53 protein-coding genes and 1 riboswitch (2 of these 54 cut by a window edge) are annotated in these 57,671 nt (G+C 57.6%); of the genes, 24 read left to right on the plus strand and 29 right to left on the minus strand.

The window, feature by feature from the left end; genetic code table 11:
- The 9 genes from gltB to BMZ67_RS15260 form a co-directional block, all read right to left on the minus strand.
- Positions 1-1,301, minus strand: partial view of a glutamate synthase large subunit gene (gene gltB, locus BMZ67_RS15220; protein WP_092024280.1) — the 5' end (the start) only. Its footprint begins 3,148 nt before the window's first position; the window shows 1,301 of its 4,449 coding nt (coding positions 1-1,301); the start codon lies at positions 1,299-1,301; its stop codon lies off the left edge, out of view.
- Between the two features lie 222 nt (positions 1,302-1,523).
- Positions 1,524-3,017: an AAA family ATPase gene (locus BMZ67_RS15225; protein WP_245750012.1), complete on the minus strand. Its 1,494-nt coding sequence runs from the start codon at positions 3,015-3,017 to the stop codon at positions 1,524-1,526.
- Positions 3,018-3,061: 44 nt separating this feature from the next.
- The gene (gene aroB / locus BMZ67_RS15230; protein ID WP_092024282.1) at positions 3,062-4,156 is read right to left on the minus strand and encodes a 3-dehydroquinate synthase; all 1,095 of its coding nucleotides are present in this window, start codon (positions 4,154-4,156) and stop codon (positions 3,062-3,064) included.
- Positions 4,149-4,715 carry a shikimate kinase AroK gene (gene aroK / locus BMZ67_RS15235; protein ID WP_092024284.1) on the minus strand — a complete coding sequence of 189 codons (567 nt, stop codon included), beginning with the start codon at positions 4,713-4,715 and terminating at the stop codon, positions 4,149-4,151. The genes aroB and aroK overlap by 8 nt, the downstream gene beginning before the upstream one ends.
- Before the next feature lie 125 nt (positions 4,716-4,840).
- Entirely contained in the window at positions 4,841-6,883 is a 2,043-nt protein-coding gene (locus BMZ67_RS15240; RefSeq protein WP_092025550.1) for a type IV pilus secretin PilQ, read from the minus strand.
- Positions 6,884-6,949: 66 nt separating this feature from the next.
- The gene (locus BMZ67_RS15245) at positions 6,950-7,498 is read right to left on the minus strand and encodes a pilus assembly protein PilP (RefSeq protein ID WP_092024286.1); all 549 of its coding nucleotides are present in this window, start codon (positions 7,496-7,498) and stop codon (positions 6,950-6,952) included.
- A gap of 2 nt (positions 7,499-7,500) precedes the next feature.
- The gene (locus tag BMZ67_RS15250) at positions 7,501-8,112 is read right to left on the minus strand and encodes a type IV pilus inner membrane component PilO (protein WP_092024287.1); all 612 of its coding nucleotides are present in this window, start codon (positions 8,110-8,112) and stop codon (positions 7,501-7,503) included.
- Positions 8,109-8,675, minus strand: a complete 567-nt coding sequence (locus BMZ67_RS15255) for a PilN domain-containing protein (protein ID WP_092024289.1) — start codon at positions 8,673-8,675, stop codon at positions 8,109-8,111. Before BMZ67_RS15255 ends, BMZ67_RS15250 begins: the two co-directional genes overlap by 4 nt.
- Entirely contained in the window at positions 8,675-9,739 is a 1,065-nt protein-coding gene (locus tag BMZ67_RS15260) for a pilus assembly protein PilM (RefSeq protein WP_092024292.1), read from the minus strand. The genes BMZ67_RS15255 and BMZ67_RS15260 overlap by 1 nt, the downstream gene beginning before the upstream one ends.
- A 186-nt stretch (positions 9,740-9,925) precedes the next feature.
- Here BMZ67_RS15260 and BMZ67_RS15265 point away from each other — a divergent pair, with 186 nt between their 5' ends.
- Positions 9,926-12,409 (plus strand): penicillin-binding protein 1A, encoded by a 2,484-nt coding sequence (locus BMZ67_RS15265; RefSeq protein WP_092024294.1) that lies wholly within the window; start codon positions 9,926-9,928, stop codon positions 12,407-12,409.
- A gap of 79 nt (positions 12,410-12,488) precedes the next feature.
- Here BMZ67_RS15265 and BMZ67_RS15270 read toward each other — a convergent pair whose 3' ends face one another.
- A complete protein-coding gene (locus BMZ67_RS15270; protein ID WP_092024296.1) occupies positions 12,489-13,754 on the minus strand; it encodes a malic enzyme-like NAD(P)-binding protein in 1,266 nt (421 codons plus the stop codon).
- Positions 13,755-14,059: 305 nt separating this feature from the next.
- Positions 14,060-14,281, minus strand: coding sequence for a 50S ribosomal protein L31 (rpmE, locus tag BMZ67_RS15275; RefSeq protein WP_092024297.1), 222 nt, complete (start codon positions 14,279-14,281; stop codon positions 14,060-14,062).
- A 262-nt stretch (positions 14,282-14,543) separates the two neighbouring features.
- Here rpmE and BMZ67_RS15280 point away from each other — a divergent pair, with 262 nt between their 5' ends.
- The 6 genes from BMZ67_RS15280 (at position 14,544) to BMZ67_RS15305 (ending at position 21,610) form a co-directional block, all read left to right on the plus strand.
- Positions 14,544-16,712: a primosomal protein N' gene (locus tag BMZ67_RS15280; protein ID WP_425434250.1), complete on the plus strand. Its 2,169-nt coding sequence runs from the start codon at positions 14,544-14,546 to the stop codon at positions 16,710-16,712.
- Between the two features lie 114 nt (positions 16,713-16,826).
- On the plus strand, positions 16,827-18,512 hold the full coding sequence (argS, locus tag BMZ67_RS15285; RefSeq protein WP_092024301.1) for an arginine--tRNA ligase: 1,686 nt from the start codon (positions 16,827-16,829) through the stop codon (positions 18,510-18,512).
- A 33-nt stretch (positions 18,513-18,545) separates the two neighbouring features.
- Entirely contained in the window at positions 18,546-19,181 is a 636-nt protein-coding gene (locus BMZ67_RS15290; RefSeq protein WP_092024303.1) for an SPOR domain-containing protein, read from the plus strand.
- 143 nt (positions 19,182-19,324) lie between these two features.
- A complete protein-coding gene (gene hslV / locus BMZ67_RS15295; protein WP_092024437.1) occupies positions 19,325-19,855 on the plus strand; it encodes an ATP-dependent protease subunit HslV in 531 nt (176 codons plus the stop codon).
- A 12-nt stretch (positions 19,856-19,867) separates the two neighbouring features.
- A complete protein-coding gene (gene hslU / locus BMZ67_RS15300) occupies positions 19,868-21,196 on the plus strand; it encodes an ATP-dependent protease ATPase subunit HslU (protein WP_092024513.1) in 1,329 nt (442 codons plus the stop codon).
- Between the two features lie 54 nt (positions 21,197-21,250).
- Positions 21,251-21,610 (plus strand): gamma-butyrobetaine hydroxylase family protein, encoded by a 360-nt coding sequence (locus tag BMZ67_RS15305; RefSeq protein ID WP_092024527.1) that lies wholly within the window; start codon positions 21,251-21,253, stop codon positions 21,608-21,610.
- A gap of 27 nt (positions 21,611-21,637) precedes the next feature.
- On the opposite strand, the gene BMZ67_RS15310 is transcribed toward BMZ67_RS15305, so the two are convergent.
- From BMZ67_RS15310 to BMZ67_RS15320, 3 genes are all read right to left on the minus strand, one after another.
- A complete protein-coding gene (locus BMZ67_RS15310) occupies positions 21,638-22,879 on the minus strand; it encodes a patatin-like phospholipase family protein (protein ID WP_092024532.1) in 1,242 nt (413 codons plus the stop codon).
- Between the two features lie 109 nt (positions 22,880-22,988).
- A complete protein-coding gene (gene ptsP / locus BMZ67_RS15315) occupies positions 22,989-25,295 on the minus strand; it encodes a phosphoenolpyruvate--protein phosphotransferase (protein ID WP_092024721.1) in 2,307 nt (768 codons plus the stop codon).
- Positions 25,296-25,318: 23 nt separating this feature from the next.
- Positions 25,319-25,843: an RNA pyrophosphohydrolase gene (locus BMZ67_RS15320; RefSeq protein ID WP_092025552.1), complete on the minus strand. Its 525-nt coding sequence runs from the start codon at positions 25,841-25,843 to the stop codon at positions 25,319-25,321.
- A gap of 172 nt (positions 25,844-26,015) precedes the next feature.
- Here BMZ67_RS15320 and BMZ67_RS15325 point away from each other — a divergent pair, with 172 nt between their 5' ends.
- Positions 26,016-26,672 (plus strand): histidinol-phosphatase, encoded by a 657-nt coding sequence (locus BMZ67_RS15325; RefSeq protein WP_092024934.1) that lies wholly within the window; start codon positions 26,016-26,018, stop codon positions 26,670-26,672.
- 13 nt (positions 26,673-26,685) lie between these two features.
- Positions 26,686-27,504 carry an imelysin family protein gene (locus BMZ67_RS15330; RefSeq protein ID WP_092025064.1) on the plus strand — a complete coding sequence of 273 codons (819 nt, stop codon included), beginning with the start codon at positions 26,686-26,688 and terminating at the stop codon, positions 27,502-27,504.
- Here BMZ67_RS15330 and BMZ67_RS15335 read toward each other — a convergent pair.
- The 7 genes from BMZ67_RS15335 to thiC form a co-directional block, all read right to left on the minus strand.
- Positions 27,484-28,680 (minus strand): class I SAM-dependent rRNA methyltransferase, encoded by a 1,197-nt coding sequence (locus tag BMZ67_RS15335; protein ID WP_092025093.1) that lies wholly within the window; start codon positions 28,678-28,680, stop codon positions 27,484-27,486. The genes BMZ67_RS15330 and BMZ67_RS15335 overlap by 21 nt on opposite strands.
- Before the next feature lie 228 nt (positions 28,681-28,908).
- Positions 28,909-29,301: a glycine cleavage system protein GcvH gene (gcvH, locus tag BMZ67_RS15340; protein ID WP_092025109.1), complete on the minus strand. Its 393-nt coding sequence runs from the start codon at positions 29,299-29,301 to the stop codon at positions 28,909-28,911.
- Between the two features lie 59 nt (positions 29,302-29,360).
- Positions 29,361-29,957 carry a YqiA/YcfP family alpha/beta fold hydrolase gene (locus tag BMZ67_RS15345; protein WP_175481939.1) on the minus strand — a complete coding sequence of 199 codons (597 nt, stop codon included), beginning with the start codon at positions 29,955-29,957 and terminating at the stop codon, positions 29,361-29,363.
- A complete protein-coding gene (cpdA, locus tag BMZ67_RS15350; RefSeq protein ID WP_092025118.1) occupies positions 29,957-30,760 on the minus strand; it encodes a 3',5'-cyclic-AMP phosphodiesterase in 804 nt (267 codons plus the stop codon). The genes BMZ67_RS15345 and cpdA overlap by 1 nt, the downstream gene beginning before the upstream one ends.
- Before the next feature lie 125 nt (positions 30,761-30,885).
- The gene (locus tag BMZ67_RS15355) at positions 30,886-31,359 is read right to left on the minus strand and encodes a DUF1249 domain-containing protein (protein ID WP_092025124.1); all 474 of its coding nucleotides are present in this window, start codon (positions 31,357-31,359) and stop codon (positions 30,886-30,888) included.
- Entirely contained in the window at positions 31,356-31,994 is a 639-nt protein-coding gene (locus BMZ67_RS15360; RefSeq protein ID WP_092025136.1) for an NUDIX domain-containing protein, read from the minus strand. The genes BMZ67_RS15355 and BMZ67_RS15360 overlap by 4 nt, the downstream gene beginning before the upstream one ends.
- Positions 31,995-32,111: 117 nt before the next feature.
- Entirely contained in the window at positions 32,112-33,989 is a 1,878-nt protein-coding gene (gene thiC / locus BMZ67_RS15365; RefSeq protein WP_092025139.1) for a phosphomethylpyrimidine synthase ThiC, read from the minus strand.
- A gap of 85 nt (positions 33,990-34,074) precedes the next feature.
- Positions 34,075-34,223, minus strand: a riboswitch (TPP riboswitch).
- A gap of 164 nt (positions 34,224-34,387) precedes the next feature.
- Between thiC and BMZ67_RS15370 the strand changes: the two genes are divergently transcribed.
- Entirely contained in the window at positions 34,388-35,749 is a 1,362-nt protein-coding gene (locus tag BMZ67_RS15370; protein WP_092025141.1) for a TolC family outer membrane protein, read from the plus strand.
- Positions 35,750-35,798: 49 nt separating this feature from the next.
- On the opposite strand, the gene waaA is transcribed toward BMZ67_RS15370, so the two are convergent.
- A complete protein-coding gene (waaA, locus tag BMZ67_RS15375) occupies positions 35,799-37,055 on the minus strand; it encodes a lipid IV(A) 3-deoxy-D-manno-octulosonic acid transferase (RefSeq protein WP_092025144.1) in 1,257 nt (418 codons plus the stop codon).
- A gap of 177 nt (positions 37,056-37,232) precedes the next feature.
- Between waaA and lpxL the strand changes: the two genes are divergently transcribed.
- The 3 genes from lpxL to BMZ67_RS15390 are packed head-to-tail and all read left to right on the plus strand — an operon-like array spanning position 37,233 to position 40,257.
- Positions 37,233-38,180, plus strand: coding sequence for an LpxL/LpxP family Kdo(2)-lipid IV(A) lauroyl/palmitoleoyl acyltransferase (lpxL, locus tag BMZ67_RS15380; RefSeq protein ID WP_245750013.1), 948 nt, complete (start codon positions 37,233-37,235; stop codon positions 38,178-38,180).
- The gene (locus BMZ67_RS15385; protein WP_092025150.1) at positions 38,180-39,142 is read left to right on the plus strand and encodes a mitochondrial fission ELM1 family protein; all 963 of its coding nucleotides are present in this window, start codon (positions 38,180-38,182) and stop codon (positions 39,140-39,142) included. Before lpxL ends, BMZ67_RS15385 begins: the two co-directional genes overlap by 1 nt.
- Positions 39,139-40,257: a glycosyltransferase family 4 protein gene (locus tag BMZ67_RS15390; RefSeq protein ID WP_092025153.1), complete on the plus strand. Its 1,119-nt coding sequence runs from the start codon at positions 39,139-39,141 to the stop codon at positions 40,255-40,257. The genes BMZ67_RS15385 and BMZ67_RS15390 overlap by 4 nt, the downstream gene beginning before the upstream one ends.
- 19 nt (positions 40,258-40,276) lie before the next feature.
- Here BMZ67_RS15390 and BMZ67_RS15395 read toward each other — a convergent pair whose 3' ends face one another.
- The gene (locus tag BMZ67_RS15395; RefSeq protein WP_092025156.1) at positions 40,277-41,098 is read right to left on the minus strand and encodes a glycosyltransferase family 2 protein; all 822 of its coding nucleotides are present in this window, start codon (positions 41,096-41,098) and stop codon (positions 40,277-40,279) included.
- 141 nt (positions 41,099-41,239) lie between these two features.
- Here BMZ67_RS15395 and BMZ67_RS15400 point away from each other — a divergent pair, with 141 nt between their 5' ends.
- Positions 41,240-42,145: a lysophospholipid acyltransferase family protein gene (locus tag BMZ67_RS15400; RefSeq protein ID WP_092025159.1), complete on the plus strand. Its 906-nt coding sequence runs from the start codon at positions 41,240-41,242 to the stop codon at positions 42,143-42,145.
- 12 nt (positions 42,146-42,157) lie between these two features.
- Here the strand turns inward: BMZ67_RS15400 and BMZ67_RS15405 are convergent, their stop codons facing one another.
- On the minus strand, positions 42,158-43,183 hold the full coding sequence (locus BMZ67_RS15405; RefSeq protein ID WP_092025162.1) for a glycosyltransferase family 4 protein: 1,026 nt from the start codon (positions 43,181-43,183) through the stop codon (positions 42,158-42,160).
- 68 nt (positions 43,184-43,251) lie between these two features.
- Between BMZ67_RS15405 and BMZ67_RS15410 the strand changes: the two genes are divergently transcribed.
- The gene (locus BMZ67_RS15410; RefSeq protein WP_092025558.1) at positions 43,252-44,346 is read left to right on the plus strand and encodes a glycosyltransferase family 4 protein; all 1,095 of its coding nucleotides are present in this window, start codon (positions 43,252-43,254) and stop codon (positions 44,344-44,346) included.
- On the opposite strand, the gene BMZ67_RS15415 is transcribed toward BMZ67_RS15410, so the two are convergent.
- Genes BMZ67_RS15415 through rfaD form a run of 3 tightly spaced genes read right to left on the minus strand, consistent with a single transcriptional unit; the run spans position 44,330 to position 47,021 of the window.
- Entirely contained in the window at positions 44,330-45,079 is a 750-nt protein-coding gene (locus tag BMZ67_RS15415) for a glycosyltransferase family 2 protein (RefSeq protein ID WP_175481940.1), read from the minus strand. The two genes, BMZ67_RS15410 and BMZ67_RS15415, sit on opposite strands and share 17 nt — an antisense overlap.
- A complete protein-coding gene (gene waaF / locus BMZ67_RS15420; protein ID WP_092025168.1) occupies positions 45,076-46,083 on the minus strand; it encodes a lipopolysaccharide heptosyltransferase II in 1,008 nt (335 codons plus the stop codon). The genes BMZ67_RS15415 and waaF overlap by 4 nt, the downstream gene beginning before the upstream one ends.
- Entirely contained in the window at positions 46,080-47,021 is a 942-nt protein-coding gene (gene rfaD / locus BMZ67_RS15425) for an ADP-glyceromanno-heptose 6-epimerase (protein ID WP_092025171.1), read from the minus strand. The genes waaF and rfaD overlap by 4 nt, the downstream gene beginning before the upstream one ends.
- A gap of 257 nt (positions 47,022-47,278) precedes the next feature.
- Here rfaD and BMZ67_RS15430 point away from each other — a divergent pair, with 257 nt between their 5' ends.
- Genes BMZ67_RS15430 through BMZ67_RS15470 form a run of 9 tightly spaced genes read left to right on the plus strand, consistent with a single transcriptional unit; the run spans position 47,279 to position 55,752 of the window.
- Positions 47,279-47,866 carry a D-sedoheptulose-7-phosphate isomerase gene (locus tag BMZ67_RS15430; RefSeq protein WP_092025174.1) on the plus strand — a complete coding sequence of 196 codons (588 nt, stop codon included), beginning with the start codon at positions 47,279-47,281 and terminating at the stop codon, positions 47,864-47,866.
- Entirely contained in the window at positions 47,863-49,308 is a 1,446-nt protein-coding gene (gene hldE, locus BMZ67_RS15435) for a bifunctional D-glycero-beta-D-manno-heptose-7-phosphate kinase/D-glycero-beta-D-manno-heptose 1-phosphate adenylyltransferase HldE (RefSeq protein WP_175481941.1), read from the plus strand. The genes BMZ67_RS15430 and hldE overlap by 4 nt, the downstream gene beginning before the upstream one ends.
- A 1-nt stretch (position 49,309) precedes the next feature.
- Positions 49,310-50,353: a glycosyltransferase family 9 protein gene (locus BMZ67_RS15440; protein WP_092025177.1), complete on the plus strand. Its 1,044-nt coding sequence runs from the start codon at positions 49,310-49,312 to the stop codon at positions 50,351-50,353.
- Positions 50,350-50,898 carry a D-glycero-beta-D-manno-heptose 1,7-bisphosphate 7-phosphatase gene (gene gmhB / locus BMZ67_RS15445; protein ID WP_092025180.1) on the plus strand — a complete coding sequence of 183 codons (549 nt, stop codon included), beginning with the start codon at positions 50,350-50,352 and terminating at the stop codon, positions 50,896-50,898. The genes BMZ67_RS15440 and gmhB overlap by 4 nt, the downstream gene beginning before the upstream one ends.
- A 24-nt stretch (positions 50,899-50,922) precedes the next feature.
- The gene (locus BMZ67_RS15450; RefSeq protein ID WP_092025183.1) at positions 50,923-51,306 is read left to right on the plus strand and encodes an HAD family hydrolase; all 384 of its coding nucleotides are present in this window, start codon (positions 50,923-50,925) and stop codon (positions 51,304-51,306) included.
- Positions 51,297-52,904 carry a phosphotransferase gene (locus tag BMZ67_RS15455; protein ID WP_092025186.1) on the plus strand — a complete coding sequence of 536 codons (1,608 nt, stop codon included), beginning with the start codon at positions 51,297-51,299 and terminating at the stop codon, positions 52,902-52,904. Before BMZ67_RS15450 ends, BMZ67_RS15455 begins: the two co-directional genes overlap by 10 nt.
- A complete protein-coding gene (locus BMZ67_RS15460) occupies positions 52,901-53,635 on the plus strand; it encodes a glycosyltransferase family 2 protein (RefSeq protein WP_092025188.1) in 735 nt (244 codons plus the stop codon). The genes BMZ67_RS15455 and BMZ67_RS15460 overlap by 4 nt, the downstream gene beginning before the upstream one ends.
- Positions 53,636-53,645: 10 nt before the next feature.
- The gene (locus BMZ67_RS15465; protein WP_092025192.1) at positions 53,646-54,767 is read left to right on the plus strand and encodes a glycosyltransferase; all 1,122 of its coding nucleotides are present in this window, start codon (positions 53,646-53,648) and stop codon (positions 54,765-54,767) included.
- A gap of 4 nt (positions 54,768-54,771) precedes the next feature.
- Complete coding sequence (locus BMZ67_RS15470) at positions 54,772-55,752, plus strand: WavE lipopolysaccharide synthesis family protein (protein WP_092025195.1); 981 nt, start codon at positions 54,772-54,774, stop codon at positions 55,750-55,752.
- Here the strand turns inward: BMZ67_RS15470 and BMZ67_RS15475 are convergent.
- Both BMZ67_RS15475 and BMZ67_RS15480 read right to left on the minus strand, forming a co-directional pair.
- A complete protein-coding gene (locus BMZ67_RS15475) occupies positions 55,733-56,971 on the minus strand; it encodes an O-antigen ligase family protein (RefSeq protein ID WP_092025197.1) in 1,239 nt (412 codons plus the stop codon). The genes BMZ67_RS15470 and BMZ67_RS15475 overlap by 20 nt on opposite strands.
- 45 nt (positions 56,972-57,016) lie before the next feature.
- Positions 57,017-57,671, minus strand: partial view of a 3-deoxy-D-manno-octulosonic acid kinase gene (locus BMZ67_RS15480; protein WP_175481942.1) — the 3' portion only. 71 nt of this gene lie beyond the right edge of the window; only the last 655 of its 726 coding nucleotides appear in the window; its start codon lies beyond the right edge, outside the window; its stop codon occupies positions 57,017-57,019.

Here is a 57,671-nt window from a genome sequence, read left to right on the forward strand (position 1 = left end):
AAGCCATTTTCACGCAACCACTGCTTGTACGGCTGGGCGGTTTTCAGACGATCGTCGACATCTTTGGTGTGAAGAACTTCACCGGTCTCGGTATCGATGGCCAACATCTGGCCCGGCCCAACACGGCCCTTGGCAACGACGTCGTCAGGCTGGTAGCCGTAGGTGCCGATTTCGGAAGCCAGGGTAATGAAATCGTCTTTGGTAATGACCCAGCGCGCAGGGCGCAGACCGTTACGGTCGAGCATACAGACGGCATAACGACCATCGGACAGCACCAGGCCGGCCGGACCATCCCACGGTTCCATATGCATGGAGTTGTATTCGTAAAAGGCCCGCAGGTCGGAATCCATGGTATCCACGTTCTGCCAGGCTGGTGGGATCATCATCCGTGCCGCACGGAACAGGTCAACACCGCCGGCCAGCAGAATCTCCAGCATGTTATCCATGCTTGAGGAGTCTGATCCGGTCAGGTTAACGAGCGGCTGCAGGGTCTGCAGGTCCGGCAGCTCCGGTGAGCTGAACTTTGCCGCACGGGCTAACGCCCAGCTGCGGTTACCCTGGACAGTATTGATCTCACCATTGTGCGCCAGGTAGCGGAATGGCTGAGCCAGTGGCCAACGGGGCATGGTATTGGTGGAAAAGCGCTGGTGGAAAACACAGATCGCGGTTTCCAGCTCGGGATCACCCAGATCCTTGTAGAACGACGCCAGATCCGCTGGCATCATCAGCCCTTTGTAGGACAGAGTCCGGTGGGAAAGGCTGCAAATGTAGAAATCCTGGTCGTCCGCCATATCACGTTCGGCATAACGACGGCCGACAAACAGTGCAATCGCAAATTCGCGCTCGGTTTTACCCGCAGGTCCAACAAACACCTGCTCAATCCGAGGCAGGCAGTCCAGAGCCATCGGGCCCAGACACTCGCTATCGATGGGCACTTCCCGCCAGCCCATAACTTCCAGGCCCTGCTCTACCAGCCGTGCTTCAAGTGCAGCACGACCCGCCGCAGCTTTGTCCGCTTGCTGGCTCAGAAAAATCTGACCCACCGCAAACATGTCGCCAGGCTCCGTGCCAAAGGCGGCTTTTGCCGCCTTGCGCAAGAATGCGTCCGGGCTCTGAATCAGAAGGCCACAGCCATCGCCAGTCTTACCGTCTGCAGCAATACCACCTCGGTGGGTCATGCAGGTCAGCGACTCGATGGCAGTTTGCAACAACTTGTGACTCGCCTCGCCCTTCATGTGGGCGATAAGACCGAATCCACAGTTGTCCCTGAATTCATCGGGATGATACAAACCTGTCATCATAAGCGTTCTCTCGCGTATAAATGCTTTTCAATCAAAGAGTTAAGAATGGAAAACCCTAAAATAACCCTCTGACGCTGAAAATGGGGGCTGGCTATTTTACACACGTAGAAATACGTACTCAAATTTTGATGCAATTTGAGGGGCAATAAAACCTGCCTGAACGGCTGGCTTTGCCCTGATCAGGGCGCCCTGGAGGTTTTTTTGTTGGGCTTCAGGCGGGAATCAGATATCGGCCAGCTTCCGAATCCAGGGCTGAAGCCCCTCCAACCCTGCAGGCGGACGGGAAAGCGCGGAGCGCGCGGCTTCGTACCCGGAAAACTCACCAAAGAATACCACAAACCAGCCACGGCCATCCCGCAGGGTTCGAGTGTATCGTAGAGAAGGCACATCGCTGTGATCCTGCATAAACTGCAGTGCCGTACTTTCCTCATAACCAGCAATATACTGGGCGGTATAGCCGACTTTGCCACTGAGAATTGCGACAGGTACAAAGCGGTCTGGACGTCCGGGCTCGAATCCCTCGGAAGGCTCACTGACAGCCTCAGGCGACGCACTTTGGACGGACGGCGCTGGCGGCGAGTCGACGGTGGCAACTTTTGACACTGGCTCTGGCTCTGGCTCTGGCTCTGGCTCTGGCTCTGGCTCTGGCTCTGGCTCTGGCTCTGGCTCTGGCTCTGCAGAAGGGTCATCGATACTCGTTGAGAGCACAACCCCCGGCACACCATTGTCTACGTCAAGCTCCAGCGGGCTGCCCGGTCCCAACGTGATAGTAGCCCGTTCCGGCAGCTCTTCAACAGACGCTGCCCGCTGGGGAAGCACCTTGCCTTCGTCGTACTGCTCCGACACCAACCACCATGACAAAGCCAGCAGCAAAAACACCAGGCCAATCCCGCGTAGGACAGGAAAGGTCCCCGCCTTCTTGGCAGGAGAACCCTCAGCCAGACCTAGCCAAACCGCCGGAGCAACACGCTTCAAGCGCCCGAAGCTCCCCTGACTCAAACGATGGATGCGTTGCACCGTAGCGGGCCGGAGCAGGTCGCCCGTCTTCCCGCCAGCCTTGATGATGCGGGGTTCGAAATAGCCGACAATGTCTTGCGGGCTAAGCGGGTGCAACTGAATCTGGTGAACCCCGGCCTGCGTCAACGCATCGGTGAGTCCGAGCAGGTCCGCCAGCGACTCATTACCCGAAAATAATGGCACCGCCGCTGAGGGGGAATTGGCCGCCTGAAATGCAGCAACCATCAAACGAATCAACTCCGGGGGCGCCTGGTCCGCATTATCAATCAACAGAACAAGACGACGCCCTTTAGCGGTAGCCGCCTCACTCCAGCGGAAAAAACCATAGATCGCATCGCGAGCAGAACTGCCCGGCACCAGCTGCTGACGGGCGATGCTCAACAGTTTCTTCGCCAACGCCTGGGCGCTGGTCAGCGCAGCAGCGTCAAGGAAGTGAAAATTCAGGCGCGCCGACTCACTACGAACCAATTCAGCAAGCAGCCGCGTTTTACCGGCGCCCCGAGCCCCGGTAAGGAGCAGCGCAACATCACCGAACCCACACAGGTGGCGCAGAGATTCAAGGGCATGCTGACGCTGGGCTTCGGGAAAAAAGGGGCTTTCCATTGCCATCGGGTCTTCCCGAAGACCAAAGCGCTCCTGCAGACGAGGGAATAGCCCCCCGCTTTCCAGCCCTTCTCCCGGTGGATATGCCGCGTCCATTCAAACCCCGCCTGGTGACTGTTCCAACACCGCCCGAATCACTACTAAGAGGACTGACAGAAATACTGCAAGGTTTCAGCCAATGCCGGTGAGCCCTCGTCTGACACAATAACTGCATCACCAAGTGCATCGAGGAGCACCAATCTCAAGGTGCCGTCGACATTTTTCTTGTCAACGGCCATCAACTGCCTGAAGTCATCGGGTTCCATCCCGGCTGGCACAGACTCTGGCAATCGCGCTTTCAAGATCAGCGCCCGAGCCCGGTCGCGGGACTCTTCATCAAGCCGGCCGAGCCTGACCGACAAGTCGGCCGCCATCAGCATGCCCGCCCCGACAGCCTCTCCATGCAACCAGGTACCATAACCGGCATAGGTCTCAATCGCATGACCAAAGGTATGCCCAAGATTCAGGATCGCCCGCAGACCACCTTCGCGCTCATCTTTTGCGACCACACCCGCTTTGCAGGCGCAGGAACGATAGATGGCTTCAGCCAGCGCATCGCCGTCCAGCGCAATCAGGCAGTCGATATTCTCTTCGAGCCAAGCCAGAAACCCGACATCCTGAATAAGCCCGTATTTGATCACTTCCGCCAGCCCCGCCGACACTTCCCGGTCAGGGAGTGTGCTCAGGGTATCCGTGTCGATCAGCACCACCTCTGGCTGGTGAAACGCCCCGATCATATTTTTTCCGAGCGGGTGATTGATCCCGGTTTTCCCTCCCACTGATGAGTCCACCTGGGACAACAGCGTGGTGGGGATCTGGATAAATCGCACGCCACGCTGATAGGATGCTGCAGCAAAGCCCGTCATATCGCCAACAACGCCACCACCCAAGGCTACCAAGGTGGTTTTGCGGGAATGCCGACGCTCCAGCAGCGCATCAAAGATCAGGTTCAGGGTCTGCCAATCCTTGTACTTTTCTCCATCGGGCAACACCACCGCATCGACCGTCTTACCAGGAAAACAAGCTTTTGCCGCCTCCAGATACAAGGGGGCCACCGTCTCATTGGAAACGATCATCACCTGCTCCCCAGCCACGTACGGAGTAAGATCTTCTCGCCCCAGCAACGATGGGCCAATCACTATGGGGTAGCTTCGCTCACCCAAATCAACACGAAGCTCCTGTCGAGGACTATGCATGGTCTCGGCCTTCCTTCCTTACCTTTCGCTTGTGGCGGGGGGTTTTGGGGTTCAGCCGGTTCATTACCTGGCGAACCACAAGCCTGGGGCTTTTCCTGTCGGTATGCATGACGATGTCGGCGAGCTGGCGATAGATGGGGTCCCGGACAGCAAAGAGGTTCCGCAAAACTGCCTCTGGGTCATCGTTTTGCAACAGTGGGCGATTACGGTCTTTACGGGTGCGTTCGACCTGCTGCTCAATGGAGGTGCGCAGGTAAACGATTTTGGCATCTTTGCGCAAATAGGCGTGGTTTTCAGACTTCATAACAGCCCCGCCTCCGGTGGCAACCACAGTTCCCTGGGTTTCCGCCAACTCAGCAAGCATGGCTGTTTCACGCTGACGAAAGCCGTCCTCCCCTTCCACATCAAAAATCCAGGGGATATTGGCGCCACAGCGCTCTTCGATCAAACGGTCTGAGTCCAGGAACTGGTATCCCAATTCGCGAGCCAGCAACCGGCCGATGGTGCTCTTTCCTGCCCCCATCGGGCCGACCAGAACCACTCTTTTGGGCAACGACATGTTATTAACTCTCACCTCACGTGGCGGCTGAGAATATCACAGGCCACAGGCAATCCGGTAACCGTCATTTTCGAGGCAAAAAAAAGCCGCCAGTTTCCCAGCGGCTTTCCAATCCCGCTCCTTGATCAGTCGATCAGGTCGCCTTCAAAGATCTTGGGCGTGATGAAGATAAGCAGCTCGCTACGCTCATCAATTCGGGTATTTTTGGTAAACAGCGCGCCGAGGTATGGTATGTCACCCAGGAACGGCGTTTTGACGGTGGTGGTTGCGGTCTCTGACTGGAAGATTCCGCCCAGAACAACCGTCTCACCATTACGCACCAGCACCTGCGTGGTTACTTCGTTGGTGTTGATGCTCGGTACACCCGCGGTTTCCTGACCACGAGAGTCCTGATTTACCGTCAGATCCATGATGATCTTGTCATCCGGAGTAATCTGCGGAGTCACTTCCAGCGACAGCGCGGCCTCTTTGAAGGACACAGAGGTTGCACCGCTGGAGGACGCTTCCTGGTAAGGAATCTCTTCACCGGACTTAATCTTGGCTGTCTGGCGATCCGCCGTCACCACTTTCGGTTGAGCCACAATTTCCGCCTGACCGTCGCTTTCAAAGGCAGAGAGTTCCATATCTATCAGGAAGTCCGTACCAATGTAGCCAAAGGCAATGGAGGAGGTATTACTGCGAGTCACACCGAGATCTACGTTCAGATCGGTCGGCAGCCCAACCAAGGCACTACCAAGCCCACCACGGGAACCGCCCACAACAATATTGTTGTCACCGCCATTGGCATTGCCGCGGCCTTCGATGCCCCACTCAATCCCGATCTCTTCAGCCAGGTCAGTCTGCGCACGAACAATTCGGGCCTCGATCAGTACCTGACGAACCGGAACGTCCCAAGTGCTCACCAAGCGGCGAATCTCATCCAGCTTCTCGGCGCTTTCGCGAACACTGATGGTGTTGGTACGTACATCGGAGGAAATGAACCCCCGCTCGGAAATCAGCTCTGCATCCGCCTGAATCAGCGACACGATGTCTGCAGCTTTCGCATAGTTCACCTGGATGATATCCAGACGAACCGGCGCCAGCTCAGCAATCTGCTTATTGGTTTCAAGCTCGAGCTTTTCCCGCGCGGCGATTTCATCGGCCGGGGCAACCAGCAATACATTGCCAATCTGGCGCTTATCCAGCCCTTTGGTCTTCAGAATCAGGTCCAGCGCTTGGTCCCAAGGCACATTTTGCAGTCGCAGCGTGATGCTGCCGCCTACGGTGTCACTGGCCACCAGGTTCAGGCCGGTAAAGTCAGCGATCAACTGCAGAACTGAGCGAACTTCAATATCCTGGAAGTTCAGGGACAGCTTCTCACCGGTGTACGGGAACTTGTCTTCAAGGCGAGACTCAGCCTCTTCCTCAGTCAGACGCTCAACGCTGACAGTGAATTGGCTACCAGACTGGAACGCGATGTAATCGTAGTTTCCTTCCGGACGAATCTCGACCACCGCATTCCCACCTTCCATGAAGGTATCAATCCGGGTAACCGGGGTCGCAAAATCCGTAACGTCCAAGCGCCGACGCAGCTCCTGGGGAACCGTCGCGCCATCCAGAACCAGGCGAATCTTGCCCGCGGACTCGGAAAGGTCGATAGACTGGCTCGCATCACCCAGTTCAACAATCACACGCCCTTCACCTTCACCACCGCGACGGAAATCGATACCGGCCAGGCCAGAGGAGCGCGCAGGCGGAGACGTTCGCATCGGAGCTTGGCTTTGGTTCGACGCCGCCGCACCGGCCCCGCTCTCAGCGCCGATCACCATGACAATGGAGTCGCCGGTACGGGTTGTCGTATAGGGCTGCAGCTCGGCCAGGTTAAAAATCAGGCGGGTACGATCATCCGCCTCAACCACAGTCATGCTTTGGGTATTCCCATTACCCAGGGGCACGCTGCGGCTGTCCAGGCCACTTTGGGTATCCCGCAGATCAACAGCGATTCGTGCAGGTCGTTCGATGGTATAACCGGTGGGCTCAGGGGGCTGCCCATCAAACTTGAGTGTTACCTCAGTCCGGTCTCCTGGCAGCGATGAAAATGACACGTCCTCCAGCGTGACCGCGTGGGCCAGGCCTGACAACAATCCCATAGCTACCGCGCCGACGTATACATTGAGTTTTCTGAACATCGCTAGCCTCGACCCTAACCTGTTATTTTCATGCATTTTTTCTTCATTGTTCATCTTTGCCGCTCCTTAGCCTTCTTCCTCGTCCAAAGACAAGGAGCGAGGCCTCTCAACCCAGCCTCCCCGGCCATTGGGAACAATTTCGATCAGTTCAATACGGCTATCATTAACGCCAATGATCCGACCATAGTTGGTCCCCATATAGTTGCCAGCCCGAACTCGGTGGATGCCACCGTCACTGTCGGCGACCAAACCAAAGAGATCTCCGCCAGTGCCTCGCAGGGTTCCAACCATCTTCAGCTCGGTCAACCCATAGTTCTCAAGCACTTCCTTGGGGCGATCGAGGTTCGGCTCCACATTGCTTTCAGGAACCTGATCCACCATGGTCAGCTGAACCTCAATGGGAACCTCGAACGGCGAACGTCGGTCCGCCGCAGAGTAGCTGAACGCCTCATAGGCTTTAAACTCAGGAAGCGGTTCTACATGGCCCCGGGGCTTAGACCGGGTCTCTGCCATATACTGATCCAAGTCGGAAAAGCCTTCTCCCTGGGAGCAAGCCGTCAGCAGTGACGCCATACACACACCCAGCCAGGCCAAACCCGCACGCTGTCTTGCCATGCTTACTCTCCTGCCCGGTAGCGGTAGGTACGAGCAACGACAGACATGCCTAGCTCCTCACTGCTTCCGCTGATTGGTTTAATGGTTAGGTCGTGCAGTGTCACGATTCGCGGCAGCGCTGCAATACTGCTCACAAACGACGCCAATTCGTGATAAGTCCCGACAACCTGAATATTGATCGGCAGTTCCGCGTAAAAATCCCGCTTCTGCTCCGGTTGTAAGGCCACCTTCTGCAGCGATAAACCGCTACCCAAAGCGGTGTTGGTAATGTCCTCCAACAATCCGGGAACCTCAGTATCACTGGGCAACTGCTGAACTAGCGCGGCAAAGGTTTCTTCCATTTCCGCCATTTGGCTCTTGAACACAGCCAAGTTTGCTACCTGATAGGCCTTGCTCTCGTACTGCTGCTTCAGAGTCTGCTCTTCCGCCTGGACCCGCTCCAGGCGGCCAAACTGGTCTTTCACGAAGAACCAGTAACCACCGCCCAGAATTAACCCAAAAATGAGCAGGATAACGATGAACTTGACTGGCGCAGGCCAGATGCCGGCGTTATTGATATCAAGATCATTGATATCAAATTCATTCAGACTTTTCAGGGAGTCCGCGAGGCTCATTGGTTACCCTCCTCTTCGGGCTCTGGGGTCTTCTGGGTAACAGACAGGTTGAACTGACTGTATCCCGCCCTGGCCTGATCTGCTGCGGCCACATTGGTCAGATTGGGGTTGGTGAACCAATCGGAGTTATCAAACTGGCGCATCAACCCGGAAATCCGGCTGTTTGACTCGGCCATACCGACGATCTGGAGCTGGTCTCCGGTTCGCTTCAAGTCCATGTAATACAAGCCATCCGGCAATGTTCGGACGAGCTCGTCAAATACCCGGACAATGATCGGTCGCTTGCCCTGTAGGTCCTGAATAACCCGCATCCGCGCCAGCAGCTCATCACGCTTACGCTTGAGGCTTTCGATTTCACGAATTTGCTCGTCCAGCTGTTTCATGGCCGTCTGTAGGTAGGCATTTCTGGATTCCTGATAGGCAATCCGGTTATCCATATCTGTCTTCCACAGAAACGCCAAGCCTGCTGCAAGGACAGCCGCCCCGAGAATCATGACAACAAACTGCTGTTGCTTCTCTGCCCGCAACTCCTCGCGCCAGGGTCTGAGGTTAATCTTTGCCATCAGTCAAAGCTCCTCATCGCCAGTCCACACGCAATCATCAGCGCAGGAGCGTCGTTGCCCAACGCCGATGCATTTACCCTGGAGCCCACCGCCATATCGGCAAACGGGTTCGCAATCAGGGTTGGAGTGTTCGTCTTTTCCTCAACCATTTCAGGAAGCCCTTGAATCGACGCCGTACCACCGGCCAGCACGACGTAGTCGACCGCGTTGTACTGACTGGCTCCGAAGAAGAACTGCAATGCCCTGGCCACCTGCTGAACCACCGCTTCACGGAATGGTGTCAGCACCTCTGACTCGTAGTCGTCCGGCAGACCACCCTGCTTCTTGGCCAGCCCAGCCTCTTCAAGAGACAAGCCGTACCGACGCTGGATTTCTTCCGTCAGCTGCTTGCCGCCGAAAATCTGTTCCCGGGTGTAAACGGTCTGACCGTCGGCCAAAACGCTCAACGTGGTCATGGTCGCGCCGACATCGACAATGGCAACCACCAGTTCTTCGCCCTGGGACTCAAGTTGTGATTCGATCAGACTGTATGCACGTTCCAGCGCATAAGCTTCGACATCAACAACCTTTGCGGCCAGACCGGCAATTTCGAGAGCGTCCTCGCGGATATCGACGTTTTCCTTACGGCACGCCGCCAGCAAAACCTCGACCTGATCTGGATTGCTTTCAGATGGCCCCTGGACCTCAAAGTCAATCGCAACTTCGTCGAGGGGATAGGGAATGTATTGATCGGCTTCCAAGGTGATCTGGTCTTCCATCTCAAACTCGTTGAGACCGCCATTCATCTGGATAGCCTTGGTAATGACTGCGGAACCGGATACAGCAACGGCAGCCTGCTTCAGGCTGGTGCGGGATTTGGCAGCCACCTTTTTAAGCGCCTCGCCAACAGCTTCCACGTCCGTGATGTTCTTCTCTACGACAGCGTTTGCCGGCAAAGGCTCAACAGCATAACTGTCAACCTTATATCGGTTCCCCTGTTTCGAGAGTTCTAGCAATTTAACTGAGCTGGAGCTGATATCCACCCCCAGCACCGCACTGGATTTTTTTCCAAACAATCCGAACACGCGCCCACCCTATACCTGGTTACATGCACCCGGTTATGTGTTTTTTATTTAAGAGAATTTCTGCAGCTTTCCGTCTACAATGCCATCTCCTCATCATTGAGGGGCATTGTAGCGGCGAAGAGGACAACCTCTTCCTAAAGCAATTTCTCAAATGATAGACCTATATCCAACAGTTGTCAGAAAAAAATGTCCCGAATACTCAGAACCTCACACATCCTCGCGTGGCTTTTTCTAACCGGCACCAGTCTCGCCGCTATCCTTATTGCGAGCTTCTATCTGTACCTTCGCCCTGGCCTGCCTTCGGTTGAGCAACTGACGGACATCAAACTGCAGACCCCGTTGAGGGTCTACAGCGCGGACAACAGATTAATAGCAGAATTCGGTGAAAAGAGAAGGGCACCTATCACAATCGAACAGATCCCAACAATTCAGTTACATGCCTACCTGGCGGCCGAAGACGCCAACTTTTACGAGCATGTAGGGGTTGATTTTAAAGGCCTGCTGCGGGCTGCCATCGAATTGGTCACCACCGGTCACATCCAATCCGGGGGCAGTACCATCACCATGCAGGTTGCAAAAAATTACTTTCTGTCACGCGACAGAACGTTTATTCGTAAGTTCAACGAGATACTGCTGGCTATTCAGATTGAACGTGAACTTGAGAAAAACCAGATTCTTGAGCTCTACCTGAACAAGATCTATTTGGGCAACCGGGCCTACGGTATCCAGGCTGCCGCCCAAGTTTATTACAACCGGGACGTCAGCGAACTCAGCCTCGCACAAATGGCGATGCTGGCAGGCCTGCCAAAGGCCCCCTCGGCCTTCAATCCGCTAGCCAACCCAGAGCGAGCACTGATCCGCCGCAACTGGATTCTTGGCCGAATGAAAGAGCTTGGCTACATCAACGACGACGCCTATCGCCTCGCATCAGCCGCCCCCCTAACAGCGCAGTACAACGCCCCCGACACGCAAGTTGATGCCGACTATGTGGCCGAAATGGCCAGGGCTGATATGGTCCAACGCTTCGGCGAGGCTGCCTACACCGACGGCTACTCTGTCACCCTGACGGTTAACAGCCGCAACCAACAGGCTGCAACCACCGCTCTTCGCCATGGCATAGAGGCCTACGACTACCGCCATGGTTTCCGCGGCGCCATTGGCCGCATCACCGAGCTCCAGCGCCCCGAAGATGAACTGGTCCGGGAACTGAACATCTACCCTCGGATCGAGGAACTCTACCCCGCGGTTGTCCAGACGGTGTCGGATGAAAATAACAACGTCGAGCTTTTGGCTCGCAGCCTGGGCAACGTTCAGCTGAACATGGCTGACATGACATGGGCTCGCGAACACCGCACCGAGAATTATATGGGCCCCGAACCCCAAAAGCCGTCGGATGTGCTCTCCGCAGGCGATGTGGTTTACGTCACCCCCAAACAAATTGAGACCAACAGCGAGCCCGATACCGCCGACGAACAAGAGAACGCGGGCCAACCGCCACGCGCCTCCCAGGTTATACTCGCACAACTACCTAACGTTCAGGGCGCACTCATTTCCCTAAACGCTAAAAGCGGCGCCATCGAAGCACTCGCCGGCGGCTACAGTTTCAGTCAGTCGAAGTACAACCGAGCCATCCAAGCCAGCCGCCAGCCTGGCTCAACATTCAAACCGTTCCTGTACTTGGCCGCCCTTGAGCGGGGACTGACCCCCGCCACCGTCTTTAACGATGCCCCCATCGTGTTTGACGACTCGGAGCTTGAAACCGCTTGGCGCCCAGAGAATTCATCTGGCCAATTCTACGGCCCGACCCGCCTGAGGGAGGCACTCTATCGATCACGAAACCTGGTCTCCATCCGGTTACTCAGGGATATTGGACTGCAGCACACCTTCAATTACATCGAAGCCCTAGGCATCCCAACGGACAATATGCAACGCGACCTGTCCCTGGCGCTGGGCAGCGGCCTGCTGACCCCCATGGACGTAGCCCGCGGTTTTGCCGTTATCGCCAACGGTGGTTATGATGTCCAGCCCTACTTGATCCAGGAAATCAGGGACAGCAACAACCAGGTCGTTTACGAGGCACCTTCGGTCATCCTCTGCGAGCGCCGTTGCCAACTGGATGAATTCCCCCCCTCAGCCGGAGACGCCGCCAACATCCGGACCGCACGCCGACTGGCCGATGAACGCTCCGTCTACCTTCTGCACTCCATGCTGCGGGATGTCGTCCGCCGGGGCACCGGTCGCCGGGCCTTGGCGCTTGGGCGCAACGATATCGGCGGAAAAACCGGCACAACCAACGAACAAAGGGATACCTGGTTCAGCGGGTTCAACCATGACATGGCCACCACCGCCTGGATAGGTTTTGATCAGCCCAACCCCTTGGGCCGCAGTGAATACGGCGCCACTACTGCACTACCAGTATGGCTGGAGTACATGACCATAGCCCTTGAAGGCAAGCCTGCCGCCTTCATGCCCCAGCCCAACGGACTGGTGAGCGTACGCATCGACCCAACAACCGGGCAAAGGGCAAGACCCGGCCAGGAAGGCGCTATCTTTGAGATGTTCAAGGAAGAGAACGCACCAGCCCCCCTCGCCCCCACCGCCAACACCAATGGCAACGGGCTAGGCACTGACGGCGACGATGCAACCAGCCTTCCTCAAGAACTGTTCTGAGCCGGCAACAAACCTGAATCTCAGACATAAAAAAACCGGCGGTAATCACCGCCGGTTTTTTTATTCCCCAAACACTGGATTACTTGATGTCTTCCAGGCTTTTCAGCGGGTAATGCGCAGGGTACGGGTTGCGAGCAACGCCGGAATCCACCGCAGCACGGGCAACCGCCGCAGGAACGACTTCAAGCAGACGAACATCAAGAGGCTTCGGAATGATGTATTCCTTTCCGTACTCCAGGCTGTCAACGTCATAGGCGTCACAAACATCCTTGGGCACCGGCTCTTTAGCCAGTTCCGCAATCGCGTGAACGGCTGCGACCTTCATTTCCTCGTTGATCGTAGTGGCACGAACGTCCAGGGCGCCACGGAAGATGAACGGGAAGCCAAGTACGTTGTTCACCTGGTTAGGGTAGTCGGAACGACCGGTCGCCATAATAAGATCATCACGGGCAGCCAGAGCCACTTCCGGGCTAATCTCAGGATCCGGGTTGGAGCAGGCGAACACGATCGGATTAGGCGCCATCGTCTTCAGCTGCTCTGCAGTCAGCAGATCAGGACCAGACAGGCCAACAAAAACATCGGCACCGTCAATGGCATCATCCAGCGTGCGCTTGTCAGTATCGTTAGCGAACATAGCCTTGTACTGATTCAGGTCGTCACGACCAGAGTGGATCACACCCTTACGGTCCAGCATGTAGATGTTCTCGGACAGCACACCACAGCTAACCAGCAGTTTCATGCAGGCAATCGCAGCTGCGCCAGCGCCCAGGCAGACGACTTTGGCCTCTTCAACTTTCTTGCCCTGCAGTTCGAGGGCATTGATCATGCCCGCGGCAGTAACAATTGCAGTACCGTGCTGGTCGTCGTGGAAGACCGGGATGCTGCACTTCTCAATCAACGCACGCTCAATCTCAAAGCACTCAGGCGCCTTGATGTCTTCCAGGTTAATGCCACCAAAGGTATCAGCGATGCGCTCCACAGTCTCAATGAAGGCCTGCGGGCTTTCGGAGTTCACTTCGATATCGAAAACGTCGATACCAGCAAAACGCTTGAACAGTACGCCCTTGCCTTCCATTACCGGCTTGCTCGCCAGGGGGCCAAGATTCCCCAGACCAAGGATCGCAGTACCGTCAGAGATAACCGCTACCAGGTTGCCCTTGGCGGTATATTTGTATGCATTCTCCGGGTCTTTTGCGATCTCGCGGACCGGTTCGGCAACCCCGGGGCTGTACGCCAGAGAAAGATCGCGAGACGTCTGGGTAGCCTTAGAGATTTCAACACTAATTTTACCTGGCCGCGGGGAGGCGTGATATTCAAGGGCTGCTGTTTTCAGATCTTGAGACATTGCCACTGTTCCGTTTGTCACGTTAAAAGGAAGGAGTACGTTGTACTGACCACCCCAGAAAAACACAAGCTACTGTTAATTCTGAAGAAAACGGCATCCTAACACCGGGTCACGAATACTCTCTCTAAATCGCCGCTGAGTCCTCACCCAGCGGAGCGCGCCATTATGGCGCGAAGGTTCAGCTCAAACAAGGCCTGCTGAGCAACAAATGATCAACCGCAATACGTAGATCCCACCTTCCACCGGAACATCAGGCATAAAAAAAGCGCCTCGAAAGGCGCTTTTCATTACAGCCAGATTTCAGATCAGGCTTTCTTGCCACCGATGCGGCCACCGAAACGCTTCTGGAAGCGGTCGATACGGCCACCGGTATCCATAACTTTCTGCTTACCGGTGTAGAACGGGTGACACTGGGAACATACGTCCAGCTGCAGATCCTGAGCGATGGTGGAACGAGTTTTGATCACGTTGCCACAGCTGCAGGTCGCGGTGATGTCTTCGTACTTCGGATGGATACCTTCTTTCATGGCGAACCCCTTAAGGTAATGCCGCTACCTGATCGCGGGATAGTTTATCTATCCAGGCGCCAGGCACCGCATTTGAATCATATAAAAAGACCATGCACAATCGTGCCCGGCCATCAACAGATCGCGAATATTACTTGCATCTACACTGTATAGCAAGTAGTCAAGCCCACGTCGAGGACGATCAGATGACCTCCGTCGTAGGCACTTTCCGCACCCTGCTCTCGCGATGGGCAGACCGACCTTAACCCAGCCTGGAGTCGCAGTGACAAGCAATGTTCGCATCGCCCTGAACCGCCCACTGCGCCGGCTGTTCGATTACCAGGTTCCAGACGACCTTCAACTGGCGCCAGGACAACGGGTCCGCATCCCCTTTGGTCGACAGTCTGCCGTTGGCCTTGTGGTGGAAACCGGAACACCAACACCGGACAACTTCACCCTCAAAAACGTCAACGAGGCCCTGGAGGCCTGGCCGGTTCTGCCGGAAGAAACCCTGCAATTACTGAGATGGGCAGCCCGCTACTACCAGCACCCGCTAGGCGAGTGCCTGTTCATGGCACTGCCCCCTGCGCTTCGCCGCGGCCGCGCAGCTGAGCTAAAAACGGAACCCAGCTGGCAGGTAGCCGGTGAGCTGGACGCCATTCCCGCTCGCGCCCGCCGCCAAAGAGAGCTCTGGCAATGGCTCAGCGCGCAGGCATCCGCTCAGCCGACAAAATCAATCCTGGACCGGGGCTTCAGCCGTGCCCAGCTAAATGCACTCAGGGACGCCGGGTTAGTCACACAAGGTGACCAATCTCCGGTCAGCGAAAGCCCTCAGCCAGAGCTTGCTCCCCTGCCCCCACTGACAGCGCACCAGCAGGAGGCGTTCCAGGCACTCCCGCCCCCAGAATCCGGCTTTACCACGACACTGCTATTCGGCATCACCGGCAGTGGCAAAACCGAAGTTTATTTACACTACCTGGAAAAACACTTGGCGGACGAGGGCCAGGCCTTGGTTCTGGTCCCCGAAATCAACCTGACCCCCCAAACCGTCGCCCGCTTCCGACGCTACTTCGGCAACAGGATCGCAGTCTGGCATTCCGCCCTAAACGATTCCGAGCGACTTGAAACCTGGCTCCGCATCCGTAACGGCGAACCGGTTATTCTCATTGGCACCCGCTCTGCTGCCCTGCTTCCCTTTACCCGACTGTCCACCCTGGTGGTGGACGAAGAGCATGACAGCTCGTACAAACAGGGCGAAGGGTTCCGTTATTCCGGCCGGGACCTGGCGATCTACCGTGCCCAGTTAAACCAATGCCCGATCATTCTCGGTTCCGCCACGCCCTCCCTGGAGTCTGTTCATAATGCACAGACCGGCAGATACGGGCTGGTCAAGCTCGAACAACGAGCGGGACAAGCCAAGCCGCCGGCCATTCAGCTGATGGATGTCCGCAGCCGCCCGCTGGAAGGCGGTCTGTCACGCCCAGCCCTGATGGCAATCCGGCAATGCCTGGACGCTGGCCAACAGGCCCTGGTCTTCGTCAATCGACGCGGCTATGCCCCGGTGATGATGTGCTTTGACTGCGGGCACACCATGGAGTGCCCACGCTGCGACACTCGCCTGACCTATCACCGTCGCGACCGCGCGATGCGCTGTCACCACTGTGACTACCAAACTGCAGCTACCGACCACTGCCCCAGCTGCCAAAGTGAGGCATTCAAACCCATCGGCCAGGGCACCGAACGCACCGAAGACGTTCTCAGCGAACAGTTTCCCAACACGCCGGTGATCCGGGTAGATCGCGACAGTACGCAACGCAAAGGCAGCATCCAGGGACTTCTGGAACGGGTCAACAGTGGCGCGCCCTGCATCCTAGTCGGCACCCAGATGCTCGCCAAGGGGCACGATTTTGCCAACGTGACCCTGGTAATCGTCGTCAATGCCGATGGCGGTCTGTTCAGTGTGGATTTCCGCGCGCCCGAACAACTCATCCAAACGCTGATACAAGTGAGCGGCCGGGCCGGGCGAGGCAAGTTGGCGGGACGGGTTATCGTACAGACCTGTCACAGTGATCACCCGTTGCTCAACGCACTCTGCAAAGGACAGTATCTCCCGATTGCCGGACAGATGCTCGCAGAGCGGGAAGCCTCCCATTTGCCACCATTCCAGGCCATGGCAATTCTACGGGCGGAAGCAGGCACGATGGAGGCCAGCCTCCGTTTTCTGGAACACGCCCGAAACATGGCTCCAGCCGCCCAGCTGGATATCTGGGGGCCACTGCCAGCTGTTATCGCCAGGCGCGCCGACCGACACCGCGCCCAGCTTGTGCTGTTGAGCCCGACTCGCGCACAGCTTGCCCGAACCCTCAGCCAGCTCACGCTGACACTGGACCAACAGCGGCAACCCCCGGGCCTGCGCTGGCAGGTTGATGTCGACCCCCTGGAAACCGGCTAGCGCCAACCGGTCTCGCGCATTGAGAATCCACCGCCTTTCCGCGATAATAGCCCCCTTAACCTCGGGTGCCTTCAGCACCACCTCCAAACCCCACTGACCGAATCATCCGACAGCATGAAAGAGATTGTTACCGAACTGCTCCAGTCCGCCCTGGCGACCCTGCAATCCGAGGGCACATTGCCTGCCGACATGGCCTTCGCGCCCCAGGTTGGCAATACCAAGGACAAAGCCCACGGCGATTACGCCTGTAACATCGCACTGGTCGCCGCCAAGGCCGCCGGCTGCCCGCCCCGCCAACTGGCGGAAATGCTGATCGACCGACTGCCCGCCAGCAGCGCAGTGGACAAGGTGGACATTGCCGGCCCAGGTTTCATCAACTTTTTCATGAGCACGTCCAGCGCCTTTGAAATTGTTGCGACCATCCTTGACCAGGGGCACGGGTTCGGACGCAATGAGAGCGGCAAGGGTGAGTCAGTCCAGGTCGAATTTGTATCCGCCAATCCGACTGGCCCACTTCATGTAGGTCATGGCCGGGGCGCCGCCATCGGCGACTGCCTGTGCCGGCTATTGGATGCCAACGGCTACAAAGTCACTCGGGAGTTTTACTACAACGACGCCGGCGCCCAGATCAACAACCTGACCTTGTCTGTGCAAGCTCGGGCCAAGAACCTGACACCAGACCATGAAAGCTGGCCTGAAGATGGCTACCGCGGCGACTACATCATCGATGTGGCCAACGCCTACCTGGCCGGAGAAACTGTCACTGCGGATGACCGTGAAGTCACCGGTAAAGGTGATCCGGAAGACCAGGACGCCATCCGCGACTTCGCTGTGGCCTACCTGCGCCGCGAACAGGACCTTGACCTCAAGGCCTTTGGCGTAGAGTTCGACGTGTATTTCCTTGAGTCTTCCCTCTATGCCGACGGGAAGGTCGAGGCAACAGTCGAGCGCCTGAAAGAAAACGGCTTTACCTACGAGAAAGACGGTGCCATGTGGCTCATGACCACCGAATTTGGCGACGATAAAGACCGGGTCATGCGCAAGAAGGACGGTGGTTACACCTACTTCCTGCCGGACGTGGCTTATCATCTCGACAAATGGCAGCGCGGCTTTACGACGGTCATCAACGAGCAAGGTGCCGACCATCACTCCACCGTAACCCGGGTACGCGCTGGGCTACAGGCCCTGGAGAGCGGCATTCCCAAGGGCTGGCCAGACTACGTGCTGCATCAGATGGTCATGGTGACCCGCTCCGGCCAGGAAGTGAAGATTTCCAAGCGCGCCGGCAGTTACGTGACCCTGCGCGACCTTATCGACGAAGTTGGCCGGGATGCTACCCGCTTCTTTCTCGCAGCCCGCCGTGTGGACTCCCAGTTGACCTTTGATATCGACCTGGCGCGCTCGCAGACCAATGAAAACCCGGTTTACTACATTCAGTATGCACATGCCCGTATCTGCAGCGTACTGCGCAAGCTGGCTGACGAAGGCATTGCCCGGAACCGGAGTGAATGTCAGGGCGACCTTTCGCTGCTGACACTGGATGAGGAAAAGGACCTGGCCAACCAGCTCGCCCGATACCCCGAGCTGATCGCCAATGCCGCGTCTCAACGGGAGCCGCACCACCTGACCCATTACCTTCGCGAACTGGCAGGGCAATTCCACACCTACTACAACGCGCACAAGGTTCTGGTCGAGGATCAGGCCATCCGCGACGCCCGCATCAGCCTGTATCTGGCGGTTCGGCAGGTTATTGTCAACGGCCTGGATCTCCTGGGAGTCAGCGCCCCCGAAGAGATGTAAACCGGCGCAGCAAAGCCACAGAGATCTCCCCGCATGCCGAGAGATTACGCAAAAAGAAGTCGACCGGCCGGTGCTGCCAGCACCCGCTCCAAGGCTCCGGGCGCCAAGCGCCCGGCAAAGCCGGCCGCCTCACCGTCACACCGCCAGTCCGGAGGCCTTTCCGTGCGTTGGATCCTGTCCCTGGCCGCCGTTGGCGGCTTTATCGGGTTTATCCTGTATCTGAACACCATCAACCCTCAGCAGGTTCGCCCCACGGTTGCCACCCCAGCACCAGCCCCCGTGGCAACGGCGCCGTCAACCAACACGACTGCGCCCCCAGCCCAACCCCAGGAACAGCAGGGGTTCCGGTTTTATGAGATGCTTCCGGATTCCGAAGTGATTCCGTCGGATGTGGACGAATACACCCCCTCCCCATCCCAGCAGCAATACAATTACGTGGTACAAACCGGGTCGTTCCGGAACTCTACCGACGCTGAGCGCCAGCGGGCTCAGATTGCCTTTCAGGGGCTTCGCGCCCAGGTCAGCCGGATCGACCTGGACAGCGGCTCGACCTGGTACCGTGTCAACGTGGGCCCATTCACCTCCCGCAGCCAGATGAACTCCGCCGTTGACAAGCTGGTCTCCATCAACATCCAGCCACTGGTGCGCAAGATCCCCAGGGAAGGCTAGCGAAAGACCCGCTTAACTAAACTTTTTTCACCCCCTGGCCTTCGCTGCCACCTTGAAAACCGGGGCAGCGCCTCCATTACACCCAGACACGCTAGGGAGCCACCACACCGCTCCCCAACCTATCTCGGGCAATTGGAGCCAACATGACTACGATTCTTTCCGTGCGACGCGACGACGAGGTCGCCATGGGTGGCGACGGCCAGGTCTCTCTGGGCAACACCGTCATGAAAGGAAACGCACGCAAGGTTCGGCGCCTCTACAACGGCCAGGTGCTTGCCGGGTTTGCTGGCGGAACCGCCGATGCCTTCACCCTTTTTGAACGCTTCGAAGCCCAGCTTGAAAAGCACCAGGGCAACCTCACCAGGGCGGCGGTCGAGCTTGCCAAAGACTGGCGCACCGACCGGGCCCTGCGCCGACTCGAAGCACTGCTGGCGGTAGCGGACAAAACCGCGTCATTGATCATTACCGGTAACGGTGATGTCATCGAGCCGGAAAACGGCCTGATCGCAATTGGCTCTGGAGGCCCGTTTGCCCAGGCCGCGGGCCGCGCACTCCAGGAAAACACCGAGCTCAGCGCTCACGAGATTGTCGAAAAGGGTCTCGATATCGCCGCCGATATCTGCATCTACACCAACCACAATCGCACCCTTGAAGTGCTGTCCAAAAACGACTGACCCGGAGCCACCATGTCTGCAATGACTCCCCGAGAAATTGTCCACGAACTCAATAAACACATCGTTGGTCAGGGTGAAGCCAAACGCGCGGTCGCCATTGCCCTGCGTAATCGCTGGCGCCGCATGCAGCTCGACAGCACCCTGCGCGATGAAATCACACCCAAGAACATTCTGATGATTGGCCCGACCGGAGTGGGCAAGACAGAAATTGCCCGTCGCCTGGCAAAGCTGGCAGACGCCCCCTTCCTCAAGGTTGAAGCAACCAAGTTTACCGAAGTGGGATATGTTGGCCGGGACGTCGAATCGATCATTCGCGACCTGGTGGACATGGCGGTCAAAATGATCCGCGAACAGGACATGAAGCGACACGAAAACCGTGCCCTCGACGCAGCCGAAGACCGCATCCTTGACGCTTTGCTGCCACCCGCCCGCGGGTTTGACGATGATGGCCGCAATACCCAGGACTCCAGTACCCGCCAGATGTTCCGCAAGAAGCTGCGGGAAGGCGAGCTGGATGACAAGGAAATCGAGATTGAACTCAGCAGCGCTGGCCCTGGGGTGGAAATCATGGCCCCTCCCGGTATGGAGGAAATGACCTCTCAACTGCAGAACATGTTCTCTAACCTGTCGTCAGAGCGCCGCAAGACCCGCAAGATGAAGGTCGCCGACGCCATGCGCCGCGCCAAGGACGAAGAAGCCGCCAAGCTCGTCAACGAAGAGGAGCTCAAACAGAAAGCCATTCAGGCCGTCGAGCAGAATGGCATCGTGTTCATCGACGAGATTGATAAAGTTGCCAAGCGTTCGGAAAACGCCTCCACCGACGTATCCCGTGAAGGGGTACAACGGGACCTGTTGCCACTGATCGAAGGCAGCACCGTGAGCACCAAGTTTGGCTCGGTCCGGACCGATCATATCCTGTTCATTGCCTCGGGCGCGTTTCACTTGGCCAAGCCCTCCGACCTGATTCCGGAACTCCAGGGCCGACTGCCGATCCGGGTGGAACTGCAAGCGCTCAGCCCGGACGATTTCAAGCGCATCCTGACCGAACCTGATGCATCACTTGTCCAGCAGTACCAGGCACTGCTGTCCACTGAAGGCGTCCAATTGACCTTCAGTGACGATGCCATCGCCCGTATCGCGGAAGTAGCCTGGAAAGTAAATGAGAGCACGGAGAACATCGGTGCCCGCCGCCTGCATACGGTGCTTGAACGCCTGCTGGAAAGCTTGTCGTTCGATGCCGGCGATAAAGTGAACGAGCAGTTTGAGATCACTGCGGCTTATGTTGATGAAAAGCTTGGGGAGCTGTCGGAAGACGAAGACCTGAGCCGCTATATCCTCTAAGTCCTTATAGCCAACCCCGCCCTTGGGCGGGGTGCACTGCCAACGGGTCACACCATGACGGAACAACGCCCCACCAACATCCAGATCCGCAAGCAAAGCCGCCTGGTCCATCTCGATTATGCTGATGGCCAGAGTTTCGAGCTGCCCTTCGAGTTGCTCCGGGTGTACTCCCCTTCCGCCGAGGTTCGCGGCCATGGCAATGGACCCGGTACCCTGCAAACGGGCAAGCGCGACGTTTTGGTCACCGGTGCGGAGATGATTGGCAACTATGCCCTCAAGTTGACGTTTAGCGACGGTCACGACTCCGGGCTCTACACCTGGAGCTATCTCAGGGAACTGGGAGAAAAAGCCCCGGAGTTCTGGCAACAGTACCTCACCAGACTGGAGCAGGAAGGTGGCTCCAGGGAACCCTGAAGCCATTTTCAAAGCCTTAACCCGGCCTTACAAGGCTTTCTGAATCATCTCAGTCACACCATTGAGACTCGCCCCCAGACGTCCCTTTTGCGCCTTTCTGCGGTCTCGCGCAACATAGAGCGGAAGCATCTCGCCGTACAGACTGGTGCTGATGGTACGCTGTTCATCCTCCAGCCGATCGCGACGAAGGCGAATACCATAGCGCAACAGCCTCGGCTCCAGCTCGTCCGCACGATTCAGCAAATCCCTCCGGGTCATCTGATAGGCGTGCTCACACACCATCCGTCGAGTCTGGAAGCTGAACACACTGGAGAAGAACAACTTGGCATCATCCCGGGTCGGCTCAAACAACAGCAGGTCCTTATCCGGGTAATCACGGGAATACTGGGCAATGCCCGCCTGCATCCGGGAATAGACCATGGTGCGGAAGGTCTGGGACAACAGGTTGGGCATACCAGAGTGGGTCAAGGTTCCCGGAGACATGGTTCCGGCCCGTACCGCAGCGCTGGCATCAATGGGCACCTGGGGGTTCACCGCGAACACCAAGTCGGCACCATCCTCAAACGCCACCGACGCATGCAGGGCCTTACGCAAAGTGCCATCCACGTAGTAGCGGCCATCAATATTAACGGGCACGTAAATCCCCGGAGCTGATGTACTGGCCTGGATCGCTTTGGAAATGGGCACATGATCAAAGCCAGGCGCACCAAAGCAAACCGGCTCAGAGCTTTCCACATCCGTTGCAACGATGTAGAGACTGCGTTTCAACTGGCGAAAATCGTTCGCCCGCCCCAGCATGGTGAAGGCCCGCTTCAGGTAATCGTGTAGCCCTTCATTATCGAACAGCCCCGCCGGCGCAGCCTGGGCGAGGATCGTCAGGGCCTCCAGCAGGCTCTGGTCATAGGGGTTATTGACGAACCGGGACAAGGCCGTTGTGACCAGCTTTGGTACTGACAACAAACGGCTGCCGAACTCCCGCAGTGCCGGACGATAAAACACCTCCGGGTGGAACGGATGCACTTCCGCTTCATTGCGGACAAAGATCCGACATAGCTGAGCCGTTGTGACCTGGTTTGCCAGGTTGGCAGCAACAAACGACCCGGCATTGACCCCAACGTACACATCGACGTCATTGAAATCGAGCCCATCAAGCGCCTCATCCAGAGCCCGCAGGGCACCAATTTCGTATATACCGCCGAGCGGCCCGCCCCCGCCAAGGGCCAAACCAATTCGAGGTCTCGGCTTAATCTCTGTATGGGTTGCTGCCATCGTTGTTTTTCCAAACATTGAACACGGGGTCGCCCTAATCTAGCAGTCCATTTTAGAGTACTCACCCTACAAATAGGCCAAACGCCATGCTTGGCGGGCCCATAGGGGTCTAGGCCGACGTCTTTTCCTGCCTCATTGCTGCCGAACTTTTGCCCGGCCGAAGGTAGCGTCCAAAGCCCGCGCTTCGCAGCGACAGGTCAACGCAGCTCTTGATGACATGAGGAGAGTCGAGTAGCAGAACATCTTCCAGCAATTGCGCCGCCCACTCGCGGCTCAGACTCCGCAAGACCGATTTAACCTTGGGCAGGCTCGCGGCGTTCATTGAGAGCGCGTCATAGCCCATCGCCATGAGCAGCACCGCGCCACCGGGGTCGCCGGCCAGCTCACCACAAATGCTCACGGGCTTACCAACCGCATGGGCATCCTGGGCAATCCGCACCAACGCTTGCAACACAGCCGGGTGATAGGAGTGGTACAACTGGGCAACCCGGGGATTATTCCGGTCCACCGCCAGCAGGTATTGGGTCAGGTCGTTGGAACCCACCGACAAGAAATCTACACGGTCCGCCAGTTCGCGGACCTGATAGACCGCAGCGGGAATCTCGACCATCACCCCCACTTTCGGCATATGGATGTCGTAGCCTTCTTCGCGCACCTCGTGGTAAACGCGGTAAATCAGGTGCAAGGACTCTTCCACTTCTGAGATGTTGCTGACCATCGGCAGCATGATCTGCAGGTTATTCAGGCCCTCACTGGCCTTGAGCATCGCCCGTACCTGAACCAGGAAGATCTCCGGGTGATCAAGCGTTACCCGAATCCCCCGCCACCCCAGAAACGGGTTCTCTTCCTGGATCGGGAAGTAAGTCAGCGCCTTATCGCCCCCAATATCCAGGGTTCGCATGGTCACCGGGTTGGGGGCAAAGGCCTCCAGCTGTTCGCGATAATACTCGCGCTGCTCCTGCTCCGAGGGGAAGCGATCCTTGATCATGAAGGGCACTTCCGTCCGGTAGAGCCCAATGCCCTCCGCGCCGTGACTGAGGGAACGAACCACATCCGTCATCAAGCCGGTGTTGACCAGCAACGACACCCGATGACCGTCAGTGGTTTCGCAGGGTTTATCCCGCAGCGCTTCCAATCCCTTGACCAGTTCATCTTCTTCGTTGCAGATGTCCTGGTAAAAGGTCCTCAGTTCTTGCGAGGGCGAGGCGTAGATCTGCCCTTCAAAGCCATCAACGATGACTTCACGGCCTTCCAGCTGGTTCACCGGGATATCCACCAGCCCCATCACCGTCGGCACACCCATCGCCCGAGCGAGGATCGCCACATGGGAGTTCCCGGAGCCCCTCACCGACACCAGCCCCGCCAACTGTTCCCGGGGTACTTCACCGAGCATGGCTGGCGTAAGCTCTTCGCTGACAAGCACGGTATTCTGCGGGTAGGTGCGATCCTGCTGATCCCCTTCCTGCAGGTGCGACAACAGACGCCGGCCAAGATCCCGGATATCGACAGCACGCTCTCGCAGGTAAAGATCATCCATCATTTCAAAATGACGGACATACTGTTGCACAACTTGCTTCAACGCCCCCTGCGCCCACTGGCCATCGCGTATTCGGGTCACCACTTCGCCCGGTAACGCATCGTCCCCCAGCATTCGCAGGTATACATCAAACAGGGCCTGCTCTTCAGGCCTCAACTGACTGGCCAGTCGCTCAGCTACCTGGCCGATTTCTTCCCGAACCGCGGAGACGGCGTCACCGAACAGGGCAAGTTCCGGCTCGATATCTTCAACCTGCTTCTCGGGAACGGCATCCAGATCAGCGGCCGGGTAAACCACCACCCCTTCACCAATGGCCACACCCTGGGCTCCGGCAACACCACTGAAACACACATCTTTTGCGCGTTCGCCGGTCAAAGACAAACCACTGATGGCGCCCGTTGCTTCGCTGTGAGCGATCACCCCCGCCAACTGGGCGGAGACGGTAACCAGAAACGCTTCCTCACCCTCATCAAAGCAGCGGGCATTTTCACGCTCCTGAACCACCAGTACGCCGAGTACCCGGCGGTGGTGAATAATCGGAACACCAAGAAATGATCGGAAGCGCTCTTCGCCCGTTTCGGGAAAATAGCGGTAGCGGGGGTGGGACGGGGCGTCTTCCAGATTGATCGGCTCCTCCCGGGAGCCCACCAGGCCGATCAGGCCTTCGGAATACCCCAGACTGACCTTGCCCACCGCTTCGCGGTAGAGACCTTCGGTCGCCATAAGGATGTAACGGTTGCTGTCCGGGTCCAGCAGATAGACCGAGCAGACTTCTGTTTCCATGGCGGACTGTACCCGGGACACAATAATCCCCAGTGCCTCCGGAAGATCATGGGCACTGTTGACCTCCTGTACCAGGTTGCGCAGTACATTGAGCATCGCCACGGTTCAGTCCATCGCCTCTATTGATTTTTGACGCGGGGCACCAGCTCCCCCCGGTGCCGCTGTTCCATACTTCGAAACAGCCTGGGAGCCAACTCCCGCAACGCTCGCCGATAAACTTCCCGTTTAAAGGAAACCACCTGGCCAAGGGGATACCAGTAACTCACCCATTGCCAGCCGTCGAATTCCGGCGAATCCGTACCATCCACACATACCTGTGCGTCTGGTGAAAGCATCCTCAGCAGGAACCATTTCTGTTTCTGCCCCACACACACGGGATGCGAGTTGTGTCGCACCATCCGTCGGGGAAGGCGATAACGCAGCCAGCCCCGGGTGCAGCTGATGATTTCCACATCAGTCGCCCCAAGCCCAACCTCTTCCTTCAGCTCCCGGTACAGCGCCTCTTCAGGGGATTCGTTGGTTTTGATCCCGCCCTGAGGAAACTGCCAGGAGTCCTGGCCTATTCGCCTTGCCCAGAGGACCTGCCCCCGGTGGTTGGTTAAAATGATTCCGACGTTGGGCCTGAAACCATCCGAGTCGATCACGGCACAGCCCTCTAATTTTGTAACTACTGATTTTTCAGCAGATTCCTGTCGGTAAAAATTGTCCAAGTTGGCTTCATTTTTACAGAAAGACCATGTTTCGGCAAACAGGCTGTCGCATTCGCGGCGTGGTAGACTTAGCGCTTCCAAAATTTCGGCAAAGAAGGAGCCGCTGGTGACACTTGCAATATTTGACCTCGACAACACACTTCTGGCTGGCGACAGCGATCATGCCTGGGGTGAATTCCTGGTAGAGGAAGGCATTGTCGATGCAGAGCACTATCGCAAGGCCAACGACCAGTTTTACCAGGAGTACCTGAATGGCGAGCTCGACATTCACCGGTACCTGAGTTTTTCTCTGGAACCCTTGACCCAGCACGATACCGCCCAGCTGCATCAGTGGCGCCAGCAGTTTGTCGAACGCAAGATTCTTCCGATGATGCAACGCAAAGCGACTGATCTGCTAGCACGGCACCGGGACGAAGGGCATACCCTGATGATCATTACGGCGACCAACCGCTTCGTCACCGAGCCAGTTGCGGCACTGCTGGGTATCGAGCACCTGATCGCCACGGACCCTGAGCAGGTTGAGGGACGCTATACCGGCCGGGTTAGCGGAACCCCTTCGTTCCAGGAAGGCAAGGTTACCCGGCTTGAGGAGTGGCTGGCCGACAACGACGCTGACCTTGAGGGCGCCTGGTTCTACAGTGATTCCCATAATGATGTGCCGCTGTTGCGGCAGGTCAGCAACCCCGTTGCCGTAGACCCAGACCCTACCTTGCAGCACCTGGCTCAACAGGAAGGCTGGACCATCATTTCTCTGCGCGACTGAACCCGGGCTGCTCATGAAACAACAATACGGGACACTGCTGCCGCTCATCGCCGTGATCACCCTCGCGCTCTCAGCTTGTAACCAGGCACCAGAGCCCGAACAATCACAGCCACCCATCACTTCGGCCACACCCCCAGACGCAGAAGCTATGGAACGGGTTGGTCAGCGCAGCGACGCCGTTTGTGCGACAGTGGCGACTCTCCACGCGACAGTGACAGGCTTTCTGGATGCGCCGTCAACGGACGCCCTGCAAGCAGCCCAAGCGGCCTGGCTTGATGCCCACGACCACTACCGCTTGCTGGCTGCCGACTACAAGCTTGCAGCCATAGCGCCACCGCAGGTGAGCAATGATCGAGATACCGTCGACGCCTGGCCGATGATCCCGGGCTACCTCGATCAGGTGCCCGGGTATCCCCGCAGTGGCCTGGTGTACTCCGAAGTCCCGCTCACACCGGACTTCCTGGCAAGCGAGCATCAGTCCACCGACTTCCATTACCTGACACAAGGATTCCACCCACTGGAATTCATGCTATGGGGTAGCGAAGAGGAAACACCTGCCAGCCAAGCGCTCAAGTTTGATCCGGGTCAGGCCAACGACGATGACCTGGACATCCCCGGCCGTCGCAGGGACTTGACCCGTCTGATGTCGGTTACCCTGGCACGAAGCGTAGAACCCTTATGCGTGCAGGAAGAACAAACCAGGCTGGCAATGGCACTGGCTAAACAGGGACAACTGGAAGCGCTCGCCATGGACCCGGCAAGGGTCGCCCATGAGCCGACCATTGCGCCAGCAGGCGATGCATCGACCGACTCAGAAGAAGCCGGTCAGTGAACGCACAAAGCAGGACTTGATGTAGTCGGTTTCAGGGATGCCAGGAATAACCGGATGATCGGGTGCCTGGTGTCCCTGCTCCAGCAACTGGACAAAACGATCAATCTTTCGACCGCTGCTGCGAATGATGTCAATCAGCCGCTCCTGGGACAGGTGCATGGAGCACGAGGCGGAGACCAGTACGCCGTCTTTCGCCAGCAGCCGCAAGCCCAGCTGGTTCAGACGGGCGTAGGCCTGCTCCCCCGCTTTCTGGTCCCGACGCCTGGGGATCAGCGCTGGAGGATCCAACACCACCACATCGAATCGCTCTTTTTCCGCCGCCAACGCTTTCAGGGCGTCAAATGCGTCTCCTTCGATGGTATCGACATTGTCCAACCCGTTCAGCGATGCGTTGTGATGCACTGCGTTAACAGCCTGGGCGGAACTGTCCACGCAAGTTACCTGGGTCGCCCCGGCACTGGCCGCCTGCACCCCCCAGCCACCGACGTAACTGAACACATCCAGAACCCGCTTTCCTGATGCGTACTGCTGCAGCCGCTGCCGGTTCATTCGGTGATCGTAGAACCAACCGGTTTTCTGGCCACCACTCAAGGGCACTTCGAAGCGGACGCCGTTCTCCACCACCGTCAGGGTATCCGTGGGCGCACCATGCACCTGCTCGACGTAGCAGGGCAGCCCTTCCACCTCGCGCATTTTGCCATCGTTCTTGAGCACAATAGCCTGAGGGTGAATCAGGCGCTGGACCGCTCGCACGATGGCTTCTCGCAACAACTCCATACCGGCGGTGGAGATCTGCACCACCACGGTATCGCCAAAGCGGTCAATCACAAGTCCAGACAACCCGTCGCTATCGCCGAACACCCAGCGATAGTAAGGCTGATCAAAGAGTTTTTCCCGCAACACCAGCGCAGCTTCCATTCGCTGGGTCAGGCGCTGGGGTGTCATGCCATGCTCGGGATCCCGGCTAATCAGGCGACCACAGATCAAGGCGTGAGGGTTAACAAACAGCGTACCCAATGGCTTGTCCGTTGAAGTTCGCAGTTCGGCCTGGGCTCCAGGCTCGAAACCTGAAAGAGGGGAACGCTTGGCGTCTACCTCATTGCTGTAGACCCAGAGGTGTCCTGCCTTGATCCTTCGCTCTGCACCCTTGCGCAGATAGAGTACCGGGAACTTCATCGTTGATGCCCTTATGGTTAAACAAAGGATTATACATCAGCACCCACCGAGACAGGTGACCCACCCGGTCGCCACCGGCATGGGAGATGTACATAGATGCATGTGAATGAGTGCATGCGTGGGAAACGTAGGCCGGAACAGCCCTCACAAAGAGGTGCCCACTTGCTAGCTTGGGAGGGGTAAGGTAGAAGGCAGGGAAGCCCCTGCCTTCTTCAGGGCCAGCGAGCTTTATTCCTGCTCGGCGACCAGCTCGGCATAGGTGTCAGCGTCCATCAGGCCATCCAGCTCACCCTCATCAGCGAGCTTGACCTTGAACAACCATCCTTCACCGTAGGGATCTTCATTCACCATTTCCGGCTCGTCTTCCAGTGTCTCGTTGACCGCCAGCACTTCGCCGGTCACTGGGCTGAACACATCAGAAGCAGACTTGACCGATTCAGCCACGCCAGCTTCTTCGCCACCATTGACCGTAGCGCCGACCTCTGGCAAACCGATATACACCACATCACCCAATTGCTCCTGGGCAAAGTCGGTTATGCCGACCGTCGCAGTACCGTCACCTTCCACCCGAACCCATTGGTGGGTTTCGATGTATTTTACGTTGGCAGGAATTTCGCTCATTTTTTGGATCCTTGGCGTTTTTTCCGCGCAGTTTACCTGAAGTTACCGGCCAGACTCCATTACTGCGGAGGCCCCGCCATGCCGAAAAAAGCCAGTATTGCCGGCACCACCACCTCAAAATGCTGGAAACGGTGATCTCCGCCCGCCTGCACCCAGGCTGGCGAACCGGGGAACCGCTGCAGCGCCTCCCGGTAATCCAGCGTCTCATCGCCACTCTGCAACAGCAAAAGCAGCCGCTCCGGGTAACGTATTTTTCCTGGCTCCAGCCGCTTCAGGGCATACATGTGCTCGGTCGTCAGCAGGTAGTTCTCACCAGTATAGGGGTTATTCTGGGGGCCAAGGTAGTCATGAAGCAGTTCGTAGGGACGCACCGCCGGGTTGATCAGCGCAGCCCGGACACCAAACTGCTGACTCAGCGCTGCCGCGTAGAAGCCACCCAGGGAGCTCCCGATGACGCCGACAGGCCTTCCGGCAACGGACTGAAGCGCATCGCTGGCCCGCCGGTATGCCTGTTCGGGGTCAAAGCCCAGCTCAGGCACCAACAGCTCGATGTCCGGATTCAAACCAGGCAGCCAGTCTCTCAACTCATTAGCCTTCAGGGACTTGGGGGAGCTGTTGAAGCCATGCAGGTAGACAATCGCCGGTTTCAGGGCCATCAGTAGCCTGTACTGTCCATATCCGGCACAAAGGAACACTCGGCTACCCGACCGACTTCTGTCGACAGGGAACCCGATGGAGACAACTCAAACCACCGGTACCCCGGAGCCAGGCTCTCCACCGCAAACCGGTCAGAGCCCCCCTTAAACTGGATACAGGTCGAAGGTGTAGCGAGCAGGCGAACCTGGTTTCGCATCTCATCCCAAACCTGGTGAACATGCCCCCATAACACAGCCTGGACATGAGGAAAGCGGTCCACCACCTGCCAAAACTCATCCCGGTTCATCAGACCGATGTTGTCCATCCAACCGGAACCGATATCCACTGGGTGATGGTGCAAGGCAACGAGGGTTGGCCGGGGCTCGTGCTCGGCCAACGTTTTTTCAAGGAAAGCGAGCTCCGCTTCGCTGAGGTAACCGAAAACTTTGCCAGGAACCGAGGAATCCAGCAGCACAAACTGCCAGCCCCCGGCAATCAGGTGCTTGCGAGATGCCTCAGGGCCAGCCATCAACACCAGCCTCTCTGAATCATCATGATTGCCCGCCATCCAAAGCACCGGGCAATCAAATACCGACAAGCGGGTCTTCAATGCCTGATAGGCTTCTTCGGAAGCATCCTGCGCCAGATCCCCGGTGACCAGCACCAGGTCAGGAGCCGGCCGCTCCCGACGCACTTGAACAATGACCGCGTCTAGGCTGTCACGGGTATTGATGCCCAGCAGCTCACCGTGCGGGTCCGCCATCAAATGGGGGTCGGTTAGCTGCAGTACCCGAAGGCATTTTGCTTCGTCGCTTTGCGTCATAGCACCAGAATCATTGAGTTTGCGTACTGCCTATTTGCAATACCTTGATTGAAAAAGGGTATTGAGTTTTCTGCAGATAATCGTGAATAGATTTCACATTCTGCTCAGCAACCAACCAGCACGCATTAGCCATTGGTCCAAGTGACAAGTTCATAAGGGGCATGGCCAAACTTGAGACAATAGTCCAGCCAGTCCGCCAGGAAGCTGTTCACCTGGACCTTCTCATCGGGATGATGCATGAATCGATTGGGGTAGTCATTGACCGGTGCGATGCGCCTTTCCCGTCGCCAGCTGATCACTTCGGCCATGACAGCGTCATGGTAAACCCGGACTGTCAGCTCCGGATTATTGAGCCAGCGCCCCCCATTGTGGATCTGTTCAAGCAGCAGGGTTTCGGTGTATTTCGCGGTCTGGAGCACCTGAATGCGAACCCTACCCAGGTAGGTGTCATTGCGGTGCAACTCGAATTCCGCGCATGACTGGCCATGGGTTTCAACCTGACGCAACTGCGCCAGGCGACGATAGTTCCCTTCACACAGAGCCCCCAGACGACGCAGGTCTGGGACATACCGCGCAGGCTTCTTGACCCATTCCGTCATGGCCGGCCCCAGCTCTCCCGGATTCGTGAACGATGTATCTGTAACCACTGTAACGCAATGATGGCGGCTGCATTATTGATTCGCCCATCAACGATCATCGCCAGGGCTTCGTCCAGAGCAACCACATGAACACGGATGTCCTCGTGCTCAGCCTCCACACCATGCACACCACCGGCGTGCTCGGACGACACCTGACCACAGTACAGATGAATCAACTCAGTACTGCCGCCCGGAGACACCAGGTATTCACAGATTTTTTCCAGCTGACTGAATTGCAGCCCCGCCTCTTCCTGCGCTTCTCTTTGCGCCACCTGCTCCGGCGTTTCACCGTCTTCGTTCATGCCCGCCACCAGCTCCAGCAGCCACGGAGACTGATCACGGCCCAGTACCCCGGCCCGAAACTGCTCCAGCAAAACCACCTCATCGCGCTCAGGATCGTAGGGCAAGACGCATGTTGCATCCCCACGAATGAACAGTTCACGAGTGAACTGCGGCATGTGGTCACCGGCAAACCTGGGATGGGTTAGCCAGAGCTTATCCATTCGAAAAAAGCCCTGAAACACTGTTTCGCGGCGCTCAACGTGAACATCCCGCTGACCGAACTGAAACGGCTTCACGGCGTTATCGGTAGGCATAGAGGATCGCCCTATCTGTAATAAAAAAAGGTCACCGGCAAACGATAGCCGGTGACCCTCTGCCTTGGCAAGCACCGCTCCCGACACCACTCATTGAAGCGCCGGGAGCACACAGCCTTACACTTTGTCGTAAAGTTTGCCGCCAGAATCACGGAACTGCTGGGACTTCTCCTGCATCCCTGCATCCACAGCCGCGACCTCATCCAACCCTTTGTCCCTGGCGTAATCTCTTACCTCCTGGGAAATCTGCATCGAGCAGAACTTGGGGCCGCACATGGAGCAGAAATGGGCAACCTTGGCGGACTCTTTGGGTAATGTCTCGTCATGGAAAGAACGGGCGGTATCCGGGTCCAGCCCAAGATTGAACTGGTCTTCCCAACGGAACTCAAAGCGGGCCTTGGACAGTGCATTGTCCCGGACCTGAGCACCGGGGTGCCCTTTGGCCAGGTCAGCTGCATGAGCCGCAATCTTGTAGGTGATGATCCCGGTCTTTACGTCATCTTTGTTGGGCAACCCCAAATGCTCTTTCGGGGTGACGTAACACAGCATGGCGCAGCCGTACCAGCCGATCATGGCGGCACCAATACCGGACGTAATGTGGTCGTAGCCCGGCGCGATATCCGTGATCAGCGGCCCTAGGGTGTAGAACGGCGCTTCATCACAGCACTCCAGCTGCTTGTCCATGTTTTCCTTCACCAGGTGCATGGGGACGTGACCCGGCCCTTCAATCATCACCTGCACGTCGTGCTTCCAGGCAATCTTGGTGAGTTCGCCCAGAGTTTCCAGCTCACCAAACTGAGCCGCATCGTTGGCATCCGCAATGGATCCCGGGCGCAGGCCATCACCGAGACTGAAGGAGACATCGTAGGCCTTCATGATCTCGCAGATTTCTTCAAAGTGGGTGTAGAGGAAGCTTTCGGTGTGATGGGCAAGACACCACTTGGCCATGATCGACCCGCCGCGGGAAACAATGCCGGTCACCCGGTTGGCCGTCAGCGGCACATGGTGCAGGCGAACGCCAGCGTGGATGGTGAAGTAGTCCACGCCTTGCTCGGCCTGCTCGATCAAGGTGTCACGGAAGATTTCCCAGGTCAGGTCTTCAGCCACGCCCCCCACTTTTTCCAGCGCCTGGTAAATCGGCACAGTCCCGATGGGGACCGGAGAGTTGCGAATGATCCACTCCCGGGTTTCATGGATGTTCTTCCCGGTGGACAGATCCATGATGGTATCCGCCCCCCAGCGAATCCCCCAGGTCAGCTTCTCCACTTCCTCTTCGATGGACGAACTGACTGCAGAGTTTCCGATGTTGCCATTGATTTTCACCAGGAAGTTCCGGCCAATGATCATCGGCTCGGTTTCCGGGTGATTGATGTTGGCGGGTATGATTGCCCGACCGCGAGCGACTTCGTCACGGACGAACTCGGGGGTGATTTCATCCGGCAGCGCCGCCCCAAACGACTGGCCTGGGTGCTGGTCTTTCAGCAGCCCCAGGGCTCGCGCTTCCTGAAGTTTCTGGTTCTCCCGGATCGCAATGTATTCCATTTCCGGCGTGATGATGCCCTGACGCGCATAATGCATCTGGGTTACGTTCTTACCAGCCTTGGCTTTGAGGGGCTGTCGCTCATCCATGAAGCGGAGGGGGTCCAGCTGAGGATCTTTCATGCGCCGACGAGTAAATTCGGAGGTGTACCCCTCCAACTGGTCGGTATCGCCCCGCTCATTGATCCAGGCCGCACGCACAGGCGCAAGGCCTCGACGTAAATCGATGGTCGCGTCTGGGTCGGTGTAGGGCCCCGACGTGTCATAGACCACAACCGAAGGGTTTTTTTCCCCTCCCATTTCCGTTGGCGTATCGCCTACACGGATTTCGCGCATGGGCACGCGGATGTCAGGACGACTGCCTTCAACGTAAATTTTCCGGGAATTGGGCAGTGGCTTGACCGCTGCGGTGTCGACCTGAGCCGAATCACTGAGATAGGAAGGTACCGTCGTCATCTTTGCGTCCCCTGAAATTCAATGGTTTTGGGTCGCGTATGACGGGAACGGCATCCAACGTACGAGAAAACCCGCCAATGCCGTCCGAAAGTGTTGCCTCGAATTCCTACGCCGGTATTATCCGGTTCAGGTCAGCGGGTTCTGGATAGCAGACATGGCGTAAAGCCCTGGCCTGCTCACAATCTCAGCCAGCTCGCCCAACAATTGGTCGTGCCAGCACCCCGTCAAGACGCGATATTTTAGTTTGTCGCACCCAACCGTGAAAGCCGGCTGCGGCGAATTAGGTGCCAGATGCAAGTGTAGAGATCGGGTTGATTATTGTCCATAATGACCGCGCAGGCCAATTAAGGACACGAATAGCCACCTCATCTGGCATTCCCCCTACCCGAGGAGATGAAATGAGAAAACGACTGCTTACCGGATTCATTGGACTGCTCAGCGCCCAGCCGGCCCTGTCCCTGGACCTGATCGAAACCTACGAAAAGGCACTCTCCTACGACTCCGGTATCGCAGCGGCACGAGCCAGCTACGAAGCCCAGCAGGCCAGTGTTGATATCAGCCAGAGTTCACTGCTTCCGCAAATTTTTGCCTTTGGCGATGTCGACTATACCGACCAGGACGGCCCGGCGATCGACAACGGCGCTCGAACCCTGTCCTACGGTGTCCAGCTCACCCAACCGCTGTTCCGGGCGGATGACTGGTATCAATACGATGCCAGCAAATACCAGAGCGAATCGGCCCGTGCCCAGTACAACCTGGCACAACAGCGGCTAATGCTGGACGTTGCCACCGCCTACTTCAACGTTCTCCGCGCCGCCGATAACCTGACCACCACTCAGGCCGCCGAAAAAGCCTTTCAGCGCCAGTATGAACAGTCACAAGAGCGCTTCGATGTCGGACTGATCGCCATTACCGACGTGTACGAATCCCGCGCTGGCTACGATGCTGCAAAAAGTGTTCGCATCGCCGCTGAAAACAATCTGGACATTGCCCGTGAGCGATTGGCCCGCCTGACCGGCGAATACAGTGAGCAGGTGGACAACCTGAAACAGGACTTCCCGCTCAGCCACCCAGACCCGCAAGACCCATCAGCTTGGGTAGACACCGCCCTTGAGCAGAACTGGAACGTCCAGTCCGCCCAATTCGACCTGCAAACCAGCGAAGCCAATCTGTCCACAGCGAAGTCGGGCCATTACCCGACGCTGGACCTGAATGCCTCCTACGGAGAAGCGGATGTGGATGGCGCTTTTGTTGCCAGCAACGACGGTACCACCACGGAAGGATCGATCAGCCTCACCCTGACGGTTCCCATTTATACCGGTGGCGGCACCCAGGCGTCGGTCCGCCAGCAACGCTCCCTGATGGACGCAACCCAGCAGACCCTGGAAACCGTGCGCAGGGATGTCAGTGTAACCACCCGTAGTCTTTACCTGACGGTCAACAACAACATCGAGTCGGCATCGTCTCTGTACCAAACCATCATTTCCCGCCGCAGTGCGCTGGATGCGACCCGGGCCGGTTATGAGGTGGGCACGCGGAACATCGTGGAAGTGCTGGACGCGGAGCGGAACTACTACGAATCACTGCGTGACTATTCCAACGCACGCTACGATTACGTGATCAACACCCTGACCCTGAAGCTGTCCGCCGGCATCCTCAGCCCGCAGGACCTGATGGACCTCAACAACTGGGTAAGCGCCGCTGCGCCGGGCATCGAAGCCATGGCCAACGAGGCCGAAAACGCAGCGACCACCCGCTAAGCCCCCCGAGTCAGATCGAGAGCATGGGCCTCACGGCCCTTCTCTCCGGTCAAACCCGCGCAACAATCCCCTCAACGACTTTCCCCAACACACCGCGATTGGCCTCAACAACGGCCAGGGCATTGGCGCCTGCCTGAGCGGCCCGGTCCGAATCAACAATCAGCTGATGCAGGTGCTGAGCCAGGTCATGACTGTCGTTGGTGACGTAAACGCCATTTCTTGCCTGCAAGCTGCCGTAGATGGTCTCAAAGTTAAAGACGTGCGGCCCGGTCAGTACTGGAACTCCCCAGGCCGCCGGTTCCAGCGGGTTGTGGCCGCCGCGCTCGATGAGTGATCCGGCCACAAAAGCGATGTCCGTTGCGCCATAAAGCATCAACAGCTCACCCATGGTGTCTCCCAGATACACCTGAACCTGGGCGGGAGATTCCCCCTTCGAGCGCCGGGACAGTGAGAGCCCCTGGTCGGCGATCAACCTGGCCACCGAATCGAAACGTTCCGGGTGCCGCGGTACGATCACCAGCAAACACCCTGGATGATCAGCCAGCACCTGTCGGTGGGCAGCCAGAATCTGCTCATCCTCACCACGGTGCGTGCTTGCTGCAATCCATACCGGTCGATCCACACCAAACAGCGACCGCAGCGCTTTGGCGCAAGTGCGTATGTCGTCGGTGATATCGACGTCAAACTTTATGCTTCCGGTCACTGACACCGTCTCGGGGTGGGCACCAATTCGAAGAAACCGCCCGGCATCCTCCTCAGCCTGAGCGGCAATCCAGGTGATACTGGCCAGCAACGGTGTCACCAGCGAAGGGATGCGTTCATAGCCCTGAGCCGAGCGCTCGGACAAGCGAGCATTGACGAGAAAGATGGGGACGTTGCGGTCGTGAGTGAGGGAAATCATATTCGGCCACAACTCTGTTTCCATGATCACCAGCGCACTAGGCCTGACCCGACCCAGGAAACGCTTCACCGCACCCGGCGTATCGTAGGGGGAGTAGGCATAGCGCACCTGGTCGCCGAACATTGCGCGCGCTCGGGCTAACCCGGTCTGGGTCATGGCGGTCATCAGGATAGGGGTGTCCGGAACCCGCTGCAGCAGTGCTTTCACCAAGGGCGCCGCGGCGATGGTCTCTCCCACCGACACAGCATGCACCCAAATTACCGGGTTCTCTGACCGGGGTACGAAGCCCAGCCGCTGCTGCCAACCCAAACGGGCCTCCTGATTACCCCGGCCACTCCACCACATACGTAAAAGAACAAAGGGCAGGGCCAGGCGAAAAACCAGCGAATACAGAAAGTGCAGCATGAGAGCTCCAGACTGAGAAAGTGCGGAGCCATTCTACCGAATCCCATCGGACTTTTCTGACCCCACTTACCGGATATCAGCGGCACTGCCTTACTGATACAGCAGCCATTGTCCCTTCAGTCTGAGATACTGAGCCTGCTACACTTCGATACCCACTCAATGCCAGGCACGAAAACGGTGAGCAAGCACAGAAAATCTGTCAGGGAGACCCAATACTCAAAGTACCTTCACCCTCGCTGGTGGCCAACCTGGGTACTGATCGGCCTGATGTGGCTGATGGCTCAGTTGCCGCTTCGGGTGCAATGGCTGTTGGGCAAGGGCATCGGCGAACTGGCCTACCGACTGATTCCTCGCCGCCGTCATATTGCTGAAGTCAATATCCGGCTATGCTTTCCTGAACTATCGCCCGAGGCGCAACAGGCGCTGGTCCGCAAGACCTTTCATTCCAATGGCATTGGCATGATGGAAATCGGGCTGGCCTGGTTCCGCCGCCCTCAGGCCTACCGTGCGATTACCACGGTACATGGCCTGGAACATCTGGAGTCCGCGCTGGACAAAGGCAACGGCGTTCTCCTCCTCGGCGGCCACTACAGTACCCTGGACCTTGGCGGAAGCCTGGTATCCCTGTTCATTGAGGCGGATGTCATGCAACGGGACCACAACAATCCGCTACTGAATGCAGTGATGACTCGCGCCCGTGAACGACGCTACGGTGTGGCCCTCAACAGCAAGGATCTGCGGGGGCTATTGAAGCGACTGAAGCAGAACCGCACAATCTGGTATGCCACCGATCAGGATTATGGCCGCAAAGGCATCGTCTTTGCCCCGTTTTTCAACGTGCCAGCTGGCAGCATTACGGCCACCTCACGCATTGCCGAGCGAAGCGGCTGTGCCGTGGTGCCCTTCAGCCACTTCCGCCGCGAGGATAGCCTTGGGTACGACATTTACTTTCACGCCCCATTGGACAACTTCCCGTCGGGCGACGATCTGGCCGATGCGACTCTGGTGAACCACACCATTGAACAAGAAGTCAGACGGCACCCGGACCAATACCTGTGGATGCACCGGCGCTTCAAAACCCGACCGTCACCCGACGATCCTGATTTCTACCGGAAACCGGACTGATGGCATCATCATCGGCCATGAACGGCCCAGCCCCGGTTATCTGGTTGCTGACTGACAACAAACCCGGCCACCGTAACCAACTCAAAGGGCTGGGTAACCGCCTTAGGGTGCTCACCGGTGCCAGTATTCACTGGCTGGAAACGGAGCCATTGGCGGTTCCGTTATGGCGGGCACTGTTTGGCGCCGCCCCGTCGCTTGATAACACCCTGCCACGCCCAAATCTGGTGATCGCTGCTGGGTCAGGAACTCACCGCCTGCTGCTGTCGCTCAGGCATATCCGCGGTTGCCAGCGCGTGGTGCTGATGAAACCCGCATTCCCATTAGCCCTGGTAGATGCGGCCATTATCCCAGAGCATGACCGTGTGGCCGAGAGCCGCCGGGTGCTGACAACCCAAGGGGTACTCAATGCGGTCACCCCTATGGCCAGGGTGACCGAAAAGCCCGAAGCGCTGATTCTGATTGGCGGCCCATCCAGACATTTCGAATGGGACAACATTTCAGTCTTTGACCAGACCCTCCAGTTGATGTCCAACCACCCCCAGTGGCGATGGACCATAAGCAGCTCCCGCCGCACGCCCAAGGAACTCACTGACCGACTTGCAACCCTGGAAAGCCCAAGGGTGACCGTGGTAACACCGGAAACCACCCACGAGTCGTGGCTGAACCATCAGCTCGCTGGCTCCAGGGCCGTTTGGGTCACGCCAGACAGCACCTCCATGGTGTATGAAGCCATCACCTCAGGCGTGCCAACAGGACTGCTGGAGTTGCTTCCCAATCCCGACAGTCGGCTGGCAGCCGGCATCCACCATGCGGTGGAACTGGGGCTGGCTGGCCTGTGGCAGGATCAAGCCAGCGTCATGCATCCATCCGGCTCATTACCTGTTCGGCTTTGGGAGGCGGACCGTGCGGCGCGTTGGCTGATCCAAACCCTGCCGGCATGGACCAATGGAGGGCAGTCGTGAGGGTATTGCAAGTACTGCCGGCCCTTGAAAGCGGAGGTGTTGAGCGGGGAACCATCGAATTTGCCGCCGAGCTTGTTCGGCGGGGGCATGAATCCTTTGTACTGTCGTCCGGTGGCAGCCTGACCCGCCTCCTCGATGCCCAGGGCTCGACCCACATCACTATGCCGGTGCACCGGAAATCCCCGGCATCCTTCGGCCAGATCCGCCCCGTCCGCGCCCTGCTCCAGCAACTGCAACCAGACATCATCCACGTTCGATCCCGTATGCCCGCCTGGATTACCTGGCTGGCCTGGCGAGGGCTGCCCAAAGACCGCCGCCCTGCCCTGGTTTCCACGTTCCACGGCATGTACTCCGTTAACCCATACAGCGCGATCATGGCCCGGGCCGACCGTATTATTGCGGTCTCGGAGTGCGTGAAGGCTTACATCCTGCAGAACTACAAGGTGCCGCCAAACCACCTATCCGTGATTCAACGAGGGGTTGATGCTGCCGCTTTTCATACCAGCGCCCCCGACCCCGCCTGGCGTAGCCGCCTGTATCAGCAGTACCCCCACCTGCAGAACAAGCGCATTGTCCTGATGCCAGGCCGTATTTCCCGCTGGAAAGGGCAGCTCCTGTTTATCGACGCGATGGCCGACATCATTCGCCAGAACCCTCAGTTCCATGGCGTTGTTGTTGGCGGAACCGAGGCCGGCAAACGGCACTTCATGAAGGAACTTGAGCAGCACCGCTCGGAGCTTGCGCTTGATCAGCATGTCACGTTCCTTGGACAACGGTCTGATATGGCGGAACTCTATCGGCTTGCCACCCTGGTGTGTCATATGTCGACAAAGCCGGAACCGTTTGGCCGAACCGTAACGGAAGCGTTGGCGGCCGGGACCCCAGTGGTTGCTTTTGATCGTGGCGGCGCCGCGGAAACCCTCAAGGCCTGCTTTCCTCAAGGGCTGGTCGCTCCCGATGACATCCGCGCCTTTGTAAACCGGGTTCTGACCCTGGCCGACCAGCCAACCCATTCGATTGAACTGCCCGAACGTTTTCATCTGGAGGCCCAGACTGAAGCTACCCTTCAGGTTTACCAACAGTTGCTCGCCGCACAACATCACAGCAGACCATGAAGCGCTCAGGCGATGCCCATCAGCCGTCACCCACTCCCGCCGACCGGCTCGGCTTCTCACCCGGCTCCAGTTCGGCCAACATCTGAATTTCCTTGGCCTTCGCCAGGCGCATGAAATTTCGGTTGGCCCCTGCGATGGACACACTCAGCCCGTACCAACCATTCATGATCTGCCGGTGCAACAGGTAGTATTTGAGAAACTTGAGAGGAAATTCAACGAACAGACGGGCGCTAGAAATTTTGCGCCCCTTTTCAGCCAGGAACTGGGCTTGTTCACACGACAGCTGCAGGTACTTGCGCTCCATCTGTTCCAGGTTGATGACTGACCTGTGCAGGACGTCTCCTGGGATAACACCAACCTTCCCCTTCAATACCTTGGGACGGTCGTCGTTGCTACCAGCAATACCTTGAATCCTGGCGCGCCCTCGGTGATAGAGGCGCAGGATGCGCTTGCTGCGGTCGTGACGGAACGGGTGCCCCGCCAGCGGCTGCGACAACACCCAACGCATCTTGAATCCGGCAAACCCGGGGTCCGGATCAGCCGTAAACAGGGCCTTTATGTTGGCGACAAGCTCATCCGACAGAACCTCATCGGCATCAAGGTCCAAGACCCAGTCATTCCGGCACAAGCTTGCAGCATGGGCTTTCTGAGCCGCAAAGCCCTGCCACTCATGAACCACGAAACGGGCGCCGTATTGCCGGGCTATGGTTTCGGTTCCATCGGTACTGCCCGAGTCGACGACAATGACCTCATCGGCCCAATCAGCCACCTTGGCCAACGTCGCACCGAGCCGTAATTCCTCATTTTTTGTAATACAATACACCGATACCGGTAGCGTCATCGTGACGTCACTCCCACTCATCTGCCGATTCGCTGGCCTGGTTGGTTTAGCAGCTTGCGAGCATACCCCGCCTCGTTGCGGTTGGCACGGTACAGTGGTAGTTTGCCATCGCCTCTTTGACAGTTTGGAACCACGGGCCCCATGAGAGCCGTAAAACTTTTCCTGATTAATTTCCTGCTTCGTATCTCCGGATCTCTTTCTCTGCGCGCTGCCCAGCGTGTGGGTCGCTCCCTCGGCTGGCTACTCTGGAAGATACCGACCCAGGCTCGCGACGTCACAGACATTAACCTGGCCATCTGCTTCCCGGAAAAAACGCAGGACCAGCGAGATCAACTGGCCAAGACCTCCCTGCAACAGACCGGCATGACCATCATGGAAATCCCGCTGATGTGGGAGTGGCCGGTGGCGGATTGCCTGAACCTTATCCAGACCGTGGAGGGAGAGGAGCTTATCCGTGAAGCCCAGGCCGACGGTCGCGGGCTCATCCTGCTGGCCCCACACTTGGGCAACTGGGAACTCGCCGGCCTGTACTTTTCTTCCCGCTACAAGATGGCCGCGCTCTACAGCCCACCCAACATGGCCGAATTCGAGGACTACATGATCAAGGTCCGCGGGCGCCTGGGCTCGGAACTGGTACGGGGTGACCGCCGTGGGCTGGCGCGCCTGGCTTCTATCCTCCGTGAAGGCGGCATTGCCGGCATCCTCCCCGATCAATCCCCCCGCGGAAAAGGCAATGCCTTTGCCCCGTTCTTTGGCATGGATGTGAAAACCATGACACTGGTATCAAAGCTGATGCAGCGTACCGGTGCCAGGGCCCTGATGACCTATGCCGAACGCCTGCCCGATGGTCAGGGTTTTCGCCTTGTCATCCGCGAGACACTCCCCGGGCTGGATGACAAGGACCCGGTCGCGGCAACGACCGCACTCAATGGGTCCGTCGAGCAATGCGTACGGGCGCTGCCCGAGCAATATCAGTGGGAATACAAGCGCATGCGCCACCGGCCACCCGGCATTGAAAACCCCTACAAACCTGGCCAGATTTGTTAGGAGCCAGCGTGATCAACCGAGAATATCGCGATACAACGCAAGGTAGGAACTGGCATTCCGCTCCGGGCTGAAGCGCGGCAACGTTTGGTAACCACCTTCAACCAGTCGCGCCCGGAGCTCCTCGTCGGCAAGCATCCGAGACACGGCGTCAGCCAAACCATCGACATCCCCAGGATTGACCAACAAGCCGTTTGAGCCGTCATCGAGGATGTCAGGAATGCCCCCGGCTCTCGCTGCCACTACCGGAACCCCATGCTGCATGGCTTCCAGAATGGTCGAGCCCAGACCTTCCTGCAGGGACGGGAAGACCAGCAGGTCAAGTGCCGCCAGCCAGTTACCAATGTCTTTCTGAAAGCCGGCAAACTCGACGTTATCCAGCCCCATCGCCTGCTGTTGCAAAGCAGCCTCTTCAGGCCCTTCTCCGAGAAACAAGATCTGTGCATTCGGGCAACGCTCAGCCAACAGGGGTGCCGCCCTCAGCGTGACTGAATGCCCCTTGTGGGCCAGGAAACGCCCCACTTGGCCAATCAACAGCTTCCCGGCGTAGCGCTGACGAATCCGGCCCACTTCATTGTCATCGGCCGGAAACCCGGAAAAACTGGAGGGGATCACCTCGGTCCGGGCACCGTTGACGGTTCCCAACACTACCCGCTGAATAGCCGAACTCAAGCAAGCAACCCGGCTTGCCTTGCCATACGCCTGGCGAGTCACCCAACCCGTTCCGAGCGGATTATCCACACGACGGGTAATGACGTAGGGGGTTGTCCTTAACCAGTATTCAATCAGCCCCCAGTACACGCCTTTGCCGTCATGACAGTGCACAAGATCCCAGTCACCGCCGGTCCCATGCCCTTTGATAAAGTGGCTGCACGTCCGGACTGTGACCGGCAGTTCCGCAACCGCCTCATGCAGGGGGTTGCCGGGCCGGGCAATCAGGGTTTGCCGGATACCCTGACCCGCAAGCTGGCGGATCAGATTCAGCGTTTGCCGCTCACCACCGGAAAAGCCCCGTGCCAGGTTTATGTGGCAAATATGCATATAAAAAACAGCCCGTGGATGATTTAATGGCGCCAGTTTAAGTGAATCAGTTTGAAAAGGATAATGGCGTGAAGGTCTTGATTATCAGCTCCTATACCGATACGTGGAACTCAGTTCGCCCGGAAGGGGAAATGCTGATCGAGCTGTCCAGGCTGGGGGTTGATGTGCACGTAATGACCCAACCCGACGCCGAATACGTGCCCCGCTTCCGCGAATGCGGCCTGCAGGTGCACGGCTACCATCCCCGTAAAAAAATCCAGCGAGAGGCCATCGCCAACATCCGTAAGGTGTTGAAAGATGGTCAGTTCGATGCGGTCTACAGCTTCAACAACAAAGCCATCGCCAACGCCAACCTTGCCGCCTGGGGGTTGCCAGTCAAAGTCCTCACCTACCGCGGCCAAACCGGCAATATCAGCCGCTGGGACCCCAGTTGCTACCTGACCCACCTTAGCCCTCGGGTTGATCGCATTGTCTGCGTCTCCAAGGCCACCCGGGACGATCTCCAGAATCACGTTTGGGGAAACCGGAACAAGGTGTGCGCCGTCTACAAGGGGCATGACCTGGCGTGGTACCAGGATCAGCCAGTGGACCTTGGTGAATTTGGCATCCCAAAAGGCGCCTTCGTGGTTGGCGCGGTTGCCAACGCCCGCCCCCGCAAGGGCCTGCCGGTGCTACTGGAAGCAACCCACAAGCTGCCGAAGGACAGCAACATCCACCTGCTGCTGGTTGGCCGCGGCATGGACACACCCGAAGTTCAGGCCCTGATCCAGGCCAGCCCGATGGCCGACCGCATCCACCTGACCGGCTTCCGGCGGGACGCGCCAGCCATCATCGCAGGCTGCAATGCCTCGGTTCTGGCATCCACCAAACGCGAAGGCCTGCCCAAAACCGTGATTGAGTCGATGGCCTACGCCGTTGCGCCGATTGTGAGCGACACCGGCGGCAGTGCAGAGTTGATTGAGGATGGGGTGTCCGGCATCCGGGTCACCCCGGGCAGCGCCGACGAGATTGCCGCAGGCATTCTCAAGCTCCATGCAGATCCGGAGGCTTGCAAGCTCATGGGGGAAAAAGCCCGCGAGCGAATTGCCAGCCATTTCCACGTCAAGCAATCAGCCCAGGCGTTGTTCGAGGTTTTGAACGAAACCGTCAGCGGCGACTTCTGATCCAGAGCGCGGCGTACTTGTTGAACACGTAGTGCGCCGTGAAGACCGCCAGCAGGAAGCCGTGACGGCCATCAAGGAAGCCCCTCTGGAGCAGGTATTTGCGAAGGAAGGCGCCAACACTGTGACTGATCGCAGAGCCCAGCGTCGCGGTCTTGCCTTTACGGGCCCGCCCTTCCGCCCAGGCATCTGAATAACGCACGGACTTGCTCATGTAATCGTGAAAGTCCGTCGCCGTGTAGTGCAAGAGATCACCTTCGAGAGACCCAACCCGCGCCCCATCACAGGTCACCTTCTCGTGAACCAAGGCATCGTCATAGCGGTACTCGGCTCGACGGTACAGGCGCACAATGCGGTCGGGATACCAGCCGGAATGGCGGATAAAACGGCCAAAGAACCATGACAAACGGTTCAACTGGAAAACCATGTTCGCCGGAGCTGACACCACTGCCGCCTGAATAGACTGCGCCAACTCGTCGGTGACCACCTCATCGGAGTCCACCCAGAACACCCACTCTCCCAAGGCGTACTCCTGAGCCCGCTGTCTCTGAGGGCCAAACCCCGGCCAGTCCTCTGAGGTAAATACCCTGGCCCCCGCCTCTTCAGCAATCGCCAGCGTATCGTCGGTCGAGCCGGAATCCAGGATGACGATCTCATCGGCAAAGGCGAGGCTTTCAAGACAGCGGCGGAAATCAGGCCCCGCGTTCTTGGTGATCAATACTGCACTTAACTTCAAAGACAAGCCTCCAGAACCCGGTCCACAGAAATACCCGTCAGGCATTGGTAGTGCCCATAGCGGCAAGTACGCTCAAAACAGGGACTGCATTCCACCGGGTGCTGCAGTATCCGGGCAGATTCAGTGAGAGGCGGGGTGAAATCCGGGCTGGTCGAACCGTATATTGCGACCACCTCAGCCCCCGCCGCCGCGGCCACATGCATCAAGCCCGAGTCATGGCTGACCACCCGTTGACAGCGGTGAAACAGGTCCACGGTGTCTTCGAGTCGGGTTTGGCCACAAAGATTGAACACCCCAGCCTGTCCGTCAGCAATGTGCGCTCCTGCGTCGCCATCCTTGGGACCACCCATCACCCAGACCTGGAACCCATGCTCCACCAGGCGCCCGGCCAGCGCACGATGGTTGTCGAGGGGCCACTGCTTGGCTGGGCCAAACTCTGCGCCGGGGCAAATAGCGATTGCCGGCTGCTTGGGATCCAAACCCAAACGCGCCAGAACCGCCAGGGCATTATCCTGGTCCACGGCCAATGCCGGCGAAGGCACATCAAACTGGTAACGGGCATAATCTTCCCGGCTTACCCCCAGGCCAAGGTAGCGCCATACCGTACGGTCGGTAATCTGCGCGCCTTCCCGGGTCGGTCTACGCTTACGGGCATCCGTCAGCAGGAATGAACGCCCTTCGCCACTGAACCCCACCCGCTCCGGAATACCGGCGAAAAACGGGATCAACGCTGACTTGAATGAGCGCGGCAGGACAATGGCTTTGTCATAGCCTTTCAAGGTCCGGGCCAGACGCCACTGGTCCGCCAACGCCAGCTTTCCGCTTTGCCAGGGCGCGGCGATGCCACGGCTTACCTGAGGCATACGAGCAATGATCGGCAACGACCAGCCCGGAGCGAGCACGTCAATCTCCGCGTCGGGATCCCGCCGCTGGAGATCAATGAACAGCGACTGGGCCATCACCATGTCACCGACCCAGGACGGGCCGACTACCAGATACTTCATCGTTCAAGCCACGTCAGATAGCGGCCAACCCCTTCAGCAACGGAGGCGAATGGCGCTGAATACCCGGCTGCGCGCAGGGCACTGATGTCCGCCTGGGTAAAGCTCTGGTAGCGCCCTTTGAGTTCATCCGGGAACGGGATAAATTCAACTTTCCCTTTGCCGTGGTGATCGATCACCGCCTCAGCCACTTCCAGGAAAGACTGGGCTCGTCCGCTGCCCAGATTGAAGATGCCCGACTGATCCGGATGATCCAGGAACCAGAGGTTAACGTTGCAGACGTCGTCCACGTAGACAAAATCCCGCTGCTGGCCGCCGTTGGAGTAGCCATCCCAGCCCTCAAACAGTTTCGGGTTCTGGCCGGCCTTGATCTGTTCGTGCAGGTGGTAGGCAACCGAGGCCATCTTGCCCTTGTGCTGCTCCCGCGGGCCATACACGTTGAAGTAGCGGAACCCGACCACCTGGCTTCCAATCTCCGGCATCAGCCTGCGCACATACTGGTCAAACTGCCACTTGGAATAGCCATAGACATTCAGCGGTTTCTCAAGCGCGCGCTCTTCACGGAACTCACTACTGGCGCCATAGACCGCGGCACTGGAGGCATAGAGGAAAGGCACCTTGTGATCGAGACACCAGTGCAGGAGAACCTTGGAGTAGGTGTAGTTGTTCTCCATCATGTACAGACCGTCCCACTCGGTGGTGTCCGAACAGGCGCCTTCATGGAAAACCGCACGGATACCGGATGGCAGCGCATCCTGCTTCACCAGCTCCAGAAACTCACGCTTATCCATGTAATCGGCGATATCCAGTTCCGCCAGATTGTGGAAGCGGGTGCCATCCTTGAGATCATCAACCACCAGGATGTTGGTTTCTCCGCGCTGGTTCAATGCGTGAACGATATTGGCTCCGATAAACCCGGCGCCGCCGGTGACGACAATCATGGATACCTTCTCCTGAGGGGTTATTGAGGGGTTGGGCTGCCCTCTAAAAATATGCGCAGTGCGGATAATTCGCGAAGGGCTAATACTAACCTCTTTTGCCCCGACCTAAAACCGAGCCGGAGCCGGTATTACCAATCGGTTAGGGCCGTTTCCCCCTATGGGACGCACCTTGGCACCATGGTACACTTCCCGCTTTGATCCGAAACCATCTTGCTCAGGCCTGCCCCATCCAGGCCGGTCCCTAACCGGAGGCACTCATGTCCCAGGAAAGCAGTTTTCTCGCCGCGCTGGAGCGGCACCGCGCCACCTTCGCCATTCTGGATCAGTACCGAGGTGAAGCGGAGCAGCTGCTTGAACTCACTCGCCAAACCCTGAGCAAGGGCGGCAAGGTCATTTTCCTCGGTAATGGCGGCAGTGCCGCGGACGCCCAGCATCTGGCGGCCGAATTCATGGTGCGCTACAAAGCGGAACGGGGGCCTCTGGCATCCATTGCGCTGAACACAGACACCTCCATCCTGACCGCGCACCCGAATGACTACGAATTTGAATCGGTCTTTGAACGCCAGGTCCAGGGACTCGGCAAACCGGAAGACTTGGTGATCGGCCTGACCACATCCGGACAGAGCGAGAACGTCAACCGGGCGCTGACCGCAGCCAATGAGCTTGGCGCATCGACGGTTGCGCTGACCGGGCGCGATGGCGGCAAGGTTAAGGACATCGCCAAACTGAGCATCATCATCGCCTGCGAGGAAACCGCCCGTATCCAGGAAGCCCACATGTTTATCGGCCACTGGCTGTGTGAAGCCATTGACGGCGTCATCGTGAGCGGAGGCCTGCAATCATGATTGACCCAGCAAAGCTGGAGCAGCTGCAGACAGCCTCGGTGCTGGTGGTTGGCGATGTGATGCTCGACCGCTACTTCATGGGTGACACCCAGCGCATTTCCCCGGAAGCCCCGGTGCCCGTGGTCAAGGTCGCTCATACCGAGGACCGTGCCGGAGGCGCAGCCAACGTTGCCCGTAACATTGCCCACCTCGACGGCCGGGCCTCCCTGCTGGGTCTGATTGGCCAGGACACCGAGGGCCGGTTGCTGGGCGATATTCTCTCGCGGGAGAAAGTCCAATCCGAGCTGATGCCATGCGCGGACATTCGGACCATTTCCAAGTCCCGCATTATCTCGCGGCACCAGCAAATGGTTCGCCTGGATATGGAAGAACCGTTCGCGCTGGATCATGCCACTGCACTGAAACAGCGTTTTGAGCAACTGGTTAGCAGCTACGATACGGTCATTATCAGCGACTACGCCAAAGGTACCCTCGGCGCCGTTGGCGACATCATTGCCGCTGCACAAGCCGCCGGAAAACGCGTCCTGGTGGACCCGAAGAGCAAGGACTTTGCCATCTACCGGGGCGCCACCATCATCACGCCCAACCTGACCGAATTCCGGGCGGCTGGCGGAGATGACCGCAACGAAGACAGTATGCTGGCCTCAGCGAGATCCATGCTCGCGGCCTGTGGCATCGAAAACATGCTACTGACCCGCAGTGAGCAGGGCATGAGCCTGATTACCCCTAGCGAACACCATCACTTCCCCGCGGAAGTGCTGGAAGTCAGCGACGTGACCGGTGCCGGTGATACCGTCATTGCCACCCTGGGCACCATGATCAGCGCGGGTTTTGAACTGGCCGACGCCGCTTGGCTGGCCAACCTGGCCGCTGGCATTGTTGTTGGCAAGCTGGGCGCTGCAACCGTATCCCCGGAAGAGCTTGCTGCGCGCGCCAGCCATGTCTGGTCGTCGAAGATTGCCGGCTATCACCCGACCGTGGAGCAAAGTCTCCTTCATATCGATTACGCCCGCGAGCAGGGAGAGCGCATCGTCTTCACCAATGGCTGCTTCGACATTCTCCACGCCGGCCACGTCCGTTACCTGACCCAGGCCAGAGCCCTGGGCGACCGCTTGGTGGTCGGCCTGAACAGCGACGCCTCGGTCCGACGCCTGAAAGGTGAAGAGCGCCCCGTCAACTGCCTGGAAGACCGCATGGAAGTACTCGCGGCCCTCGCCTGCGTCGATTGGGTTCTTCCGTTCGGCGACAAACCGGAAGAGCAGGACACCCCGCAACAGCTGATTCGCCGGGTTCAGCCCCAGGTCTTGGCCAAGGGTGGCGACTACACGGTAGACACCATTGTGGGTGCCGACTTCGTGCAGGAATCCGGTGGTGAAGTCACGGTTATTCCGCTGCTGGAAGGCCGCTCTACCACCGGGTTGATTACCAAGGTACGAGGCTGATTTGTCCCAGCTGACATCCATCTGCCTACTCCGTCTATCCGCAATCGGAGACACCTGCAACGCCGTGGCTGCCGTCCAGGCCATTCAACGCCAGCACCCCCAGGCGGCCATCACCTGGGTCATCGGCAAAGCCGAGGCGGCGCTGCTCGAGAACCTGCCCGGCATTGAGTTTATTGTCTTCAACAAGAAAGAAGGGCTTGCGGCCTATCGCAAACTACGCCGGCAGCTGGCTGGCCGAACGTTTGACGCCTTGCTGCTGATGCAGGTTGCCCTGCGAGCCAACCTGGCCAGCCTGTGCATCTCTGCCAGACGCAGGATTGGTTACGACAAGGGCCGCAGCAAGGAACTGCACAGCCTGTTCATCAACGAACGGATAAGCCCGGCCACGGCACCCCATGTCCTGGACACCTTTCTGCAGTTTGCCGCAGCCTTGGGAGTCCCAACGGCCGCCCCTCGTTGGAATATTCCCGTTGAGGCGCCGGACAAGCGCTGGGCCGAGGACACCCTGACCAGCAGCGCCCGCGGCCAACTGGTTATTGTGCCGGCAGCCTCAGCCCGTGAGCGGAACTGGCAACCCCAACGCTACGCTGAGGTGGCGGACTATGCCGCTCAACAGGGCTTTGCCGTCTACCTTTGTGGCGGCCCGACGGAGCTGGAGCTGGAGCTTGCCCGTCAGATCACCGCACATTGTAAGCACCCCCTCACCAACCTTGTGGGCAAGTCCACCCTCAAGCAGCTGTTTGCCCTTATACGTGCGGCGGATCTCGTCATTGCTCCGGATACCGGACCGGTGCACATGGCCGTCGCGGCTGGAACCCCGGTTATTGGTCTGTACGCCCACAGCAACCCCGCGCGAACCGGCCCCTATAGCTGGCAAAGCTATGTGGTTGACGCCTATTCCGGCCTTGCTGAGCAACAGTACGGCAAACATCCGGATCAACTGCCCTGGGGGCAGCGCCTGAAGGGCGAAACCCTGATGGATAGCATCACCACCGAACAGGTTTGCGCCACGTTTGACCGAGTCGTTATGGAGCAGGAACTATGAGCAAGAAAGCCGTCTTCCTCGACAGGGATGGGGTGATCAACGTCGACCATGGCTATGTTCACAAACCGGATGATTTCGAGTTTGTAGAAGGCATTTTCGATGCCTGCCGCCACTTCCAGTCCCTCGGCTACTTGCTGATCGTTGTCACCAACCAGTCTGGCATTGCCAGGGGCATGTACAATGAACAGCAGTTTCAGGCGTTGACGGAGTGGATGACGGATCGTTTCCGGGACGAAGGCGTGACCATCAGCCAGGTCTACCATTGCCCCCACCACCCGGACTACGGCTCGGAAGCAGAGCGTCACTGCAGCTGCCGAAAGCCAGAGCCCGGCATGATTCTACAGGGCCTGAAGGAGTTCGATCTGGACCCGGCGCAGTGCATTATGATTGGTGATAAACGCGGCGATATGGAAGCAGCCGAGGCGGCCGGCCTGGGCCGGAAGATTCTGGTAAAATCAGGCCAAAGCCTGAAAGCCGCAGACCACGAACTGGCCGATGAAGTCTGGCAGTCCGCAGGTGAAGCGGTTCACACGACTCGTTTCTAACCCTACACGCGATGTGAACTTACCGTGAAAAAACTCGTCGTAGACCTTGATGGAACCATCACCCTGGCCAACACATCGGATTACCCCAATGTGTTGCCCAACCTGGAACTTATCGCAAAGCTCCGGGAGTACAAGTCTCTGGGCTTTGAGATCATCATTCAGACCGCACGAAACATGCGGACGTTTGAGGGCAATGTGGGCAAGATCAACGTCCACACTCTGCCGGTGATTACCGACTGGCTGGAAAGACACGACGTACCGTACGATGAAATCCATGTAGGTAAGCCCTGGTGTGGTTTCGACGGGTTTTACGTGGACGACCGGGCGATCAGGCCTTCCGAGTTTACCCGCCTGTCCCCTCAGGAAATTGACGAGCTCATTGCGCAGGAAAAGCATTCATGTTCCTGATTATGTCTGCGGACTATATCAGCCCGGAACTACGCTCTGAGTTCGGAGGACTTCCCCCAAGTTTTTTACCACTTGGCAACCGGCGACTGTTTCAGCATCAAGTTAAGTCTGCTCCGGATCAAAGCCAGGTTTTTCTGTCGCTGCCAGAGTCTTTCCGCATTGGCGAACAAGACCAGCTCTGGCTGGATCGTCACGGTGTAACCGTGCTCAGCATACCGGACGGGCTAAGCCTTGGCGCCTCTTTGGTTGCTGCACTGAACCTTGCGGAATCGTCCCACGACAGGCCACTGCACGTACTGTTCGGCGACACCCTGATTACCCCCCTGCCACCCGGGGACGACATCGTTGCGATCGCCAAAGTTGAAGACAACTACAATTGGGCCGTCGTGACCGATGACGAAAACAACTGGCTCGTCAGCAGCAATGATGCCTTGGCGTTCCAGGATCATAGCGTGGTCACGGGCTACTTCAAGTTCAGCAGTCCGCGACAGCTGATACGCTGCATCACCCAGTGCAACTGGAACTTCCTGCAAGGGTTAACGCGCTATCGCAATTCCGTAGGACTCAGCACGGTTAAGGTATCCAACTGGCTCGACTTTGGGCACGCCAACACCTACTACCACTCCAAATCCACCTTCACCACCCAGCGCATGTTCAATGAGCTGAAGATCACCCCCAGGTGGATCGAAAAATCCGGCCAGAACAACCGGAAAATCGAGGGAGAAGCCCGCTGGTTTGAACATTTGCCGCCGATGATGAGGCAATATACACCTCAGTACCTTGGCACCCCGAAGCCGGAAGGATCAAAAGAAGCTTTTGCCTATCGGTTGGAGTATCTTCACCACACCGCGTTGAATGAACTCTACGTGTTCGCCGACATCCCTCCCCTGTTGTGGCGCAAGATTCTTCAGCAATGCCTGACCTTCCTGGCGGATTGCCAGACCCACTGCGCGCCCCATGGCGAGCAATCGACCTCACTGCCCCAGTTTTTTACAATCAAGACCCACGAAAGGCTAGACACCTTCTGTAAAGAGCGAGGGTTCGACAAGGCCCAGCCATGGACATTTGGCGGATCCGGAACAACACCTCTGGAACTCTCTATCGCCGACCTGGAGCGGGAAAGCCGACAACGGTTGCCAGAACCGTCCGCCAGCCAGTGCCTGATGCACGGAGACTTCTGTTTCAGCAATATCCTCTATGACTTCCGCACCAACCGGATCAAAGTCATCGATCCAAGGGGAGTCACCCTGGACGGAGCGATCAGTAGTTATGGCGACATCCGGTATGACCTGGCGAAGCTGAGCCACTCCATCCTTGGTCTCTATGACTGGATTGTTGCGGGCTACCATACGACAACGCTTACCGACCACCGGATCGACATCGAATTACCTGAACATAAACGACAAAGAGACATTCAGCAGCAGTTTCTGGAGATGGTCGAAGACCAGTTTTCGTTGACGCCGGTTGAGCTGTACGCCATGCAAATCCAGCTGTTTCTCTCGATGCTCCCGCTGCACGCCGACGACCCACACCGGCAAGATGCCTTGTTGGCCAATGCATTCAGGTTGTATGAATTGATGATAAGGCACCAACAATGATTGTTATTCCAATGGCAGGACTCAGCTCCCGCTTTTTCAAAGCGGGCTTCGACAAACCCAAGTACATGCTGAAAGCTCACGGAAAAACCCTGTTCGAGCACTCGGTTGGCAGCTTTGAGCACTATTTTCAAACACACCCGTTCCTGTTTATCGTGCGCGACATTTACGACACCCCTGCCTTTGTTCACGAACAGTGTGAGCAAATGGGCATTGCAAATTTCCGGGTGGTCACCCTTGAACAGGAAACCCGAGGGCAAGCCGAAACCGTCTATCTTGCATTACAGAAAGCCAAGATCGACAAAGGGCCGATTACGATTTTCAATATAGACACCTTCAGGCCCGGCTTTCGTTTTCCAGAACCTGAAGCAGTCGGCGATGGTTTTCTGGACGTGTTCAAGGGGGGCGGGGACAACTGGTCATTCGCCCGGCCAGCCGGAGATGGCAGCCTGAGAGTTATCGAAACTGCGGAAAAACAGCCCATCTCCAACCTGTGCAGCACCGGGCTATACCACTTCTCGGACCTGAACGACTTCATGCTCAGCTACGAACATTACCTGAGCCTGCCTCAGGAGCACTGGGCTAAAGGAGAACTGTATGTGGCGCCGCTCTATAATTACCTCATCACACTGGGGCGCACCATCTTTTACAACCTGATCCCGCAAAAAGATGTCATTTTCTGCGGCACCCCGGACGAATATCAGGACTTCCAAGACTCATCCAACATCGGCTAGTCAACAGAGCATGAAAATCGCATTTATTCTGGGCGGGTCGACGTACGAGCAGTCGCTCTACCGGGTGACCTTTGATGTAGCCAACGAACTCCGGACCAAGGGTTCTGAGGTGGACTGCGTCTTTTGGGAGAATCCGGGAGCACTTAAAGGCAACGACAAATTCCTTCCCATTTTTGGCCTCTGCAAAGACCGAAGGCGCAGCAAACTGTTTGCCAAACTCTTCACTGCGATATTTGGCAAACACGGTTACTACTACATATTTAGCAAACTCTTTTCGAGACAGCTAAACCTAGCACTCGGACAAGAAGGCTACGACGCCATTTTCTTCCATGGGCAAAGTTGCATCCCCATGCACGCTGGTATCGGTAACAACTATGTCATCGTACACAGCTGCAAGTACGAAAATTTCATCGCCAGGCATCGAGGGTTAAAGAAGCCGTTTTATCGCTGGCTATACCAGAAGATCTACAGTGGCAAAAAACTCCTCACGGTTTCTGACGACGTCGCCAACGATATGGTACACAAGATTGGCGCCAGGCCCCGCAGCATCGAAACCATCCACAACGGTTTTGATTTTGCCCGTCTAGGCAGGGAAATCGCCGCCCCCGAACCAGCAGGCCTGCCAGCAGCCTATCTGATGGCTGCGGGGCGTCCTGACCGCACCAAACGTTTTGACCTCCTCATACGCGCCTATGCCAAGACCCGTAAGGACTATCCGCTGGTTATCTTTGGCAACGGAAAACTGCTTGGCCAGCTGAAAGAGCTGGCCAGACAACTCCAGGTATCTGACCACGTCATTTTCCCCGGGTTCTGCCCCGATATTCTTCCCGCGTTCCGGCACGCAAAACTCTACGTTTCGAGCTCGGATGTGGAAGGGCTGCCTACCGTTATCGTAGAGAGCCTGATTGCGGGAACGCCTGTCGTAGCCACTGATGCCGGTGGTTCCAATGAGCTCCTTGCCGGAGAGCTGAGTCGCTGGATTGTGCCTCGGGGGGACGTAGACGCCCTGGCCAAGGCCATTGACGATATTTTGCTGACCCCACCCAGCGTAAGTGAGAAAAATGTGGCTTTCCTGGACCACCGGTTGATTGCCAACCAGTACCTTCGCTATGCGGAACAGGTAAATGAGTAACCCAATGACAAAATTCGACGACATCACCGTGGTCGTTCAGGGCCCGGTACAAACCTTCCAGGATAGGGAACAGGAGCCCGGCATCACTGAGAAGTGCCTGTCATCGGTCCGAGCCTACCTCCCGGGCGCTACAATCATCCTGTCTACCTGGCCAGACCAGAAGCTGGACGGCCTCGACTACGACGAACTGGTTATCTCGGAAGACCCAGGCCCCAATATCCGAAACTACCATAAAGATGGCAGCCCGCAGTTCTATAACAACAACCGCCAGATTGTGTCTACCCTGGCGGGCCTCCAACACGTAAAGACCCCTTACGCGATCAAACTACGAAGCGATAACTTCCTTACCGGGAACGCATTTGTCGCCATGCAACAACAGTTTCCCAAGCGAGGAGAACCTTTCAGCTTCCTCAGGGAGCGGGTGGTGGTGAGTAACGTCTTTACACGTCGATACGCCAAGGGCTTTGAAGTCGCGTTCCACCTCAGCGACTTTTTCTATTATGGCCTGACAGAAGATCTGCTCAAGATCTGGGACCTGGAGTTGCTGCCGGACCTCCCGTCTTCACAGGCTGACAGCATTCGCGGTGGCCCTGGCGGGTTCCCCATCGACTGCACTCAGATGTTCTGGCTTCGGGCCTTGAACAAATTCTACCCTGACCTGAGCCTGACAGGCTTGCTAGACAACCGGCCTGAAGCGATTGAACAATCCAATCAATGCTACGCGAATAACCTGATCATTGGCTCACCTGCCGACATCGGATTGGGCCTGTGCCAGAAATTTTCTGGCAACGCCCGGATTGCCAGAACCAAAGGCAAATGCGCCCAGTGGCATTTTTTCGAATGGCAGGATCTTTATAGACAGTATTGCGATGTGGCATTCCAGCCTGACGTGACACTTCGACAACGAGTTCGGCTTTTTCTGACCCGTCTGCTTCATGTTTACCCAACCAAGCTGGAAACCGTGCTCAAGCTGCGGAAGGGGTAGCCTTCCGTGGTTCTGGGGGAGCAACCGCGCTGATTGCCGCAGTCAGCACCAGGAACAGGAAAATTGTTTCGGCATGAAGAAGCGGCACATCCGTTAGCCCTGCGGTCACGAACAACAGTGAGACAACAAGCCCGCCATAGCGGCGCCAATCACCACTGGGGGAGGAGAGCGCCAACTTGAATGCCGCCAGTAGTAACAGCGCAAGCGCAGTAAGGCCCAGGACACCTTTCTTGACCAACACATCCACATACTGGTTGTGGAAGTGATTGGCACCGAACCGATAAAGACTCTCTTCAATCAGACCTTGCTCGAACAGCTCTTCCAATGCGTCACGATACTCTCCACCATGACCTAGAACTGGCGCGTCCGCCGCCAGGTGCCGTGCCGAAAGCCACAACTGAAGCCGGACGCCTATAGAGCCGCGATAATTGCCCTCAGCGATGGCGTCGTATTCATTCATTGTCTGCTGAATCCTGCCTTCCATCATTGAAGCACCAACAGCAACCAGCCCGGAGACAATCAGCAATCCCACCATCAGTGAGCGGGATATCCGTCCTTTATGACTGAGAAGGTACTGAACCACCAACATACCAGCAATAAGAACAACAAATGGAATAATCACGCCCCGGGTACGGGTCATGAATACAGCCACCGCGGCAAACACCCCAGCCACCGCCAGAATGATACGCTGCCAGGTAGGAAAACGGCCAAACACGGCTTGCACCAGACACACCAGTGACACAGCCCCAACGGCCACGGCATAGGGAATCGGGTTAATAAATCCGTGAACGCGGGGAACCCCAGAGGTGTACTGCAGTAGGCTATGAACTCCGAACCCAATGGCTGAGACCGCCAAAACCACCATCAGGAATCTGGTGTTAATGTTGAGGCCCCTGAAAACCAACAAGTACAAAGCGACTGCCAGCCAGGCCCGCAACTCCTTCCAGCCCCCCCCCTTCAACCCATAAACAACCCCACCAACAATCACAACGCCCCAAAGAGCGGCAATCAGAAATTTCTGGGAGGAGGCTAGCGTATGACTGCGTTCAAACCTCCCCCCCAGTAACGGGTAGAGCAGCAGTGAGCCTAGCGCCAGCCCCGGTACGTACTTCGCACCTTCAGGAATCCACCACATCAGGGTGAGCACATAGATCATTGGTAACAGGGCAAGCAGGCAACGGGCCTGCCAGAGAATCCCTTTGTATTGGGCGTTGTCCATAGCGACTTCAGTTCGGTTGAGAGTGGTGTGATTCCGGGATCATTACTAAGCGGGGGAACCGCTCTGGCGGTAGCCATCGAGCAGAGAATTCCACCGGTCCGCCAATAACGGTGAATCGCTACCTAGCGCTTTCACAATGGAGCGCTTTAGCCGCTCCAGGTTGGCCTGCTTCCATGGCGCACCATCCTCCGACCCTGAGCGCAACTGCCCCTTGTCAAAATCAATCAGGTAGACGTCACTGTCGCTCAGGAGGACATTGAAGCAGTTTAAATCGGCGTGGTACACGTGGTGATCATGAAAGCGCCTGATCACCGCACCCACCTGCCGCCAACGAGAGAGTGGCAAGCTTTCCAGTACCGCTCCCATGGGCACAGTATCAGACAAGCGTTTCATCAGGATGGCACAGGTATAGAAAGCGCCACGACGGGTACTCCAGGCCGCTGCAACAGGCTCAGGTACAGGAAGCCCTTCACGATGGAGCTGTTCAAGCAATTCAAGTTCGCGGACACAGCGAATCCGGCGCGAACCCGTGTAAAGGTAATGGTTTGACAGGAGCTTGGCGATGAGCCCGCCGCGCAGGTATTGGCGAAGCACCCAGTGCTGGTCGCCAGCATCGATAAACCAGGCGCTACCGCGGCCTCCGCTGCTAACCGGGGTACTGGCCTCCCCCCAATGCTCTGGCGAGAACCAGTCAGGCTGA

The organism is Marinobacter zhejiangensis, assembly GCF_900114775.1.
Classification (GTDB): Bacteria; Pseudomonadota; Gammaproteobacteria; order Pseudomonadales; family Oleiphilaceae; genus Marinobacter; species Marinobacter zhejiangensis.

Bases quoted from the DNA above. Each gene is read 5' to 3' on its own strand.
- BMZ67_RS15470 (WP_092025195.1), top strand. From the start codon at position 54,772: ATGACAAAATTCGACGACATCACCGTGGTCGTTCAGGGCCCGGTACAA.
- hslV (WP_092024437.1), top strand. From the start codon at position 19,325: ATGACTACGATTCTTTCCGTGCGACGCGACGACGAGGTCGCCATGGGT.
- BMZ67_RS15245 (WP_092024286.1), bottom strand. From the start codon at position 7,498: ATGGCAAGACAGCGTGCGGGTTTGGCCTGGCTGGGTGTGTGTATGGCG.
- BMZ67_RS15370 (WP_092025141.1), top strand. From the start codon at position 34,388: ATGAGAAAACGACTGCTTACCGGATTCATTGGACTGCTCAGCGCCCAG.
- BMZ67_RS15455 (WP_092025186.1), top strand. From the start codon at position 51,297: ATGTTCCTGATTATGTCTGCGGACTATATCAGCCCGGAACTACGCTCT.
- aroB (WP_092024282.1), bottom strand. From the start codon at position 4,156: ATGCATAGTCCTCGACAGGAGCTTCGTGTTGATTTGGGTGAGCGAAGC.
- BMZ67_RS15475 (WP_092025197.1), bottom strand. From the start codon at position 56,971: ATGGACAACGCCCAATACAAAGGGATTCTCTGGCAGGCCCGTTGCCTG.
- BMZ67_RS15225 (WP_245750012.1), bottom strand. From the start codon at position 3,017: ATGGACGCGGCATATCCACCGGGAGAAGGGCTGGAAAGCGGGGGGCTA.
- aroK (WP_092024284.1), bottom strand. From the start codon at position 4,715: ATGTCGTTGCCCAAAAGAGTGGTTCTGGTCGGCCCGATGGGGGCAGGA.
- BMZ67_RS15405 (WP_092025162.1), bottom strand. From the start codon at position 43,183: ATGCATATTTGCCACATAAACCTGGCACGGGGCTTTTCCGGTGGTGAG.
- BMZ67_RS15255 (WP_092024289.1), bottom strand. From the start codon at position 8,675: ATGGCAAAGATTAACCTCAGACCCTGGCGCGAGGAGTTGCGGGCAGAG.
- argS (WP_092024301.1), top strand. From the start codon at position 16,827: ATGAAAGAGATTGTTACCGAACTGCTCCAGTCCGCCCTGGCGACCCTG.
- BMZ67_RS15400 (WP_092025159.1), top strand. From the start codon at position 41,240: ATGAGAGCCGTAAAACTTTTCCTGATTAATTTCCTGCTTCGTATCTCC.
- BMZ67_RS15460 (WP_092025188.1), top strand. From the start codon at position 52,901: ATGATTGTTATTCCAATGGCAGGACTCAGCTCCCGCTTTTTCAAAGCG.
- hldE (WP_175481941.1), top strand. From the start codon at position 47,863: ATGATTGACCCAGCAAAGCTGGAGCAGCTGCAGACAGCCTCGGTGCTG.
- BMZ67_RS15330 (WP_092025064.1), top strand. From the start codon at position 26,686: ATGAAACAACAATACGGGACACTGCTGCCGCTCATCGCCGTGATCACC.
- BMZ67_RS15270 (WP_092024296.1), bottom strand. From the start codon at position 13,754: ATGTCTCAAGATCTGAAAACAGCAGCCCTTGAATATCACGCCTCCCCG.
- BMZ67_RS15265 (WP_092024294.1), top strand. From the start codon at position 9,926: ATGTCCCGAATACTCAGAACCTCACACATCCTCGCGTGGCTTTTTCTA.
- BMZ67_RS15290 (WP_092024303.1), top strand. From the start codon at position 18,546: ATGCCGAGAGATTACGCAAAAAGAAGTCGACCGGCCGGTGCTGCCAGC.
- rpmE (WP_092024297.1), bottom strand. From the start codon at position 14,281: ATGAAAGAAGGTATCCATCCGAAGTACGAAGACATCACCGCGACCTGC.
- BMZ67_RS15305 (WP_092024527.1), top strand. From the start codon at position 21,251: ATGACGGAACAACGCCCCACCAACATCCAGATCCGCAAGCAAAGCCGC.
- BMZ67_RS15355 (WP_092025124.1), bottom strand. From the start codon at position 31,359: ATGACGGAATGGGTCAAGAAGCCTGCGCGGTATGTCCCAGACCTGCGT.
- BMZ67_RS15345 (WP_175481939.1), bottom strand. From the start codon at position 29,957: ATGGCCCTGAAACCGGCGATTGTCTACCTGCATGGCTTCAACAGCTCC.
- BMZ67_RS15465 (WP_092025192.1), top strand. From the start codon at position 53,646: ATGAAAATCGCATTTATTCTGGGCGGGTCGACGTACGAGCAGTCGCTC.
- BMZ67_RS15360 (WP_092025136.1), bottom strand. From the start codon at position 31,994: ATGCCTACCGATAACGCCGTGAAGCCGTTTCAGTTCGGTCAGCGGGAT.
- BMZ67_RS15430 (WP_092025174.1), top strand. From the start codon at position 47,279: ATGTCCCAGGAAAGCAGTTTTCTCGCCGCGCTGGAGCGGCACCGCGCC.
- ptsP (WP_092024721.1), bottom strand. From the start codon at position 25,295: ATGCTCAATGTACTGCGCAACCTGGTACAGGAGGTCAACAGTGCCCAT.
- BMZ67_RS15335 (WP_092025093.1), bottom strand. From the start codon at position 28,680: ATGAAGTTCCCGGTACTCTATCTGCGCAAGGGTGCAGAGCGAAGGATC.
- BMZ67_RS15395 (WP_092025156.1), bottom strand. From the start codon at position 41,098: ATGACGCTACCGGTATCGGTGTATTGTATTACAAAAAATGAGGAATTA.
- BMZ67_RS15250 (WP_092024287.1), bottom strand. From the start codon at position 8,112: ATGAGCCTCGCGGACTCCCTGAAAAGTCTGAATGAATTTGATATCAAT.
- rfaD (WP_092025171.1), bottom strand. From the start codon at position 47,021: ATGATTGTCGTCACCGGCGGCGCCGGGTTTATCGGAGCCAATATCGTT.
- hslU (WP_092024513.1), top strand. From the start codon at position 19,868: ATGTCTGCAATGACTCCCCGAGAAATTGTCCACGAACTCAATAAACAC.
- BMZ67_RS15310 (WP_092024532.1), bottom strand. From the start codon at position 22,879: ATGGCAGCAACCCATACAGAGATTAAGCCGAGACCTCGAATTGGTTTG.
- waaF (WP_092025168.1), bottom strand. From the start codon at position 46,083: ATGAAGTATCTGGTAGTCGGCCCGTCCTGGGTCGGTGACATGGTGATG.
- gcvH (WP_092025109.1), bottom strand. From the start codon at position 29,301: ATGAGCGAAATTCCTGCCAACGTAAAATACATCGAAACCCACCAATGG.
- cpdA (WP_092025118.1), bottom strand. From the start codon at position 30,760: ATGACGCAAAGCGACGAAGCAAAATGCCTTCGGGTACTGCAGCTAACC.
- waaA (WP_092025144.1), bottom strand. From the start codon at position 37,055: ATGCTGCACTTTCTGTATTCGCTGGTTTTTCGCCTGGCCCTGCCCTTT.
- BMZ67_RS15385 (WP_092025150.1), top strand. From the start codon at position 38,180: ATGGCATCATCATCGGCCATGAACGGCCCAGCCCCGGTTATCTGGTTG.
- thiC (WP_092025139.1), bottom strand. From the start codon at position 33,989: ATGACGACGGTACCTTCCTATCTCAGTGATTCGGCTCAGGTCGACACC.
- BMZ67_RS15240 (WP_092025550.1), bottom strand. From the start codon at position 6,883: ATGTTCAGAAAACTCAATGTATACGTCGGCGCGGTAGCTATGGGATTG.
- gmhB (WP_092025180.1), top strand. From the start codon at position 50,350: ATGAGCAAGAAAGCCGTCTTCCTCGACAGGGATGGGGTGATCAACGTC.